Raw genomic sequence first — 55,707 nt, forward strand, 5'->3', positions numbered from 1 at the left:
AGCCCGGCCGGGCTTTCGTATATCTACTTGGTGTACGTCGACCAGTCCGGCGATTCCGCCGGGTCGAGCATCCGCAGCTTGTCCAGGACCTTCGGATCCTGGGCGTCCAGCCAGTCGGCGAGCTGCTTGAACGATACGCACCGCACGCCGTCGCGCTTGCACACGCTCCGCATCACGTCTTCGATGGCCTGCATATAGATGCCGCCGTTCCAAGTCTCGAAGTGGTTGCCGATGAACAGCGGTGCCCGGCTGCCGTTGTACGCGCGCTCGAAGCCGTTCAGATAGCCCTCGCGGGTCAGCCGCTCCCATTCGGCGTACTTCGCCGGATCGCCCTCGGTGCTGTCACCGGACTGGTTGTAGAGGAAGTTGAAATCCATGGAGAGGACCTGCTTCTCGCTCTCCGGGTACGGCACCAGCTGCAGCGGGAAGTTCCAGATTCCCTTGATTTTGGACGGCCAGATCTGGAAGTCGCCCGGAGAGCTCGCGTCGTAGCGCCAGCCGAGCGACTTGATGGCCGGGATCAGGTTCTTCTGGCCTTCGAGGCAGGGGGCGCGACCGCCGACCAGTTCCTCGTCGTAGTCGAAGGGCAGCGGCTCGATGTCGGTGAATCCCGTATTGGTCTTCCACTGCTCCACGAACGAGTACGCCTGCTCGGCCTCGCTCTTCCACTGTGCGGTGGACCATTCGCCGCCGCCCTTGGCGCCGCAGAAATGCCCGTTGAAGTGCGAGCCGATCTCGTTGCCTTCCTGCCACGCCCCGCGCAACTGCTCCAGCGTCTCGCGTATGTGCCCGTCGGTGGGGAACGATATGGCGGCCGATCCCGGCTTGTGCATGGGCGGCCGATAGAGATCGCTCTTGTACTTGGGCAGCAGATACATGCCGCTCAGGAAGAACGTCATATTGGCGTTGGTTTCCTTGGCGACCTGGCGGAAGCGGGAGAAGAGATGATCGCCGTTCTCCAGCGCGCCGTCCCAGGAGAAGACCACGAACTGCGGGGGCTTCTCGCCCGGCTTCAGTTTCTTGATCTTCGGCTGGTCGGGCTGGGGGCCGGTGTACGACGTGGAGCCGTCCCCGATCACCTTGACCTTGCCGTCCCAGTCGGCGTACTTGTTCTTCTTCTTGGCGCCCTTGGGGGCCTTGTCCGCCCGGGGGACGGGTGCGGCGGCCTGGACGCTGCCGTCCACCGCGCCGCCCGTGTCACCCGGCGAGGTCAGGGCGATGAGCAGCGCCACGACCACGGCCACGGCCACGAGCGCGCCCAGGGGCGCGGCCACGCCGTAGGTGTTCCGCGCGGATAATGCCTTCAACGCCTTCAAGGACTTGGATGCCTTCAAGGTCTTCAACGCCTTCAACGGGTCCCGCCCCCTGGCAACGGTTCAGTTGTGTGCCCCCGCTCAGTATCACAGAAGTATCACCTGCTCTTCACATCGGCCACTCATCGACGGGCACTCACCAACCGGTGAGCAGCAGATGGTTCACCAGCAGCGCGAGCCCCGCCTGCACCGCCAGCCAGCGGCGCAGGTCACGGGCGGGCAGCAGGGCGGCGGCGGGCAGCAGCCAGAGCACGAACGGCAGCCAGATGCGTTCCGTCTCCGCCTTGCTCATCCCGGACAGATCGGCGGTGACCAGCGCGAGCAGTGCGGCGAGCACGAGCACCACGAGCCCGTCCGACCTGCCCTGACCGCCCGGGCCTTCGTCGCGCCGCAGCCGCCGTACGGCACCGGGTGCGGCCCCCACCGCCCTGCGCACCCCGGCGACGGAGGCGAGCCCGGCCGTGACCACCGTGCAGGCGAGGTTGGCCCACACCCAGTAGCCGTACGGGCGGTCTGCCGCGACCCCTTGGTAGTAGCGCTCGACCAGCAGGTCGTACCCCTCCCACCAGGCGAAACCGGCCAGGGTGAAGGCGCCCGCCACCGCCGCCGCCCCGGCCAGCGCGTACGGCAGCGGCCGCACCGTACGGGCGAGGAACAGCACGGCCGCGGCGGGCAGCGCCATGAGCGTGAGCCCGTACGACAGGTACGCGGTGAGGCCGAGCAGCAGCCCGGCGGCCAGCGCGACGGCGCCCGGCGCCCGGACCGTACGGGTCGCCGCCAGCGCGAGCAGCGCCAGCCCCCAGGCCACGACCGCCGCGAAGTAGCCGTCCGCTGACGCCCCCACCCACACCGCGGCCGGGGCCAGCACGAGGAAGGGCGCGGCGGTGCGCGCCGCCCGCTCCTGCCCCAGCGCGCGCAGCGTGACCAGGACGGCGGCCACCGCCGAGCTGCCGACGGTGATGCAGAAGGCCCCCGCCCACGCGCCGCCGCCGAGCCCGAGGCGGTCGAGCCCGACGAAGGTGAGCACGGCGCCCGGCGGATGCCCGGCGATGTGCGCGGGCCAGTGATCGGGTGCGTCGATCAGGATGTGACCGGTGAATCCGCGCAGCGCGGCGCCGATGTCCTGGAAGCGGTCGACGCCACGCAGATACTCGTTGCGCTGCGTCAGCCGCCCGGCCACGCCCCGCCCCCAGCCGTCGACGAGGGCCAGCGCCCACGTCCAGGCCATCGCGGCGGCCCAGCCCGCCCACAGCAGACGGCGCCACGGCAGCGTCGCCGCGATCCGCGGGCCGTACGCGACGACGGCCACGGCGAGGGCCACGGCGGCGGGCGTGCCGGGGCCCGCGTGGGGCAGCCAGTCGGCGTACAGGGGCGCCCAGTCGACGTACAGGATGTGGTGGGTCCGCTCGATCAGGGTGCCGACGACGGCCGCGACGGCGAAGAGGAGCGCGGCGGCGACGGCGGCGAGCACATCCCGGCGGCGGCCGGTCCGCCCGTCGCCGTCCGGGGTGCGGGGGGTCGGGTCATCGGTGCGGAGGGGGATGCGGAGGGGGAGCTTCACGGCCTCACGCTATGCCGGTGACCTGCCGGATCGGCCGCTGTGGCGCGCTCCGTCACCGAACCGTCAGATCCTGCGGGCGACGTACGGCCGGGCGGGCCGATGTCAGCGTTTCGTCATGCGTCGGAGCCCCTGAGGACCGGTCCGGCGGCCCTACCGTCGTGCCATGAGCCACCGTTCCCCAGCTTGGCGAAGCCCCTTGCGCGGCCCCTGGCTGACGTCCGTCTTCGGCCTGGTCCTGCTGTTCGGGATCCCCGTGCTGTTCGTCACCGGGCTGCTGTCGTACGCCGCGTACAACCCGGAGCTGTCCCCGGTCAACGACAAGACGCCGGACAAGGGGCTGCTCGGCTTCTACCTCTTCTCCTGGCCGACCCACCCCGTCTGGCTCTACCGCGTCACCCAAGGGGTGCACGTCACGCTCGGCGTCGTGCTGGTCCCGGTGCTGCTGGCCAAGCTGTGGTCCGTCGTCCCCAAGCTGTTCGAGCGGCCGCCGGTGCGCTCCCTCGGGCACGGTCTTGAGCGGCTGTCGCTGCTCGCGCTGGTCGGCGGCGGGCTGTTCGAGTTCGTGACCGGGGTGCTCAACGTCCAGCTGGAGTACGTCTTCCCCGGCTCCTTCTACCCGCTGCACTTCTACGGGGCGTGGGTCTTCATGGCCGCGTTCGCCGTCCACGTGGCGCTCCGCTTCCCCCGTATGGTGCGCGCGCTGCGCGGCCGCGACCTGCGGGCGGAGCTGCGCACCCCGGTCTCCCGCACCCGTCCGGAGCCGCCCGACGAGACCGGTCTGGTGAGCCCGGATCCGGCCCCGCCGACCATGTCGCGGCGGGGCGCGCTCGCGATGGTGGGCACCGGCTCGGCCGCGCTGCTGGTGGTGACGGCCGGGCAGAGCCTCGACGGGCCGCTGCGGAGGACCGCGCTGCTCGCCCCGCACGGCCGGGAGCCGGGCCGGGGCCCGAACGGCTTCCAGATCAACAAGACCGCCGCCGCCGTCGGCATCAGCGCCCGCGACATCGGCCCCGGCTGGCGGCTGGTGGTGCGCGGCCCGGGCCGCGAGGCCGTCCTGACCCGGGAGCGGCTGCTGCGGCTGCCGCGGCACGGGGCGGCGTTGCCGATCGCCTGCGTCGAGGGGTGGTCCACCCCCGACCAGGAGTGGGAGGGGGTGCGGCTGTCCGACCTCGCCGGGCTGGTCGGCCTGGGCGAACGGCCGCCGGGCGTCCTCGTCGAATCGCTCCAGCGGCACGGCTCGTTCCGCTCGGTCGTGCTGCGCGACAACCAGGTCCGCGATCCGCGCTCGCTCCTCGCGCTGCGGGTCAACGGCGCGGAGCTGTCGCCGGACCACGGCTACCCGGCGCGCGTCATCGTCCCGAACGCCCCGGGCGTGCACAACACCAAGTGGGTGGCCCGGCTGAGCTTCGGGGAGACGGTGTGAAGGGTTCCGGCTTCCGGCGGCGTTACGGCGACTCGCCCCCGCACCTCCTCCTGCTGCTGTGCTCCTTCGCGCTGACCGCCTACGCGGGGGTGCGGCTGCTGCGCGGCGACTGGCTCGGGATCGCGCTCTGGGTGGCCGGTGCGGCCGTCGTGCACGACCTGGTGCTGCTGCCGCTGTACGGGCTCGCCGACCGGGCGCTCCAGCGGGCGGTCCCGGCGCCCGCCTCGTACGTCAACTTCGTACGGGTGCCCGCGTTCGTCTCGGCGCTGTTGCTGCTGGTGTGGTTCCCGCTGATCGCGGGGACGCAGCGGCGCCGCTACGAGCGGTCGGCCGGGCTGTCCGCCGACGTCTTCCTACCGCGCTGGCTGCTGATCACCGCCGTGCTGTTCGCCGTCTCCGCGCTGTGGCTGTGGGTCAGGACGGCGATGTGGCGGGCCCGGGAACGGCGGCGCGGCGCAGGGTCATGAAGTCGCGGCCCCGGGCCGTCCAGCGTTCGGCGGCGCTCCAGCCCGCCGCCCGGGCGTGGTCCAGCAGCGCGGGGGCGCCCACCCGGGCCCAGGGGAACGCCTCGCCGACCGGACCGAGCCCGTCGTCCACCCGTACCCGGACCCGTTCGTCGACATCGGCCGTGGCCGTCTCGACGATCAGCAGCCCCTCGGGGGTGAGGAGTTGACGCACGCGCCCCAGCAGGGCCCGGGGGGCGCCGCCGATACCGATGTTGCCGTCGAGCAGCAGTGCCGTGCCCCAGCGCCCCTCGTCCGGCAGCGGCTCGAACACCGAGCGGCACAGGGCCGGGCCGCCGGTTCGCACCGTACGGGCGACCGCCGCCCGGCTCACGTCGATGCCGAGGCAGGGGTGTCCGTACGGGGCGAGCGCGGCGACCAGCCGCCCGGGGCCGCAGCCGATGTCGAGTACGGGCCCCTGGCAGCGGCGCAGCACGGTGCGGTCCGCCGCGTCGGCGTCCGCGCACCAGCGCTCGACCTCCAGGGGCAGCAGCCAGCCGTCCGCGCGGCGCAGGAACAGCGGTCCCCGGCCCGCGCTCAGCGCCCGCGTATAGGGGTCGGCGCGCCAGGACCCTGCCGTGGCGCCGCCCGCGTCGTCGCGTGTCGCCGTGCTCATCGGGCGGCGGCCCGGGACAGCCCGGCGAGGGTGCGGGCGAACCGGCCGCCCGGGGCGAGCGCCGCCACGCACGCGGCGTCGTCCGCCGTGTCGACGTCGCGCAGTACGGGCAGCTCGCGCACTCGCAGCCCCGCGTTCACCAGACGGCGTCGCTGTGCGGCGCCCGTGACGGGAGTGGACATCGGCACTCCGCGCAGCAGCTCCGGATCCGGTTCGGCCAGGCCCAGGGCCCAGAAGCCGCCGTCGGCGGCGGGCCCGAACCAGGCGTCGCAGTCCCGCCAGCCGTCCCCGCCCAGCGCGGGCGCCAGCAGGGCGGGGGTGATCTGCGGGGTGTCCATGCCGACCAGCAGCGTGGGCCCCTGGCATCCGGCGAACGCTGTGGCCAGCCGCTCGTCCAGGCCGCCGCCGCCCTGCGGCACGACCTCGATGCCCGGCGGCAGCCAGGGCCCGGGGGCCCCGTCGAGCGCCAGCACCCGGCGCCGGGCGGGCATTCCGAGCACGGCGTGCAGGGTGTCGCCGAGCGCGGCCTCGGCCAGCGCCGCCGCCTCCGCGGGGGTGTACGGAGGAGTGAGCCGGGTCTTCACCCGCCCGGCCACGGGTTCCTTGGCGATGACGACCACCGTGCACCGCGCGCGCCGACCGGCGCCCTGCCCGGTCACCGGGCGACCCCCGCACGGCTGCCGGGGGCGGGGGTCCCGGGCGACTGGCGCAGGACGGCCCGCATGTCGCGCACCGCGTGCCAGGTGCCCCGCCAGGTGCCGGTGACCTTCGACTTTCCGGTGCGCGGCCGGTACGGCACGTCGCGCTCCTCGATCCGCCAGCCCGCGTCGGCGGCCCGCACGACCATCTGCAGCGGGTAGCCGCTGCGCCGGTCGGTGAGGCCCAGGCCCAGCAGCGGTTCGCGCCGGGCGGCCCGCAGGGGTCCGAGGTCGTGGAGGGCGGTTCCGGTGCGCCGCCGCACCATCCGGGACAGGGCGGTGTTGCCGAGCCGGGCGTGCACCGGCCACGCGCCGCGCTCCTGGGGGCGGCGGCGCCCCAGCACGAGGTCGGCGTCGCCGTCGGCGACGCTCCGTACGAAGCCGGGCAGCAGCCCGGGGTCGAGTGAGGCGTCGCAGTCGCAGAAGCAGACGAAGTCGGCGTCGGCGGCGAGCAGTCCGGCGTGGCAGGCGGCCCCGAAGCCCCGGCGGGGCTCATGGACGACGGTGGCGCCGAGGGCGCGGGCGATCGCGGCCGAGTCGTCCGTCGAACCGTTGTCGACGACGATGGCGCGCCAGCCGGCGGGGATGCGTTCCAGCACCCAGGGGAGGGCGGCGGCCTCGTCCAGACACGGCAGGACGACGTCCGCGCGAGGAGCGGTCGAGTGTGTCACCCGGCCCACCCTACGAACGAAAAAGCCGCATTCCGGACATCGGGTCCTTACGAAACGCGGACGTCGACGCCGTCCCGCACGCCTGGGCGGGACGGTCCGCACGGCCGGGTGCCAGGCTGGAGCGTATGCAGCAGACATCGCCTCCCGGCCGCGTGCTCGTCGTGGACGACGATCCGACCGTCGCCGAGGTCGTCGCCGGATACCTCACCCGCGCCGGTTTCACCGTCGACCGGGCCGCCGACGGCCACGGCGCGCTCGCCCGCGCCGACGCCCGATGGCCCGACCTGGTCGTCCTCGACCTCATGCTGCCCGGCATGGACGGCCTGGACGTGTGCCGCGCGCTCCGCCGCAAGGGGCCGGTGCCCGTGATCATGCTGACCGCGCGCGGCGACGAGGACGACCGGATCCTCGGTCTTGAGATCGGCGCGGACGACTACGTCACCAAGCCGTTCAGCCCGCGCGAGCTGGTGCTGCGGGTGGAGTCGGTGCTGCGCCGCGGCCGTACCGGACCGCACGCCTCCGCCGGGGCGCGGGGCCCCGGTCCCGGGCGGCCGGACACCGTGCTCCGCCGCGCCGGGATCACCCTCGACCCGATGGCCCGCCGTGCCACCCGGAACGGCCATGAACTCGGCCTCACCCTCCGCGAGTTCGACCTGCTGGCCTTCCTGCTGCGCCACCCCGGGGTCGCCTGCACCCGCGAGGAGCTGATGCGGGACGTCTGGGGCTGGGACTTCGGCGATCTGTCCACCGTCACCGTCCATGTGCGGCGGCTGCGCGGGAAGATCGAGGACGACCCCGCCGCGCCGCGCCTCATCCAGACCGTCTGGGGCGTGGGCTACCGCTTCGACGCGCCGGACGCGCCGGACGCGCATGACGCACCGGACGCACCGGCCGGGGCGGAGGGGCCGGACCGCCATGCGTGACGTCCTGCTGATGGCCCTGTTCGCGTTCCTCGGCGCTGCCGCGGCCGGGCTGCTCGGCGCGCTCGCCCTGCGGCTGCTGCGCGGCCGGTCCGTCGTCGTGTCCCTCGCCGTCGTGGCCGCCGTCGCGGTGACGGCCATGCTCACCGGGACGCTCGCGGTCGCCTGGGCGATGTTCCTGTCCCCGCACGACCTGACGGTCGTCACCACCGTCTGCGCCATGGCCGCGGTCGTGTCCCTGGCCACCGCGCTGCTGCTGGGCCGCTGGGTGGTGGCCCGCAGCCATGAGCTGACCCTCGCCGCCCGCTCCTTCGGGGACGGCGGCAGCTTCGCCGCCCCCGGTGGCGCCGCGACCGCCGAACTCGCCGAACTCGGCCGCGAACTGGCCGCGACCAGCGCCAAGCTGGCCCAGTCCCGCGAGCGGGAACGGGCCCTGGAGTCCTCCCGCCGCGAGCTGGTCGCCTGGATCTCCCACGATCTGCGCACCCCGCTGGCCGGGCTGCGGGCGATGTCCGAGGCGCTGGAGGACGGCGTGGTGGAGGACCCGGACCGCTACCACCGCCAGATCCGCACGGAGGTGGAGCGGCTCAACACGATGGTCGGCGACCTCTTCGAACTGTCCCGCATCCACGCCGGGGCGCTGTCCCTCGCCCCCACCCGGATCTCCGTCTACGACCTGATCGGCGACGCCCTCGCGGGCGCCGACCCGCTCGCCCGCGAGCTGGGCGTCCAGCTGATCGGCGACTCCGTGGACCCCGTCCCCGTCGAAGTCGACGGGAAGGAGATGACCCGCGTCCTCGGCAACCTCCTCATCAACGCCATCCGCCGCACCCCGGCGGACGGCACGGTCGCCGTGGCCGCCCGGCGCGAGGCGGACACCGTGGTGCTGTCCGTCACCGACGGCTGCGGCGGCATCCCGGACGAGGATCTGCCGCGGGTGTTCGACACCGGATGGCGCGGCACCCATGCCCGCACGCCCCCGGCGGGCGCCGGGCTGGGCCTCGCCATCGTCCGTGGCATCGTCGAGGCCCACGACGGCCAGGCGGCCGTGCGGAACGTGGACGGCGGCTGCCGCTTCGAGGTGCGGCTGCCCGCCGCCCGGGCGTAGCCCCGCCCGGGCGGTCCGCCGGTTCCGTGGGGCCGCGCGCCCGTGGCCGGGGAAGGGCCCGCCCCGTGGCTGCGGGTTCGGGGCGCTCCCCGGCAGCGTCGCGGAACGCGGTTACCGGACCGGGTGGAGCGGGCGTGGCGCCGGGGTGGCCGCCGGGGCGGATGCCGCGCGCTGGGGCGCGTGGGCGAACTCCGTCATGCCCTCGTCGAACGGGACCACGGGCCGCCAGCCCAGCTCTTCGCGGAGCCGCCGCGAGGAGGCCGTGATGTGCCGTACGTCGCCCAGCCGGTACGCGCCCGTGACCTGCGGCACTGGGCCGCCGCAGGCCGCCGCCAGCGCCCCGGCCATCTCGCCGATCGTATGGGGGTCGTCGCTGCCGGTGTTGTACCCGGTGAGGCCGCCCGGGGGTGTTGTGGAGTCGGCCGCCGGGGCGGCGAGTGCCTCCAGGGCGGCGGCGTTGGCCGAGGCCACGTCCCGTACGTGGATGAAGTCGCGGCGCTGCCCGCCGTCCTCGTAGACCGTGGGTGCCTCGCCGCGCGCGAGGGCCGAGCGGAAGAAGGAGGCGACGCCCGCGTACGGGGTGTCGCGCGGCATGCCCGGCCCGTAGACATTGTGGTAGCGCAGCGAGACCGCGCGGCCGTTCACGGACCGCGCCCAGGCCGCCGCCAGATGCTCCTGCGCCAGCTTCGTGGTGGCGTAGACGTTGCGCGGGTCGACCGGTGCGTCCTCGTCGACCAGGCCCGGTCGCAGCGGGGTGCCGCAGTCCGGGCAGCCGGGTTCGAACCGCCCGGCGGCCAAGTCGGCCTCGGCGCGCGGCCCGGGGCGTACCCGGCCGTGCCGGGGGCAGTCGTAGCGCCCCTCCCCGTACACCACCATCGACCCGGCCAGCACCAGGGAACGCACCCCGCGCCCGGCCATGGCCGCCAGCAGGACCGCCGTGCCCAGGTCGTTGCAGCCGACGTAGTCCGGCGCGTCGGCGAAGTCCTTGCCGAGGCCGACCATCGCCGCCTGGTGGCAGACGGCGTCCACCCCGTGCAGTGCCTTCTCCACCGCCGCCCGGTCCCGCACATCGGCGTGGATCCACTCGGCGCCGGACGGCCGTGGCGGCGACGGATGGGCGGCGGGCAGCAGTGCGTCGAGGACGACCGGCTCATGGCCTCGGTCGGTGAGAGCGGTGACGATGTGCGAGCCGATGAAGCCCGCGCCTCCGGTGACGAGTACGCGCATGGCCCCGACGCTAGGCGTTCACCGGCCGCCGGGCCCGTGTCCGCGCCGTCCCGTCATCGGTCCGTAAGACCCGTTCCGTGCACCGCTCCGTTCGTGCCCCTCCGCGCCCGTACGGTCGCTCAACGCTCTGGTCACACAATATGCACAACCGTGACGTCCCGGCGTTGCCTGCCACTGCCAGCGTGGCCCGCGATCCACGTCTCTCCCGACCGCCTCCGAGGAACAGAGAGCACCAATGACGGCCACCACCGCCGCAGCAGCGCAGCGCCCCCGCAGCCTCAATGACGTCAAGGGGTGGTTCCCCAGCCTTGACCAAGTGCTGTTCGACTTCTTCCTGCGGCGTCAGGAGCGCCTCGGGGAGCACGGGGACCTCATGGAGATGGGCGCCTACATGGGCAAGAGCGCCATCTTCACCGCCGCGTACCTGCGGGCTGATGAGCGCTTCACGGTCTGCGACCTCTTCGACGCGGAGGACGCGCCGGACGAGAACAACGCGGCGGAGGCCCGGAAGTCGTACGCGACCCTCACCCGCACCGCCTTCGAGCAGAACTATCTGGCGTTCCACGACGAGCTGCCCCACATCCTCCAGGGCACGACCTCGATCGTGCCCAGCCTCGTGGACGACGACACCTGCCGCTTCGTCCACGTCGACGCCTCGCACCTGTACGAGCACGTGGAGGGCGACATCATCGCCGCGCGTGACGTCCTGCTGCCCGGCGGCATCGTCGTGCTCGACGACTTCCGCTCCGAGCACACCCCCGGCGTGGCCGCCGCCGCGTGGGAGGCCGTCTTCAACCGCGGGCTGCGGCCCATCTGCCTGACCACGCAGAAGCTCTACGGCATGTGGGGCGACCCCGGCCCCATCCAGGAAGAGATGCTCGCGGACGACGCGTGGCGCCGTGGGATGCACACCAGCCGCCAGGAGATCGCGGGCAGCCGGGTGCTGCGGTTCTCCGGGAAGCCGAAGAACCCGGCGGCGCCGAGGTCCCGCTACGCCGACGAGGCGCCCGCCGCCCCCGCCCCGAACGCGGGCCGCGCGCCCGCCGCCCCGGCCTCGGCCTCCGCCCCGCGCCGCCCCAGCCAGGTCCGTCGGCTGGCCGCCGACGTACTGCCGCCGGTGGTGACCCGCGCGATCCGCAAGCGCCGCCGCGCCTGACTCGGCCCGGGGCCTGACCCGGCCCCGGCCCCGGACCTGACCCGCCCCGGTCCGGGGCTCGTGCCCGGCCCAGCGCGGCGTCTGGCCCTGCGGCCTCCGTGGCCCGCGCTGGGCCGTCTGGCGGCTGGTCGTGGATGTGGTGCCGCTGTTGGTGGCGTGCGCGACCCGCACGCGCTGCCGCGCTGGACCGGCCTCGCGTTTGGCCCGGCCGTGGGGCGGCAGCGGCGGAGCCCCCGCAGCGGGGGCCGGGGGCCTCGCCCCCGGTTTCGGGAAGGGGCGGGGTGGGGGCTAGTCCGTCTCGACCAAGACCCGCGCCCCAGCCGGGGCCGGGGGCTGGCCCCGTCGCGCGGCGGAGGGGCGGGGCCTGATCCGGCCTGCGCGCGGCTGGCCGCCGCCCCGGTGGCGGTCGCGCTGGGTCGGTCGTACGGCCGCGCAGGCGCGGGCGCCGGTTCGCCCGGGGACCGGCGTCAGGTGGTTACGCAGGCGCGTACGGCCTCCGTCAGGCGGGTGGCGCGGGCGTCGCCGTGGCCGATCATGCGGTTGGCGACGTACGCGAAGCCCACGCCGTACTCGTCGTCGCCGAAGGCGAACTGGCCGCCCGCCCCGTCGTTGCCGAAGCTGCGCCCGCCCAGCATCGGGCGGAAGGCCGCCGAGTCGAGCAGGAAGCCCGCGCCCCAGCGCGCCCCGGCGTCGAAGCCCAGCCAGCCCCGGCCGGACGACACCTCGCGGACCGCGTCCGTCACCGTCTCCGGGGCGAGCAGCCGCTCCTGGCCGTCGACGCCGGTCACGGCCGCCGCGTACATCCCGGCGAGGCCGCTCGCCGACGCGGTGGCGCCCGCGCCGGGCAGCTCCGCGCCGAGCAGCGCCGGGTCGTTCCAGCCGTGCGGCGCGTCGGTGCCGGGGAAGACCAGCGCGCCGTTCATCGTCACGATGCGGGTCAGCAGATGCTCGGGGCCCGGCATCCCGGGCCGCCCCTCGGCCTCGACGAGGCGGGCGCGGCCGTCCATCTCCGGCGCGGGCAGGCCGATCCAGGCCCGCAGCCCCAGCGGGTCGGCCACGGCGGTGCGGAAGTACGCGCCCGGGGTGAGCCCGGTGATCCGGCGGATGACCTCGCCGATGAGGAAGCCGAAGACATGGCCGTGGTACTCGTACGCCGTGCCCGGCTCCCACAGCGGACGCTGCTCCTCGATGGCGCGGATCACCGGCGCCCAGGCGGCGATCTCCTCGAAGCCGAGCACCGCGTCGAGGGCGGGGACGCCCGCCCGGTGGCCGAGGACCATGCGGCAGGTGATGGCGTCCTTGCCGTGCCGCGCGAAGGCGGGCCAGTAGCGGCTCACCGGGGCGTCGAGATCGAGGCGGGCCTCCTGCGCGAGGAGGTGGGCGCACAGGCTCACGAGGCCCTTGGCGCAGGAGAAGACCGGTACGACCGTGTCCCGCTCCCAGGCCCGGCCGGTACGTTCGTCCGCGATCCCGCCCCACAGCTCCACGACCTTGCGCCCGCCGACGAACACCGTGACGGCCGAGCCGAGTTCGGGAAAGTCGGCGAAGTTCCGCGAGAAGGTGTCGGCGACGGCGCCGAACCCCTCGTCGGCCCACCCGTTGTGCTGCTCCACCGTTTCCCGGTCCCCTCTGTGATCGTGCCCCGTGATCGTCAGCTGGGTCACGGTACGGCGGGGTGGGTGCCCCGCACGAGCGATTTTGTGCCGAGGGTCCGGCGGACGGCGTCGCGGAGCCAGTGGTGGGCTCCGTCGGCGGCGTGCCGGGGATGCCAGGCCATGCCGATGATCACCGGCGGCAGCGGCAGCGGGATGTCGAGGAAGTGCAGGCCGAGGGCGGTCGCGGCGTCGGCGAGGGAAGAGACGGCGGCGCCGGGGAGTGCGGTGGGGACGAGGCAGACGACGTCGCTGCGGGCGGCGAGGGCCATCGCGGCCAGGTGGCTGGGGAGGACGACCGCGACCCGCCGGTGCAGGCCGTGCTCGGCCAGGGCGGTGTCCAGGGGGCCGGTGAACCGGCCGCGACGGCTGACCGCCACGTGTTCGGCGGCGGCGAGCCGGTCCGGGGTCAGGGGCCCTTCGGTGAGCGGGTGACCGGGCCGGACGGCCGCCGCCATCCGCAGGGTGACCAGCTCCTCGACCTGGGTTTCGGGGTCGACGTGGTCGATGGCCCCGACCTCCAGGTCGATCCGGCCGTCGCGCAGTGCCGGTCCGCCCTCCAGCTCTTCGGCCAGGAACCGCAGCGACACCCCCGGCGCCTCCCGCCGGGCCAGTTCCAGTAGCCCCGGGGCCAGCGCCGCACCGGCCAGATCGGCGGCCTGGAAGGTGAAGGTGCGGCGCAGCGTGGCGGGGTCGACACCGGGCCCGGGCGTCAGCAGCGCCCCCAGGCGGCGCACCACCGTGGCCGCCTCATCGCGCAGGGCCTGGGCGCGGGGAGTGGGGACCATGGTCTGCCCGGCCCGGACCAGCAGCGGGTCCTTGAGGACGCGGCGGAGGCGGGCCAGGTTGCGGCTCATGGCGGCGGGCGAGGTGCGCAGGCGCGCGGCGGCGCGGGTGACGCTCTGCTCGGTCAGCAGCGCGTCCAGCGCGACGGCGAGCTGGGCGTCGATGGTCGGCCCCGGAGTGACCGGCTCTGGACTGTTCTGACTGCTCACCAGCGTAATTCCATTTCAGGCAATGATCCCTTGCTGAAGTTCCCATTGTGGCAACGCCGTTGTCCTCCGCAGGATGAGTGCGTGCCGATCCGGTACGCACTCATCACCTGCCGAACCTGGAGGATCCACCATGTCCGCCGCGCCCAACACCGCCCCGCCGGTCACCGCCTTCATGCTCATCAAGACCCAGCCCGAGTGGCTCGCCATGACCCCCGAGGAACGGGTCGACGCGTTCACCACCCAGGTCATGTCCGCAGTCAAGGCCAGGACCAAGGGCGTCCGGTCACGCTTCTACGACACGGAGTTCTACTCCACCCGCGTCACCGACGTCTGGGTCTGGGAAGCCGACGACCACGAGGCCTACCAGCTCCTCATCGACGTGCTGCGCGAAACCCCGTTCTGGGACCGCTACTTCGAGGTCGTCGACCTCATCGTCGGCACCGAGAACGGCTACGCCCGCACCTACGGCCTCGACCCCGTTACCACGGTCGCCACCTGACCCACCCCTAGGACCGCCGCAGGGCCGGGTGGTCCGCCACCACCGTGCAGGACCCCGGGGCGATCTCGGTGAAGCCCGCGTCCCGTACGACCGGCAGACCGCCCCGGGTGAGCGCGCCCCACCGCTCGGCCGGGGCCGTCCGCACCGCCAGCGGGAAACCGGCCTCGCGCCACGCCGCCCGCCCCGCGTCGTCCAGCTCCCACCAGGCCAGCTGCGCACCGTGTCCGGCCTGCGCCATGGCCTTGCCCGCCGACATCGTGACGTCCGGGTTCAGCCACAGCACCGGCCCGGCCGGGTCCGGCGCGGGCGGCGGTGCGGGGTCGTCCAGCTCGGTGCCGGAGACCTGGAGCTTGGCCAGCTCCTTGGGTCAGCCGTCCAGCGGCACCGGCGGGAACACCCGCACCTCGGCCGCCGGGCCGTCCCCGTGGGCCGCCGCCCCGCCGGTGAGCGTGATGCCCGGAAGCGTCTGGGCGCGCCGCCACTCCGCGCCCCGCGCCCGCCGTACGACCTTGCGGATCCGGGCGTCCTGCCAGTCCCGTACGGCCTCGGCCCACTCGCCGTCCTCCGCCGTCGCCCGCTCGTCCGACAGCAGCGCCAGCACCGCGCGCGCCGCCGTCTCCAGGGCGTCCGTACGGGCCGGGGGCGCGGCCTTCTCGATCCGCACCACCAGGGGCAGCACGAACTGCGGCGCCGCGTCCCGGTCCGTCTCCGCGTGCCGGAACGGGCTGCTGCGGGGGGTGGGGGGACTGGCGGGGATGGCGTCTGAGCTGGTCACGCGGTCCAGTCTGCCAGCACCCGCCGACAGCGGCGGCGGGCCGCCGCCCGAGTGCCTATGCTCAACCAGCATGAGACTGCGAGGAGTCGGCCGCCGCTACGGGCTGGCCGGGCCCTGGGTGCTGCGCGGCGTCGATCTCGACGTACGGCCGGGGTCGCTGACCCGCGTCGAGGGGACGAACGGCAGCGGCAAATCCACCCTCCTGCGGCTGCTCGCCGGGATCGACGCCCCCACCTCGGGCCGCATCACCGACCGCCCGCGCACCGCGTACGTCCCCGAGCGGTTCCCCGCCGAGCTGCCCTTCTCCGTCCTCGGCTACCTCACGCATCTGGGCCGGATCCACGGCCTGGGCCGGGCCGAGGCGGCGCGCGGGGCGGGGGAGTGGCTGGAGCGCTTCGGCGCGGACGCGTACGCGGCCACCCCGCTCGCCGAGCTGTCCAAGGGCACCAGCCAGAAGGTCGCCGTGGCCCAGGCGCTGCTGGCCGCGCCCGCCCTGCTCGTCCTGGACGAGGCCTGGACCGGCCTCGACCGCGCCGCCCGCGCCGTCCTGGACGAGGCGGTGGCGGAGCGGGTCGCCGAGGGCGCCGCGGTCGTCTTCGTGGACCACGACCCCCGCCGCCTGCCCGGCGCCCCGGACGCCGTGTTCCGCGTAACGGACACCCGCCTGGAGCCGCTGCCGCTACCGGCGGCTGGAGGTGAGACACCGGTGGCCGCCCCCGGCCCCCGGGTCCGCATCGAGGCCGAGGCCCCGCCGGGAACCGCCCTCCCGCCGAACCTCCCCGGCGCCCCGCGCTACGAGCCCGTCCCCGAGCCGACGACGCCCACGTCAAACCCCGGCGGCGAGGCCGCGCGGGTCGGGCAGGCAACGCAGGGCGCGCTGGGCCCCGGCGGGGAGGGGCTTGACGCAGGGCATGGGCAGGCCGCGCAGACCGCGCCGGGCCCTGGCGACGAGGCGAGGGCGGGGGCGCGCCCCGGGCAGGCCGGGCGGAACGCCGGGGAGGGGGTGCCGGGTGGGCCCCCGCAGTCCGTGCCGGAGGGTGGGCGGCGGGTTGTGCGGATGGTCGTCTCGGCCGGGGAGTCCGATGAGGTGTTGCGGGTTCTGCTCGGGGCTGATCCGGCCTGGCGCATCCGCTCGGTGAGCGAAGTCGCGGAGGACGTATGACCGCCCTGTTGCGCTATCAGGTGGCGCTGCTCGCCCGTTCGCATCGGTGGCTGCCGCCGCTCATCCTCTATGCCGCCTTCATGGGCATCGGGGTGCAGCCCGGGCAGCCGGTGCTCGACTCCTTCGGGTACGCCGCCGCCGGGGTGCTGCCGGTGGCCGCCTGGTTGGTGCGGGTGTGCGTCACCAACGAGCCCGCCGCGGCGCGGGCCTGCGCGGCTGCCGCGCGGGGGCCCGGGCGGGTGCATCTGGCCGGGGTGCTGACCGGGCTGGGGGTGGCGGTCGTCCTCGGGGTCGCCGGGACGTCGTACGTCGCGCTGGTCGGCGATCCGCGCAGTGCGGACGGGCGGGTCGACGTGCCCCTGGCGGCGGCGACCGTCGCCGGGCTGCTGGCCGCGCTCGCCTGCGCGCTGCTCGGTACGGCCGTGGGCGCGCTGTGCAACCGGCCGCTGCTGCGCCGTCCCGGCTGGGCCATCCTCTCGACCGCGCTCGCCGCGCTGCTGGTGTCCGTGATCGGCGCCTCGCCCGCGAACGCGGCCGTATCGGGCCTGGTCAACGGATCACGCAGCGGCACCGTGAGCATGCCGCTGCTGCCGCTCGCCGTGACCGCCGTGCTCGCCGCCGGGGCGACGGCGATCGCCTGTGCGGTGAGTTCGCGGCGGTAGTGACACTGCGGCCTCCTGCCCCGCGCACAAGGGGCAGGAGGCACAACGGGCGTCAGTGGTGCCAGGGGCCGGTGATCGCGAACGTGGTGCCCGGGGTGTAGCAGTTCACGTACATCGTGCGGCGGTCCGGGGCGAAGGTGACGCCCGCGAACTCACCCCACTCGGGCTCGTCCTCGGTCCCGCCCGCCGCGGTAGCGGCTGATGTCAGAGCCTGGCGGTTGCGCGCCATCGGGTAGACCTCGCCGCGCCGGGTCAGCCCGTACACGTGCTGCGCGCCCTCGCCGTCCTCGCAGACCATCAGCCCGCCGCTGGGCGCGAGCGTGATGTTGTCCGGTGACTCGCCGGGCAGCTGCACGTCCGTGTCCGGCCCGAAGACGATCACCAGGGTGAGCCGGTGCCGCTGCGGGTCGTAGCGCCAGATTTGCCCGAAGTGGTCGGCGGCCGAGCCGTCCGCGCTCTTGGCGAAGCTGGAGACGAAGTAGACCGAGCTGCCGCCCCAGTAGCAGCCCTCCAGCTTCTGGGCGTGGGTGATGCCGCCCGGGCCGAAGTCCTGGAAGCGGATGGGGGTTTCCGCCGCGAGCGGGTCGGGGACGGTGACCCACTCGATGTCGCCGAAGGACGTCCCCGGCTCCTGGATGGTGGACAGGTCGGCCACCCCCGGCACCCGCAGGGCCTGGAGCTTTCCGCCCGCGCGCAGCGACCCGGTCCCGCCGAGGGGTTTACGCGGCAGGAAGCGGTAGAAGAGGCCGAACGGTCGCTCGAAGGCGTCCTCGGTCTCGTAGACGACCCCGCTGCGCGGGTCGACGGCGATCGCCTCGTGCTGGAAGCGGCCCATGGCGGTGAGCGGGACGGCGCCGGTGCGGCGCGGATCGTACGGGTCGACCTCGAAGATGAACCCGTGGTCCTTGGTGTAGCCGTTCGTACCGGCCTTGTCCTCGGTCTCCTCGCAGGTCAGCCAGGTGTGCCAGGGGGTCGGGCCCCCCGCGCAGTTGACGGCCGTACCGGCGATGGCGACCCGTTCCGACTGCACCCGGTTGGCGGAGTCGAGCGCGAGGGCGGTGCAGCCGCCCATGCCCATCGGGTCGTAGGTGAGGCCCTTGACGGCGGGGACGCGGATCGCGGCGTCCTTGCGGTTCTCATGGTTGCGGACCAGATGCGTACGGCTTCCTCTGCCGCCGCCCGACCGGCCCGGGAAGGCGGCCATGCCGTCGCAGTTGCTGGGGACCTCGCCCTCGCCGGAGCGCAGCGGGTCGCCCGAGCGGGACAGCACGCGGTAGCGGAAGCCCTTGGGGAGGTCGAGCACCCCGTCCGGATCGGGTACGAGCGGGCCGTAGCCGCCGCGCCCGGCGGCGTCCGGAGCCCCCGGGCCGGGTGCGTCGGCCATGGCCGTACCGGCGAAGATCTCCTGGATGCTGCCGGTGAACGCGATGGAGGCACCCAGCGCGCCGGTACGGCCCAGGATCTGACGTCGTGTCGCTGACATGCGGTAACTCCCTGCTGGCGGACAGGAAAGATGACCGCACGTGTGTATCACGCGGCCCGCCCGCACGGGAACCATCTGATCAACACGGCGTGCGCGGCCGGTGCCCTACGCCGCGGCCAGCTCCCTCGCGTCGCGGGCGAGCGCGGTGAGCCGGGATATCGCCCGGAAGTACTTCTTCCGGTAGCCGCCGTTCAGCATCTCCTCGCTGAACAGCTGGTCGAACGGCACGCCGGAGGCCAGCACCGGCACCTCACGGTCGTAGAGCCGGTCCGCCAGCACCACCAGCCGCAGCGCGGTCGACTGGTCGGGCACCGGCCCGACCCCGGTCAGGCACACGGCCTGGAGGCCGTCGGACATCGCGCCGTACCGGCTCGGGTGCACCTGGGACAGGTGCTCCAGCAGCTCGGGGAAGGCGTCCAGGGAGGCGCCCGGCGTGCGCTTGGCCGCGCGGGTGACTATCTCGTCGGAGTGCGGCGCGGGGGCCTCGGGCAGCCCGCGGTGGCGGTAGTCCTCGCCGTCGATGCGCACCGGCTGGAAGTGGGCGGACAGCCCCTGGATCTCGCGCAGGAAGTCGGCGGCCGCGAACCGGCCCTCGCCGAGCTTGCCGGGGAGGGTGTTGGACGTCGCGGCGAGCGCCACACCCGCCTCGACCAGCTTGCCCAGCAGGGACGAGACGAGGACGGTGTCGCCCGGGTCGTCCAGCTCGAATTCGTCGATGCACAGCAGCCGGTGATCGCTCAGGGTCTTCACGGTCTGCTGGAAGCCGAGCGCGCCGACCAGGTTCGTCAGCTCGACGAAGGTGCCGAACGCCTTCTTCTCGGACGGGGCCGGGGTCGCGTGCCACAGGGAGGCCAGCAGATGGGTCTTGCCGACGCCGTAGCCGCCGTCGAGGTACACCCCGCGCGGGCCGCTGGGGGCGGCGGGCTTGGCCCGGCGGAACCAGCTTCTGAGGCCGCCCTTGTCCTTGCCCGCCCCCGCTCCGCCGCCCAGCCGCTCGGCGAAGCCGCGCAGCACGGTGACGGCCTCGGCCTGGCTGGGCTGGTTGCGGTCCGGGATGTAGTTGTCGAAGCTCACCGTGGCGAACCGGGGCGGCGGCACCATCTCGGCCACCAGGCGCTCGGCGGGCACCTGCGGCGCGCGGGCCGTGAGGGCGACGGGGGCTTCGGCGGCTATTGAGCCTGCCGAGCCGGACGTGGTGATTGGTGCGGACACGGGTGTCCAGGGTAGTCGCTTTTCCCGAGCGGACCGTCCCGGAGGGAGCCATGTCACACTGCGGCCATGCGACGCCTGTTCCCACTGCCCACCGAACCGTCCGTTCCGCCCGCCGCCCCCGACCGCGAGTGGGACCTCGACGAGCTGGCCGACGCGTACGCGTACCCGGACCGGCCGCAGAGCGCCTCGGGGGCGTATCTGCGGGCCAACATGGTGTCCTCGCTGGACGGCGCGGCCCACCACGACGGCCGGTCGCAGCCGCTGTCGTCCGAGACCGACATGCGGATCTTCGGGGTGCTGCGCGGGCTCGCCGACGCGGTGGTGGTCGGCGCCGAGACCGTACGTCAGGAGGGCTACCGGCCCGCCCGCGCCCGGGAGGCGTTCGCCGAGCGCCGGGCGGCGCTCGGCCAGTCCCCGGCGCCCGCGATAGCCGTGGTCAGCGCCAGCCTGGAGCTGGACTTCGCGGCTCCGCTGTTCACCGAGCCGCTGGTGCCGACCGTGGTGATCACCGGCGCGCGGGCGGCGGAGGAGCGGGTCGAGGCGGCGAAGGCCGCCGGGGCCCGGGTGGTGCGCGCGGGGTCCGGGCCCTCGGGGCGGGTCGACGTGGCGGCGGTCCCGGCGGCCCTCGCCGAGCTGGGCCACACCCGGCTGCTGACCGAGGGCGGCCCCCGGCTGCTGGCGCAGTTCGCGGCCGCCGGGGTGCTGGACGAGCTGTGCCTGGCGGTGGCCCCGCTGATGGTCGCGGGCGACGCGGCACGGATCGCGAACGGTCCCCTGGCCGTGGAACCGGAACGGTTCGCTCTCGCTTCCGTACTGGAGGACGCCGGTTTCCTTTTCACCCGCTACCGTCGGATTTACCCATAGTTTTGTGCTAAACGGACCTGATTCCTACCGCTTCATTCCTACTGCTTCGTTGAAGGCTTGAAGAACGAGAAGGGCGCACGTCGTGTTCACGAGCATTTTGATGATCGAAAAGCCGCTGACCGCTGCCGACGTCGAGTTCGTCACCACCCTGCACGGCGATGACCCGGTCTCCTTCGTCGTGCTGATGCAGCCCCGGGGCAGCAAGGACCGGCTGCTCCGCGCCATCGACGACATCGCGCTCGGCGAGCTGGAACAGGCCGCCCAGGAAGGCGAGGAGCCGGAGGGCCGCGAGGCGCTGGAGCCCGCCGAGCGCGCCCTGAGCCACTCGGTGGCCGCCCTGCGCGCGGCGGGCAGCGAGGCCCGAGGCCATGTCGTCCAGCGGCGCCCGCTGGACGTCCTGCGCGGGGTGGTGGAGGAGACCGGCGCCGACGAGGTGATCGTCCTCACCGCGCCGCACTTCGTGGAGGAGTTCTTCCACCGCGACTGGGCCTCCCGGGCCCGCCACACGGTCGGCGTCCCGGTGCTGAAGCTGTTCTCGCACACGGACGACGAGGTCGGCGAGGGGCGGACACCCACGGGCGGCTGAGCACCGTACGGCGGCGGGCGGCGGGGTGCGAGAATCGGGCCGTCAGAACCGAGAAGACCGCTCAACCAGGGGAGACCCGTACATGGCACCGGCCGGCATTGCCCCCGACGCGCTGGACCGTCCGCATTTCATCGGCATCGGCGGCGCCGGGATGTCCGGCGTCGCGAAGGTTCTCGTCCAGCGCGGCGCGCGGGTCGCGGGCAGTGACTCCAAGGACTCCCCGATCGTGGCCGCGCTGCGCGACCTGGGCGCCACCGTGCACATCGGGCACGCCGCCGGGAACCTCGCCCCCGACGCCACCAGCGTCGTCATCTCCAGCGCCATCCGCGCCGACAACGCCGAACTGGTCGCGGCGAACGAGCGCGGCATCCCCGTCGTGCACCGCTCGGACGCGCTCGCCGCGCTGATGGACGGCCACCGGCCGATCGCGGTCGCCGGTACGCACGGCAAGACGACCACGACCTCGATGCTCGCCGTCTCGCTGGGCACCCTCGGCCTCGACCCGTCGTACGTGATCGGCGGCGACCTGGACGTGCCCGGGTCCAGCGCCGAGCACGGCGGCGGCGAGATCTTCGTCGCGGAGGCGGACGAGAGCGACCGCAGCTTCCACAAGTACGCGCCCGAGGTCGCGATCATCCTCAACGTGGAGCTGGACCACCACGCCAACTACGCCTCCATGGACGAGATCTACGACTCGTTCCGGACCTTCGTGGAGCGGGTGCGGCCCGGCGGCACGCTCGTGATCTCCGCCGACCACGAGGGCGCCCGCGAGCTGACCACCAAGGTCGCGGGCCAGGACGGCCTGCGGGTGCTCACCTACGGTGAGGCCGCCGACGCGGACGTACGGGTCCTGGAGGTCGTCCCGCACGGGCTGACCAGCGAGGTCACCGTGCGGCTCGCGGAGGCCCTGGGCGGTGAGGAGCTGACGTTCACCGTCTCCGTGCCCGGCCGCCACTACGCGCACAACGCCGTCGCCGCGCTCGCCGCGGGCGCCGCCCTGGACGTGCCCGCCCGCGACCTCGCCCCCGCGATCGCCTCGTACACCGGCGTCAAGCGGCGCCTCCAGCTCAAGGGCACCGCGGCCGGGGTGCAGGTCATCGACTCGTACGCGCACCACCCCACCGAGATCGCCGCCGACCTGGAGGCCATCCGCGGCGGCGCCGGGGAGGGCCGGGTCCTGGTGGTCTTCCAGCCGCATCTGTTCAGCCGTACGCAGGAGCTGGGCGCCGAGATGGGCGAGGCCCTGGCGCTGGCCGACGCCTCCGTCGTCCTCGACATCTACCCGGCCCGCGAGGACCCCGTCCCCGGCATCACCAGCGCCCTGGTGATCGACGCCGCGAGCCGCCACGGCGCGGACGTGACCGCCGAGCACGACCGGTCCGCGATCCCCGGCCTGATCGCCGGAATGGCGGGGCCCGGTGACCTTGTTCTCACCATGGGCGCGGGCGATGTCACCGACCTCGGTCCGGAGATCCTCGCCCGTCTGCAGACGCGGCGAGCCCGGAGCGCCCTGAGGAGCCCGGCGAACCGGGAGAGCTGAGGAGGGTCCGTCCATGGCGTACGAGATCGACAAGCCGGAGGAACAGTGGCGCGCGGAGCTGACTCCGCAGGAGTACCAGGTCCTGCGCGAGGCGGGCACCGAGCGCCCCTTCACCGGTGAATACACCGACACCAAGACGACCGGCGTCTACTCCTGCCGGGCGTGCGGCGCGGAGCTGTTCCGCTCCGAGACGAAGTTCGAGAGCCACTGCGGCTGGCCGTCCTTCTACGACCCGTCGGACTCGTCCGCGGTCGAGCTGATCGAGGACCGCACGCTCGGCATGGTCCGCACCGAGGTGCGGTGCTCCCGCTGCGGCTCGCACCTCGGCCATGTCTTCGCGGGCGAGGGCTATCCGACCCCGACCGATCAGCGTTACTGCATCAACTCCATCTCGCTGCGGCTCGCCCCTCAGGAGGGCTGACCGCCTTCGTACGACCTGAGCACCGCGGCCGACTCCGGCGGCAGCCGCAGCGTGCCGTCCGGGCCCGGCGGCTCGACCGGCCGCCAGGCGGCGACCACCTCGGCGGGGACCTGCTCCAGCCGGGCGTCCGCCGGGCGGTCGTGCGGGTTGACGACGATACGGAGCGGCCCGCGCCGGAAGCCGAAGCAGCCGTCCGGCTCATGGAATGGCACCGTGCGGGACCAGTCGGGAGCCGTCAGCGCGGGCTCCGCGCGGCGCAGCGCGATCAGCCGCCGGTGCCAGTCCAGCAGCGCGCGGTGCGGCTCGCGGCCCGGCTCGGTCCAGTCCAGGCAGGACCGCAGCCGGGTCGCCGGGTCCTGCGGGTCCGGGACGTCCGCCTCCGCCCAGCCGTGGGCGGCGAACTCGCGGCGGCGGCCGCGCCGTACCGCCTCGGCCAGCTCCGGGTCCTGGTGGTCGGTGAAGTACTGCCAGGGCGTCCCCGCGCCCCACTCCTCGCCCATGAAGAGCATCGGCGTGAACGGCGCGCACAGCACGAGCGCCGCCGCGCAGGCCAGCAGCCCGGGGGAGAGCCGGGACGAGAGCCGGTCGCCGGTCGCCCGGTTGCCGATCTGGTCGTGGGTCTGGGCGTAGCCGAGGAGCCGGTGGGCCGGGGTGGTGAGCGGGTTCAGCGGGCCGCCGTGGCGGCGGCCCCGGAAGGCCGAGTACGTATCGTCGTGGAAGAAGCCCCGCTGGAGCGTCTTGGCCAGGGCCGCTGGCCCCTCGGCGGCGAAGTCGGCGTAGTAGCCCTGCCGTTCGCCGGTGAGGTACGTGTGCAGGGCGTGGTGGAAGTCGTCGTTCCACTGGGCGTGCAGACCGTGGCCGCCCGCCTCGCGCGGGGTGGTGGTGCGCGGGTCGTTCAGATCCGACTCGCCGATCAGGAACAGCGGTCGGCCGACCTGGGCCGCCAGCGCGTCCACCTCGGCGGACAGCTCTGCCAGGAAGTGCCGGGCCCGGGTGTCGTGCAGCGCGTGCACGGCGTCCAGCCGCAGCCCGTCCAGCCGGTAGTCGCGCAGCCAGGCGAGGGCACTGCCGATGAAGTACGCGCGGACCTCGTCGGAGCCGGGCGCGTCCAGGTTGACCGCCGCACCCCAGGGGGTGTGGTGGGTGTCGGTGAAGTACGGCCCGAACTCGGGCAGGCGGTTGCCGGACGGCCCCAGGTGGTTGTGCACCACGTCCAGGACGACGCCGAGGCCGTGCCGGTGCGCCGCGTCCACGAACCGGGCCAGCCCCTCGGGACCGCCGTACGGCTCGTGCACGGCCCACGGCGCGACCCCGTCGTACCCCCAGCCGTGGGTCCCGGGGAACGGGCACACCGGCATCAGCTCCACGTGGGTGATGCCCAGCGCGGCCAGCTGCGGAAGTCGTGCGGCGGCCGCGTCGAAGGTGCCCTCCGGGGTGAACGTCCCGATGTGCAGCTCGTACAGCACCGCGCCCGGCAGCGGCCGCCCGAACCACTCCCGCTCCCCGTCCCCGGGGAAGCGGGAGTGGTCCACGACCGCGCTCAGCCCCTCCGGCCCGTCCGGCTGGCGCCGGGAGCGCGGATCGGGCAGCGGGGGCCCGCCGTCGAGCGCGAAGCCGTAGCGCGTCCCGTGTTCCGCGTCGGCCTCGGCCCGCCACCAGCCGTCGCGGCCGGGATCGCGCTCCATGGGACGCGTACGGCCGTCTACCTGGAGCCCGACCCGTTCGGCATGCGGCGCCCACACCTCGAACAGCACTGACGTCTCCTCACATCGTCCTGCGGACGGGTTCGGAACCATGCTGTGGGACGGAGCACCGGGCGCGCAGCAGGGCGCGACCGGCCAGTCTCAGATGAGATCGATGCGCTCCTGGGTGAGGGGGTAGCCCGCCCTGGCGAAGTGCGCGGCCATCGGCCGGTTGCCCTGGTCGGTCGCGGCGGCGATCTTCGTCGCGCCCCGTTCCACCAGGTCGTGGGTGCACTCCACGAGCAGGTCGTACGCGTAGCCGTGGCCGCGCTGCCCGGGGACGACCCCGATGAAGCCGACGCACGGCCCGGCCGGATTGTGCGCGGGTACCTGGATGCCGACGACCTCCCCGCCCGGCGTCCACGCCAGCCGCCACCACTCGCGGGGTGAGGGAAACCAGTGGAACAGCTCCAGGTTCTCAGCGACCGCCGCCTCGATGCCGCGCTCGGCGATGGTCTTGCGGTCGTGTGCGTCCAGCGTGTCCTGGTGGACGTGGCGCAGTACGTCGGCGATCACCGCTTCGTCGGGTTCCGGCCGGAACTCCAGCCGCCCCGGCCGCTCGGGAAGTCCGGCGGCGGGCGTCCACTCGTAGCGGTAGCGCTCGACCAGGGGGCTGAGCCCGCTCGCCACGGCCGCGTCGACCCGGGCCCGTACCGCCGCGCGCTCGTCCGGCCGGTCGCGCCAGCCGGGCGGCGCCAGCAGGGCGTACTCGGTGCGGAGGGGAGCGGTGCGCAGCAGCTCCGCGGCGGCCTCGGCCTCGCCCTCGGCGAAGTCGAACCAGTCCAGGGCGATGGGCGCGGTGTCGTCCGGCCCGCCCCACCACGCGGCGCGGGCCACGACCCGCTCCCCGCGCAGCGCCACCCAGGTCCACTCCGGGCGGTACTCGCCGCCCCGGCCGACAGTGGCGTACGTGTGGCCGAAACGGCCCCGGCCGACGAGCGCGGGGCCGGTGCCGGGCAGTGCGTGAAACAGATGCGCGTCGCTCTCGGTGAGCGCGCGGATGACCAGTCCGGTCATGGGATTCCTTCCGGGGACGCGATGCGCTCCCGGTCGGATCGCGTGATCAGACGGGGGTACGCCCGGGGGAGAGGGGGCGGGAGCGCGGAATGGCGAACGTCTTCATGGCTCGGCGCCTCCTTCCTCGTCTGCACGGGCGTTGACGCGCACTCTAGGGTCACCAACTCGCCCCCGTCCACGCCATTTCGGCTACTGCTGATGCAGCCCCCGCCCGGCGAGCGTCAGATACGCCTCGCCGACCGCCTCCGAGAGGGTGGGATGCGGGTGGATGTGCTGGGCCACGTCGGCCGGTTCGGCGTCCCAGCCGACGACGAGCTGGCTCTCGGCGATCATCTCCGACACGTGCGGGCCCACCAGGTGGACACCGAGCACGCGACCGGTCCCTTTCCCGCCGTCCGCCTTCCCGCCGCCAGTCTTCTCGGCGACCACCTTCACCATCCCGCCCTGCCCGTGCACCATGCCCTTGGCGACGGCGGTCAGCCGCATGGTGTGGGCGACGACCCACCCGCCCGTACGGTCCCGCGCCTCGGCCTCCGAGAGCCCCACCGAGGCCGTCTGCGGGCTCGAATACGTGACGCGCGGCACCGCGTCGTAGTCCACCGGCCGGGGCGAGCCGCCCGCCAGCGCCTCGGCGACCAACAGACCCTCCGCGAACGACGCGTGGGCCAGCCCCAGGGACGGCGGGGGCAGTACGTCCCCCACGGCGTGGATGCCTCGTATGGCCGTCTCCAGCCGCGACCAGTCGGCGGGCGCGAGGAACCCGCGCGCGTCGGTGGCGAGTCCGGCGGCGCCCAGCTCCAGCCCGTCCGTCACCGGTTCGCGGCCGACGGCGACCAACAGCCGCTCCACGTCCAGCTCGCGCGTCTCGCCGCGCTTTGGGCGGACGGCGGCCCGCACCCCGTCCTCGTACGGCTCGGCCCCATCCAGCCGCGCCCCGGTCAGCACCTCCACGCCGCGCTTCTTCAGCCCGCGCGTCAGATGGCGGCTGACATCGGCGTCCTCCAGCGGCAGCAGCCGGTCCGCCGCCTCGACGAGGATCACTCGCGCGCCCATGGAGCGGTGCAGCGAGGCGTACTCGACGCCGATCGCGCCCCCGCCCAGCACCAGGACGGAGGCCGGGAGTCCGGGCGCGAACAGCGCGTCGTCGCTGGTGACGACCCGCCGCCCGTCCGGCGCGAGGCCCGGCAGCGTACGGGGCCGCGAGCCGGTGGCCACGACGACGCCCCGGCGTGCGATCCACTCCCCGTGGCGCTCGATCCGCACCGTACGCGGACCGGTGAGGGCGGCGCTGCCCCGGACCACCTCGACGCCCGCGTGCGAGAGCTGCCCCTCCACCCCACGGTGGTTACGAGCCACGATGTCGTCGCGGGTCGCGGTCAGCGCGGGCCAGTCCACCGCGTCCAGGGTCGCCTTTACCCCCCAGCGCTCCCGCGCCTCCGCGATCCCGTCCACCAGCTCGGCCGCGTGCAGCATCGCCTTGCTGGGGATGCAGCCGCGATGCAGACAAGTCCCGCCGATCAGCTCCCGCTCGGCGAGGACGACCCGCAGACCCAGCGCGGCGGCGCGCAGCGCGGTGCTGTAACCGCCGGTGCCGCCGCCGATGACGATGATGTCCGTCTCATGCTCATACATGCCGTCAGGCTCCGCCTTGAGGAACCCATGAGTCCAAGGCATTGTCTCTCTGGAATCCATGAGCAACCTTCATATCCAGAAGGACACATGAGCCTGCGCCAGATGGAATACCTGATGACCGTCGTCGAGGAGGCGTCCTTCACCCGCGCCGCCGATCTGCTGGGCGTCACCCAGTCCGCGCTCTCCCACCAGATCAAGGCCCTGGAACGGGAGGTGGGCGGCCCGCTGCTGGAGCGGCTGCCACGCGGCGTACGGCTCACCCCCATGGGCCGCGCCTTCCTGCCGCACTCCGAACTGGCCGTGCGCAGCGCCGGACGGGCCTGGCGCGCCGCGCACGCCGCCGCCGACGCGGAGGGCGGGGAACTCCACCTCGCGACCCTGCATGCCCTCGCGGTCGGCGTCCTGCCCGCCCACTTCGCCCGCTGGCGGCGCGAACGCCCGGGCATGCGCCTGGTGTTGCACGAGTACGCCACCGGCGAGGAACTGCGCGACGCCATGGACCACGGCGTGGCGGACCTCGCGGTCGGCCACCGGCCGAAAGGGTGGGACGGGCCCGTGGTGTCCCTGGGCGAGGAGGAGGTGATGGTCGTCGTGGCCCCGGACGACCCCCTGGCCTCCCGCGAGGCCGTACGCCTCACCGACCTTGCGGACCGCGACTGGGTGCGCTGCGCCCTGGAACCGGTGGTCGACGGCCGCCGCTTCCTGGACCTGGCCTGCGAACGCGCCGGTTTCACGCCCCGCACCGCCGTGGACACCGAACACAGCTCGACCGCCGTGGCCATGGCCGCCGCCGGCCTGGGCATCCTCATAGCCCCCGCCCACGCGGCAGCCCGCCACACCTGCGCGACGATCCCCCTGGACCCACCCTGGCGCCGCGAACTGACCGCCTTCTCCCGAGTCCCCCTCACCGGCGCGACCGCCGCCTTCACGACCCTGCTGAGCGAGGCCGATCTGCCGTCGCCTGGCCTTCGATGATGGGGGTCAGGCCGTCGAGGAGCGCCTTGGAGCCGGAGGCGAAGAGCGCGTCGAGACGCAGGTCATAGCCGTCGTCGAAGGCTCCGACCACCTTGGTGAAGGTGGGGAAGCGGCCGGACTCCACCAGCGCCCGGAGGGCGGGAGTCCGGCTGTCCATCCACTGGTCTTCCGATTGGCCCGTGGAGGCTTCGGCGTGCGCCTCCCACTCCAGGTGCACCGCCAGGCCCTGGACATGGCTGTAGATCAGTACATGGATGTCGAACAGGGTGGTGGGGTCGAGGCCATGTCCGTCGAGGGCGCTCAGCATCCATTCGCCGTGGGCGATCAGGTTGGGCACGAGCAACGGGCGGGTGAGGGAGCCGAGTTGCGCCAGCCACGGGTGCCTGCGGTACAGGGTCCACAGGGTCCGAGCGCCCAGCTCGATGCGGGAGCGCCAGCCTTCGGGCGCGTCGGCGGGGTAGGTCGCCTCGCCGAACGCGGCGTCGGCCATGAGCAGGACGAGATCGTCCTTGCTGGGGAGATACCGGTAGGGGGACATGGCGGCGACACCGAGCCGGGCCGCGACGCCGCGCATGGAGAGCGCCGACAGCCCTTCGGTATCGGCGATGTCGATGGCCGCGCGGACGATCCGGTCGAGGGTCAGCTCCGGATCGGAGGGCGGGGCGGGTGGCGAGGGCCTGCGGGGCGGTGTGACCGGAACGGTTCCGGCGACGACGCTGCCCGCCCGGGGGCGGGTCTCGACCAGGCCCTCAAGGCGCAGGGTAGTCAGGGCCTTGGTGGCGGTGGCGAGTGCGACACCCCATTCCCTGGCGATCTGACGGGTTGAGGGAACCGGGTCGCCGGGGCCCAGTTCACCGTCGGCGATGCGCCGCCGGATCCTGGCGACGATGCGCAGGTAGGGCGGCACGGATGCGCCTGTGGGCTTCGTCACGTCCTGCCACCTTTCCGGCCTGTACTAGTGCAGAGGGTAGCAGCGGCGACGCCGAACGGATCCCCGCTGTCCTAGTTCAGAGCGTTCATTTGGCCAGTTGAAGGAGGTGTGCGTACGCCGTACGTTCAGTGCGCGTACAGCGTATTGGAGGAGATCACATGCAGACTGTTCTCATCTCCGGCGGCGGAATCGCCGGGCCCGCGCTCGCCTACTGGCTTCACCGCCACGGCTTCGAGGTCACCGTCGTCGAACGCGCCCCGGAGCCGCGCCCCGGCGGCCAGGCCGTGGACGTCCGGGGTGTCGCGCTCGACGTCGTCGAGCGGATGGGCCTGCTGGAGCAGGCGCGACGCGTGCGGACCCGGATGCGTGGCATGTCGATCCTCGACCCCGAAGGCTTTGAGATCGATCGCTCCACCGAGATGGCCTTCAGCAGCGGCCGCCTCGACAGCGACGACATCGAGCTGCTGCGTGAGGACCTGGTGCGGATGGTGTACGAACACACGCGCGCGGATGTCGAGTACCTCTTCGGCGACAGCGTCACCGCGCTTGACGAGAACGAGACCGGCGTGCGCGTCGACTTCGCCCACGGGGCCTCCCGCGGCTTCGACCTCGTGATCGGCGCGGACGGCCTGCATTCGACCGTACGGCGCCTGGCCTTCGGCCCCGAGCACCGATTCGCCCATCACCTGGGCAGCTACCTCTCCGTGTTCAGCGCGGACAACTTCCTCGCGCTGGACGACTGGCAGGTGTGGCTCCGGGATGGCGACGTGGGCTTCGGCATCATGCCCGTGCGTGACAACACCCAGCTCAGGGTTGCCTTCGGCTTCCAGTCCGCGCCCCTTGCCCGCGATCTCCGGGGCGGCGGCGCCCTTCGGCAACTCGTCGTCGACAAGCTCGCTTCCCTGAGGTGGGAGGGGGCCCGCCTGGCCAAGGCCGCCCGGGAGGCGCCCGATTTCTACTGCGATGCCATGGCCCAGATCCGGATGGACGGCTGGTCACGTGGCAGGGTGGCCCTGCTCGGAGACGCCGGTTATTGCCCTTCCCCGCTCTCGGGGCAAGGCACCAGCCTGGCCCTGGTGGGCGCTCACGCGCTGGCCGACTGTCTCGCCCGGGCGCACGGCGATCACCGCGCCGCGTACGCTCGCTACGAGCGGCGGATGCGTCCCTTCGTCGCCCTCAACCAGGCTCTGGCCACCGAGAATCCCGGCGGGCCCGCCTCCGAGGCATCCGTCTCGCATGCCAAGAACGCTTTCTCACTGGACGCTTGAACCGAACGGCCTCGCGGGGCCGGTCTGCCGTCCGGAGGGGACGGGGGCGGCAGACCGGCGGGGGAGGTGCGCTGACAGTTCGGTGAGCGGATCAGTGCACCATGCAGATCGGGGCGGCCGCCGTGTCCGGGGAGCCGCCGCTGGCGACGTAGCCGAAGGTGGTCGAAGCTCCGGCGGCCAGGGAGCCGTTCCAGTCGGCGTTGGTGACCGAGGCCGCCGTACTGCCGCTGGCCAGTTTGCCGTTCCAGACGCTGTCGACCCGCTGGCCGGACGGCAGGGTCCAGTCGACCATCCACGAGGAGATGGGCGTGGCACCGGTGTTGGTCACCTTCACCTCGGCTTGGTAGCCGCCGTTCCACGTGCCGGTGGTCTTCTGGGTCGCGGTGCACTTGGCGGTCGGCGGGTCGGTCGGGTCGGTCGGGTCCGTGGGATCGCCGCCGCCGGAGTCGGCGCCCGGGACCGTCACCTCGCCGTTGCCGCCGTCGAAGACCACGTCGGAGCAGCTGTAGAAGGTCTCCTGGCTGTCCGAGCGGGTCCACACGGTGTAGATGACGTGGCGCCCGCTCTTGCCCGAGGGCAGGGTGGCGTTCCACGTGTACTTGCCGTCGACCGTGCCGACCGGGCCGGTCTGCGGCGGGTTGGTCACCGTGTCGAACGGCTGGTCCTCCAGGTCGTTCCAGGTGAGCGGCTTCGTCGGATCGATGGGGCTCTTGGTGACGTAGCTGCGGAACGAACCCGGGTGCGCGGCCCAGGCGTTGTACGAGAACTGCATCGACTTGCCGGAGGTCAGATGCGTCACCGGCCAGTCCTTGCTGCCCAGGTCGAAGCCGGAGAAGTCGTAGACGGTGGCCGCGCCGCTGCACAGCTTGCCGTCGGGGATGAAGCCCTTGGTCCGGCCCGCGCCGTCCGAGCGGAGCACCGCGAACCAGTTGTAGAACGGGGTCGCGCCACTCTTGTTGAACGCGGCCTTGCAGGCCGGGTTGGTCGGCTTGACCTCACCGGTGCTGGACAGGCTGTACTTCCAGCACAGATAGGTGCGGCTGCCCGGCGCCATGGGCGCGCCGTGAGCGGAAGCGCTGCCTCCGGAGAAGAAGACGAGGCCCAGGGCGGGCAGCACGGAGAGCAGTACCAGCAGGACGTATCCACGGGCGCGGGAGTTGCCCGGCGGGTGTGGGGGGCGTGCGGGGGCCAGTAATCGTCGAGCCATTGCGCTGGTCTTCCCTTCGACGTGATCGGGTCAGGAACCGTCGGTATGGGAGCGCTCCCAAGTTGCTTTGTGAACGTAGCGCGCGGGGGTGTGACTGTAAATGCATCAGCAGCTCCTTGCGGCGGCTTGTCGGTGAACGTCGTCTGCGGTGTCCTTACACCCCAAGTGAAGACGGAATGAGGGGAAGAGCATGATCGGTGCGCTTGAGATCAAGCCCATCGGGATCGTCGTCGGCGGGCGCACCGAGCCGACGGACGACCACTGGGGCGGTACGGCTGTTATCCGGCTCGATCCGGGCTTCCCGGCAGAGGTGGTCCAAGGGCTGGACGCGTTCTCGCACCTCTTGGTCGTCTGGCACTTCCACAAGGCTTCGCCTGATGACGTCGCCCTGCATGTGCGCAGTCCACGGAACGACCCCAGGTGGCCCGCCACGGGGACGTTCGTGCATCGCAATCATCGGCGGCCGAATCAACTCGCCCAGTCGTTCCCCCGTCTCTTGAAGGTCGACGGTCTGGATCTTCATGTGACGGACCTGGACGCCATCGACGGCAGCCCTGTTCTCGACCTCGCGCCCTACTTCAAGGAGATGGGCCCACGGGGTGAGGTCTCCGGGCCCAGCTGGCCGGGCGAGATGCTTGCGGACTACTGGGGCGGCTGAGTCAACGGACCAGCAGGGCCACCGGGAGGTGGGCCAGTAGGTCGGCGAGGGGGGTTGGGGCCTCGGTGGTGCGGTCGGTCAGGAGGTTGCGCCAGGGGCCGGGAGGGAGGGGGAGGTGGGTGCGGTCCCAGCCGCCGGACTCTGCCAGACGGTGGGAGAGGCGGGTGACGATGGTGATGGCGCCGGTGTTCGGGCTGTTGGTGCGTTGGAACGCTACGCAGTGGGCGGACGCCGGGCCCGCGGCGATCAGGGGGGTGTAGGTGCTGCCGGGGCCGAACCAGTTCGGGTGGTCGCGGCGCAGCCGTAGTGCCGTCCGGGTGAGCATGAGTTTCTCGGTGGATAGCGGGTCGTCGGCCGCCGGGGCGTCCAGCGTGGGCGGGCGGCGGTTGTCCGGGTCGACGAGGGCGCGGTAGGCGCGCTCGGTGTCCAGGTACAGGTCGGGCACGCCCGGCATGGTCAGGTGCAGCAGGGCCGCGCCGAGCGTGTTGGCCCGGGCGGGGGCGGCGATTTCGGTCTCGAAGGCGTCCAGGGCTGCCCATGGGGCGGACTCCAGGTAGGCGGTCACGGCGTCTTCGTACGTGGCGTTCTGCTCGGTCCAGGTGGTGTGGAGACCCGCTTCGCGGACCGCCTTGAGTACGGCCGGGACGAGCCGTTCCGGGGCTGCGGTGCCTAGGCCCAGCGCTGTCTGGCAGGCCGTCCAGGCGAGGTGCGGATCGGGGGCCTCCGGTTGGGGGGACAGTTCCGCCAGCAGCCGTCCCCACCAGGCCGGGGACTCGGTGAGCGCCGCGATCCGGGCCCGTACGTCCGCGCTGCGCTTGGTGTCGTGGGTGGACAGCACCGTGCCGGTCGTCGGCCAGTCGCGGAGCAGCCGGGCGGCGAAGGTGTGGAAGTCATTGGGGGAGACGGCCGGGCGGCCGGGGTCGCCGCCCACCTCGGCGGCCGAGAGCAGCGGGGTGTAGCGGTAGAAGGCGGTGTCTTCGACGGACTTGGCGCGCAGCGCGGCGGCGGTCTGGGCGAAGCGGGCGCAGAAGTCGCGGTGGTCCGGGCCGTCGCCGAGCCTGCCGAGCGCCGCGTCTCGTACGGTGTCCACGGCTCGGGCCTCGTCCGCGACGGCGAAGGCGGCCGTACGGGCGTCCTGCGCGGCCCGGTGCAGCATCTCCGCGTCGGTCTCGGTTGTTGCGCCTGCCGCCGTGTCGGCCCCGGCCGCCGCCTGTGCCCCGGTCGGGGCGTGCGCCGCGTCTGCCGTGTGCGCCCCGACCGCTGGGCGCGGCGCGTTCGCCCTGGCCGTCGTGTCGGCCCCGGCTGTCGTGTGCGGTCCAACCGCCGCGTCCTCCGGGTGCGCTGTGTTCGTCCCGGCGGCTGGGTGTGCCGCGTCCGCTGAGCGTGCCCTGGTCGCCGTGTCGGTCGCGTGTGCTCCGGCCGAGGGGTCCGTTCCGGCCGCCGTGTCCGGCCCAACCGCCGGGTATGCCGGGTGCGTTGCGTCTGCCCCGGCTGAGGTGTCCGTCCCGGCCGCCCCAACCGCCGCATCCGCCCCTGCCGCCGCATCCGCCCCCGCCGCCCCGGCAAGGCGCACCGTGGCGTACGGGCGGTAGACCGGTAGGCGTACGAGCAGGGCGCGGATCGCCGTGTGGAGGGCCCAGGGGGCGTGGTCGCGCAGGGGGAGGGAGGCGGCGCAGATGCGGGTGGCGGTGCGGGTCAGGCGGTTGACCTCGGCGGCCAGTTCGTGGGTCACCACGTGGTGGGCGGCTCGGCGGACCGTGGCAGTCCAGTCGCCGCCCTCGTCCAGCGGGGCGGCGGTGTAGCTCTGGTAGACGGCGGTCAGCTTCGCCAGGCCGTCCGGGTCGACGAAGAGGCCGTCGATGTGGTGCAGCGCGTCGTAGCCGGTGGTACCGGCGACGGGCCAGTGGGCGGGGAGGGGTTCGTCGCGGGCGAGGATCTTCTCCGCGACGGTCCAGCGGCGGCCGCCCGTCGCCGCCCGTACCGCCTGATCCAGCCGCCGCAGATAGCCCTCGGGGTCGGCGAGGCCGTCCGGGTGGTCCACCCGCAGGCCGTCGATCACCCCGTCGCGCAGCAGCTCCAGCAGCTTGCCGTGGGTCGCGTCGAAGACCTCCGGGTCCTCGACGCGCACCGCGATCAGCTCGGAGATGGTGAAGAAGCGGCGGTAGTTCAGCTCGGTGCGGGCCAGCCGCCACCAGCCGAGCCGGTACCACTGGGCGTCCAGCAGTTCGGCGAGCGGCAGCCGCTCGGTGCCGGGGCGCAGCGGGAACTCGTGGTCGTAGTAGCGCAGCACCCCGTCGTCCCCCGCCCGCAGCCGCTCCCACTCGTCGCCGAGCGGCCCGCCGAGTACGGGCAGCAGCACCTTGCGGCCGTGCTCGGCCCAGTCGATGTCGAACCACCGGGCGTAACGCGACTCGGGACCGTCCCGCAGCACCTCCCACAGCGGCCGGTTGAGCCGTTCCGGAACCGGCACCGCCATATGGTTCGGCACGATGTCGGCGATCAGCCCGAGGCCGTGCGCCCGGGCCGTGCGGGCCAGGGCGCGCAGCCCCTCCTCGCCGCCCAGCTCCGCCCGTACGGCGGTGGGGTCGACGATGTCGTAGCCGTGCGCCGACCCGGGGCAGGCCTCCAGGACGGGCGACAGATGCAGATGGGAGACGCCGAGCGAGGCCAGGTACGGGACGGCCCGCTCGGCGGCCGCGAAGGGGAAGGCGGGCTGGAGCTGAAGCCGGTAGGTGGCGGAGGGTACGAGGGGTTCAGCCGTCATATGAACGTACGTACCCACATGTCGCGCCCGATGAGAGGCCGCACCTCCATCCGGGCGCATGCGTGTGCCGATGTGAGTGCCGATGTGAGTGTTCTGTCGCCGGGGTACTCGGCGGGTCAGGACCATGTGAGGTCAGGCCCGCCCGGATCGTCGGGCCGTCCGTGAAGGAGTCGCGGCTGTGTTCTTCATCGACACCGTGGACATCGAAGGCCTGGGAAACCGCAGCTATCTCGCGGGCGGGCCGCACACGGCGGTCGCCGTCGACCCGCCCCGGGATGTCGACGCGGTGATCGCCAAGGCCGCCCGGCGGGGCGTGCGCATCGCGTATGTCGCCGAAACCCATGTGCACAACGACTATGTGACCGGCGGTCCGGAGCTGGCCCGGCTCACCGGGGCGAGCTACCTCGTCCCCGCCGAGGCCCGGGTCGCTGTCGCCCGTACGCCGGTGGCCGACGGCGATACGTACCCCGTGGACGACGACCTGGTGCTGCGCGCGGTCGCCACCCCGGGGCACACCCCGCATCACACCGCCTATGTGCTGGAGGAGGCGGGGCGCGCGGCGGCCGTCTTCACGGGCGGGTCGCTGCTGATCGGCGCGGTGGGGCGGCCCGATCTGGTCGAGCCGTGGCTCACCGAGCCGCTGGCCAGGGCCCAGCACAGCTCCGTACGACACCTTGCCGACCAGCTCGGCGACGAGGTGCCGGTGCTGCCCACGCACGGCTTCGGCAGCTTCTGCTCCTCCACCCAGGCGCGGGGCGACGCGACCACGATCGGCCGGGAACGCGACGTCAACGACGCCTTCACCCTGGACGTGGAGCCGTTCGTCGCCCGGCTCCTCGCGGGGCTGGACGACGTGCCCGCGTACTACACCCACGTAGGCCCGATCAACGCGGCCGGACCGCCGCCCGTGGACCTGACGCCGCCCCGGCTCGCCGACCCACGGCAGCTCGCCGCACGGCTCGCGGCGGGGGAGTGGGTGGTGGACCTGCGGAGCCGGGTGGCGTTCGCCGAGGGGCATGTCGCCGGGACGCTCAACTTCGCGAGCGACGGCAAGCTGGCCACGTATCTGGCCTGGCTGATCCCGTGGGGCAAGCCCCTGACGCTGCTCGCCGAGACGCCGGGTCAGCTGGCCGGGGCCCAGCGGGAGCTGGCCCGCGTCGGCATCGACCGCCCGGCCGCCGCCGCGCTCGGCGCGCCCCGGAACTGGGTCGCCGACGGCGATCGGCTCGCCTCGTTCCCGTGCGCCGACTTCGCCGCGCTGGCGGCCGCCCGCCGCCGTGGGGACCGGGTGGTGGTGCTCGACGTACGCCGCGACTCCGAGCGCGCGCACCGCCGCGTCGGCGAGTCCGTGCACATCCCCCTCCACCAGCTGCGCGGGCGGCTCGGCGAGATCCCGGAAGGGACCGTGTGGGCGCACTGCGCCACCGGGATGCGCGCGGCCATCGCCGCCTCGCTGCTGGACGCTGCGGGGCGCGATGTCGTCACCGTCGACGATGACTTCGACGCGGCGGACCGGGTGGGGCTGACGGTGACGGACAGCGCCTAGCATGCGGACGACAGCCACGTCACCGTCGAGCTGGGGGAACGCGCCCGTGCCGAGTCGGCAGCCGATCTGTTCGCCACCGTGCCTCTCCCGGGCGCAGCGCGCCGTCGCCGCCGTGCTCTGGCACTACACGGCGGCGCCGGTGGCCAGACCGTATTACGTACGCGGCTGCGTCCCGGAGGAGGACGAGCCCGCGGTGACTGTCGCCCTGTGGACCGGCCCCCGGGCGCGGGACAAGTTGAACCTCTTCCTCTACGTCCCGCTCGTCTCCGACGGCCTGTCCGTACCGGCGGCGCGGGTCGTGGCGGGCCTGATGGGGCTGGGCCGGGGAACGCACATCTTCGGCTTCAGCGGCCGCCGATTCGACGGCAAGCGCGTCCTCAGCGGCCGCCACCTGGTGCAAGGGCAGGACGGCGTGCCGTGCCTGTGCGGGGGCGGGGACAGGGACAGGGGCGTAGGCGAGCAGCAGGGGGCACGCGGGTTCTACTTCGCGCGCCCGGGAGAGCTGAAGCGCTACCACTGAGGCTCGGCCTCACGCCGGGCGCTGCAGGACCATCAGGCTGCGGTCCACCAGGGTCAGCCGGTCGCCCGCGGCGACCTTCTGGCCGCTGCCCGGCTCCACGCCCTCCGGGACCGCCGTGTCCACGATGACCTGCCACTGCTTGCCGTGGTCGACGGGCACGACGAAGTCCAGGGGCTCGTGGTGGGCGTTGAACAGCAGCAGGAACGAGTCGTCGGTGATGCGCTCACCCCGCACCCCCGGCTCCGAGATCGCGCTGCCGTTGAGGAAGACGGCGAGGGACTTGGCGTGGACGGCCTGCCAGTCGCGCTGGCGCATCTCCTCGCCCTCGTGGGTGAACCACGCGATGTCGGACAGCTCGTCGTGGGTGCCCTCCACCGGGCGGCCGTGGAAGAAGCGGCGGCGGCGGAAGACCGGGTGGTCGCGGCGGAGCCAGATCAGCGAGCGGGTGAAGCGGAGCAGTTCCAGGGCCTCCCGGTCCTCCTCGGCGGCGTCCTTGCCGGGGAGGGGCCAGCGGACCCAGGAGGTCTCGTTGTCCTGGCAGTACGCGTTGTTGTTGCCGCCCTGGGTGCGGGCGAACTCGTCGCCGTGGCTGAGCATGGGCACGCCCTGGGAGAGCATCAGGGTCGCGATGAAGTTGCGCATCTGGCGGCGGCGCAGCACCCGCACCTGAGGATCGTCGGTCTCGCCCTCGGTGCCGCAGTTCCAGGAGCGGTTGTAGCTCTCGCCGTCCTGGTTGGACTCCCCGTTGGCCTCGTTGTGCTTCTCGTCGTAGCTCACCAGGTCGCGCAGGGTGAAGCCGTCGTGGCAGGTGACGAAGTTGACGGAGGCCAGCGGGCGGCGGCCGTCGTTCTGGTAGAGGTCGGAGGAGCCGGTGAGCCGGGAGGCGAATTCGGCCAGGGTGCGCGGCTCACCGCGCCACAGATCGCGCACGGTGTCCCGGAACTTTCCGTTCCACTCGGTCCACAGCGGCGGGAAGTTCCCCACCTGGTAGCCGCCCTCGCCGACGTCCCACGGCTCGGCGATCAGCTTCACCTGGCTGACCACCGGGTCCTGCTGCACCAGGTCGAAGAACGACGAGAGCCGGTCGACCTCGTGGAACTGGCGGGCCAGCGTCGCCGCCAGATCGAAGCGGAAGCCGTCCACCCGCATCTCGGTCACCCAGTACCGCAGCGAGTCCATGATCAGCTGGAGTACGTGGGGGCTCCGCATCAGCAGGGAGTTCCCGGTGCCGGTGGTGTCCATGTAGTACCGCCGGTCGTCGGTCAGCCGGTAGTACGAGGCGTTGTCCAGCCCCCGGAAGGAGAGCGTCGGGCCCAGGTGGTTGCCCTCGGCGGTGTGGTTGTAGACGACGTCGAGGATGACCTCGATGCCCGCCTGGTGCAGCGCCCGCACCGCCGACTTGAACTCCAGCACCTGCTGCCCCCGGTCGCCCCAGGACGCGTAGGCGTTGTGCGGGGCGAAGAAACCGATGGTGTTGTAGCCCCAGTAGTTGGCCAGCTCCGCGTCGACCAGCCGGTGGTCGTGGACGAACTGGTGTACGGGCATCAGCTCCAGCGTGGTGACGCCCAGCTCCGTCAGATGCTCGATGATCGCCGGGTGGGCCAGCGCCGCGTACGTCCCGCGCAGCTCGTCCGGCAGCCGCGGATGGCGCATGGTCAGGCCCTTCACATGGGCCTCGTAGATGACCGTGCGGTGGTAGTCGGTGCGCGGCGGACGGTCGTCGCCCCAGTCGAAATACGGATTGACCACGACCGAGGCCATCGTATGGGGGGCCGAGTCCAGGTCATTGCGCTTGTCGGGGCGGTAGAAGTGGTAGCCGTAGACCTCCTCACCCCAGTCGATCTTCCCGCTGATGGCCTTGGCGTACGGGTCCAGCAGCAGCTTGGCGGAGTTGCAGCGGTCGCCGTGCTCCGGTTCGTACGGGCCGTGGGCCCGGAAGCCGTAGCGCTGGCCCGGCATGATGCCCGGCAGATAGGCATGGCGGACGAACCCGTCGGTCTCGCGCAGCTCGACCGCGGTCTCCGAGCCGTCGTCGTGCAGCAGACACAGTTCGATCCGCGTGGCGGCCTCGGAGAACACCGCGAAGTTGGTTCCGGCGCCGTCGTACGTGGCGCCCAGGGGATAAGCGTGTCCCGGCCAGACCTGCATACGCCGACTCTTCCACTTCTTCTCCCGGGGCCGCGAGCACCGCGGGCCCCGGCCCGGAACCGACCGACGACGCATCCTTTCCCAACTTCGGCGGGAGAACGGCGGTTTCGGTGGAACTTCCGCGCAGGGGAGGCAACCTACGGCCATATCGGTTCGCCCTACCGGGTGACATCACGTCTTCTGCACTCCGCCATCACAACCGCCCCGCCGAAGAGGAAGGTTGAATCTCAGGTCGAACCGGAGTGTCGCACCGCCCCCTCCTGAGCAGTAGTCTGCGGTGATCGTTGGAGCGGGGGCGGAAGGCGGTGCACAGGTGAGCTCGGGCGGGCTGGAGCTGCCCCCTGGTGACGGAGGTCCCGGGGGTGACGGCTCCACCGAGGCACCCCCCGGTGCGGTGTCCCTGGTGCGTCCGATGGAGATCGGAGCGGAACTGGACTGGGGCGCGGACGCCTGGGACGAGGTGCGGACGCGCGCACGCCGGGCCGGGCGGGCCTACATCTGGCTGAATCTGGTCGAACAGCGGCTGCGCGCGGTGGTCGGCGCGGTGCTCCGGCCGATCTACGAACCCGTCCACGGCGACGACTGGGTCATCGCCGCCGCCGGGCCCGCCGGTCAGGAGTGGGTGCAGCGGGCCGTGGCGGTACGGGAGGTGAGCCGCCGCAAGGGCTATCTGCTCGACCCGGCCGACGACAACGTGCTCAGCTTCCTCACCCTGCCCCAGCTGCGCGAACTCCTCGTCCAGCACTGGCCGTGCTTCGAGCCCTATCTGGACGACCGGCGCGAGGTGGAGCTGGCCCTGGACGAGCTGGAGGTCGCCCGTAACGTCGTCTCCCGCAACCGCGCCCTGTCCGGGACCGTGCTGGCCCAGGCCGAGCGCGCCTCGGCCCGGCTGCTGGAGATCCTGGGCAGCGGCACCGGCTCCCCGTCCACCGACCGGCTGCCCATCGACGCGGTCGAGGACCTGGTCGGCGACCGGTACGCGGATGTGGTGGGCGTCCATTCCGACCGGGTGCGGCTCCAGCGGCAGCTGCCCGTCGAGGACCTGTTCGCGGGCGCCCGGCGGCTGGACGCGGTCGGCATCGGGCTCAACCTGCTGGTCCAGAACTACTCCGGCCGCCGCCTGGTCCGGCTGGCCGAGGCCGGGTGCCGGGCCCGGCTGCTCTTCCTCAACCCCGCGAGCAGCGCGGTGCGGCGGCGGGAGCGCGAGCTGGGGCTGAAGAAGGGCGAGCTGAGCCGCTCGGTGGAGATGAACATCCTCCATATGCGCCGAGTGCGCGCCGCCCTGCGCGACCCGGGCGCCTTCGAGATCCACGTCTTCGACGAGACGCCCCGCTTCACCGCCTACCTGGTCAACGGCGACGGCTCGGACGGCCTCGCGGTCGTCCAGTCGTACCTGCGCAAGGCCCGGGGCATGGAGGCCCCGGTCCTGGTCCTGCGCGGCGGCGGCCGGGGGCGCGAGGTGGTGCGCGAGGGGCGCGACCCGGAGGAGGGCGACGCCGGGCTCTTCGGCACCTACCGGGACGAGTTCGAAAGCGTCTGGGCGGACTCCCGGCCGGTGTCCTGACCCCTGCCCCCTGCCCCCTGCCCCCTGCCGCCGGGCCGCGATGTCCTCGCCGACGAGTCCTGCCACGAGGTCGGGACGGCGCTTGCCTTTGTGTGCGCTCCAACTCCTATCGTTCACCGGCATGGAGACCATGGGGCACAACAGGACGCTGGGCCGCAGTGGCATCGAGGTGAGCGCCCTCGGCTTCGGCTGCTGGGCCATCGGCGGTGAGTGGTGGTCCGCCGAGGGGCAGCCGCTGGGCTGGGGCAGGGTCGACGACGAGGAGTCCGTGCGGGCCATCCGGCGCGCGCTCGACCTCGGCGTCACCTTCTTCGACACCGCCGATGTGTACGGCACCGGCCACAGCGAGCGCGTGCTCGGCCGTGCTCTCGGGAAGCGCCGCGGCGATGTCGTGCTCGCCACGAAGTGGGGCAATGTCTTTGACGAGCGCGCCCGGACCCGCGACGGCCAGGACGACTCGCCGGAGCACGTACGCCGCGCCCTGACCGCCTCCCTGCGGCGCCTGGACACGGACCACATCGACCTGTACCAGCTCCACATCTCCGACGCCGACCCCGAACGCGCCGCCCGGCTCCGCGACGTCTGTGAGGAGCTGGTGCGCGAGGGGCTCATCCGCGCGTACGCGTGGAGCACCGACGACCCCGATCGGGCCGCCGTCTTCGCCGAGGGCCCGCACTGCACCGCCGTCCAGCACCGTCTGAACATCCTCCAGGACGCGCCTGAGCTGCTGGCGCTCTGTGCGGGGTCGGACCTCGCGAGCATCAGCCGCAGTCCCCTCGCGATGGGGCTGCTCACCGGCAAGCACGCAGCCGGGCGCGCCCTGGAGAGCGGGGACATCCGCAACGCTCCGCCCGCCTGGCTGCCGGGGTTCACCGCGAACGAAGGCGCCGACCCGGTCTGGCTCCAGCGGGTCGACGCCCTGCGGTCCGTACTCACCAGCGACGGCCGCACCCTCGCGCAGGGCGCCCTCGCCTGGATCTGGGCCCGCGACCCGCGGACGGTCCCCATTCCCGGGTTCCGTACGGTCGCCCAGGCCGAGGAGAACGCGGGCGCGATCGCCAAGGGGCCGCTCAGTCCCGGGCAGCTGGCCGAGGTGGACCGGATCCTGGGTCGGTGAGCGCTTCGTCGGCGGCCGGGTGAGGGGACCGTACGGTACGGGCCGTCCAGCGGCCGTCGGTGCGGGTGATGTGGACCGGGTGGTCGAAGCACTTGGTGATGTGGTCGGTGGTCACCACCTCGTCCACGGCTCCCGACGCCAGGCACTGGCCGTCGCGCAGGAGCATCGCGTGGGTGGTGGACGCGGGCAGCTCCTCCAGGTGGTGGGTCACCAGGACCGTGGCCAGGTCCGGGTGGGCGAGGCGGAGGGCGTCGAGGCTGTCCAGGAGTTGTTCGCGGGCGGCCAGGTCGAGGCCGGTGGCCGGTTCGTCGAGCAGGAGCAGCCGGGGGCGGGGCATCAGGGCGCGGGCGATCAGGACGCGGCCGCGCTGGCCCTGGGAGAGCGTCGGCCAGCGGGCGTCGAGCTTGTCGCCGATGCCCAGGGTGGTCAGCAGGTGCTCGGCCCGTTCGCGCTGGGCGGGGTCGGGGTGGCGGCGGGGGACCGGCTCGACGGTGTTGGTCAGCCCGGTCAGGACGACGTCCCGCGCCCGCAGCGGGGAGCGCAGCGGATGCCGGGGGTCGACATGGCCCACGTACGCCCGCAGCTCGCGCAGGTCGACCCGGCCCAGGGTGCGCCCGAGCACTTCCACCGCGCCCCGGGTGGGGTGGGCGTGCGCGCCGAGCAGGCTGAGGAGGGTGGATTTGCCCGCGCCGTTGGGGCCGAGCAGGGCCCAGTGCTCGCCCTGGCGGACGGTCAGCGAGACGGAGCGCAGCAGCGGGGTGCCGTCGCGGACCACGTCGACGTCGTCGGCCTTCAGGACGGGGGCGTGTCCGGCGCTGGTCATCGTTCCTCCTCGGCGATCAGTGTCATCACGGATTCCAGGTTCTTCACGGTGGCGGCGATCGCGGCGTCCGGGTCGCCGTCCGCCAGGGCGTCCAGCAGCGCCGCGTGGGCGCAGGTCAGATCGGGCAGCCCGGTCTCGTGGACGACCATCTCGACCAGCTCCTCGCGCAGCACCGGCAGGACGGAGGTGAACAGGCCGAGCAGCACGGCGTTGCCGGACAGCTCCACGACCGTGCGGTGGAAGGCCAGGTCGGCGTCGACGAAGGCGGCGGGCCCGGCTCCGGCCGCCTTCTGGCGGCGCTTCAGGTCGTCGGTGAGCCGGGCGATGTCCTCGGGGTGTACGCGGCGGGCTGCGAGCCGGGCAGCCTCGACCTCGAGCGCCCGGCGCACCTCGTAGACCTCCAGCAGCCGGGCGCGGCGCAGCAGCTGCCGTACGTCGCGGGCCTCGCGGGCCTCGCGCGGCTCCTCGGCGGCGTAGGTGCCCGAGCCGTGGCGTACGTCCAGCAGGCCGTCGTGGGCCAGCAGCCGGACGGCCTCGCGCACCGAGGAGCGGCCGACGCCCAGTTCGGCGGCGAGGGTGACCTCGCTGGGGAGCCGTTCGCCGGGTCGCCAGCGGCCCTCGCCGAGCATCGCGCGCAGCGCGGTCTCGACCTGCGGCACGACGCGGCCGTGCCGCAGTGGTGAGGCTTGCGCCATCTCGTCCCTCCCGGCGCGGTTGTTGATCATGTCCGATGACTTCGCGGACTCTAGCAGAAGTCCTCAGACGTCTGAGGAGTTGGCCCGTGGCGTCCCGTCCCCCGGCCTGTTGTCAGTGGTGCGTGCGAAGGTGACGGCACCTGGGGGAAGCACAACAAAGGGAGGGCAATCGCCATGGGCTGGCACAGGGAGCTGCTGATCGGGTTCGATCTGGAGACCACGGGCACGGACCCGAGTACGGCACGGATCGTGACCGCCGCGGTGGTCGAGGTGCGCGGTGGGGAGCCGATCGGGCGGCATGAGTGGCTGGCCGTACCGGAAGTGCCCATTCCGGACGATGCGGTGGCCGTGCACGGGATCACCAACGAGCGGGCGGCCGCGGGCCGCCCGGTGCGCGAGGTCGCCGACGAGATCGCGGACGTACTGGTGGCGCACTGGCGCACGGGTGCGCCGGTGGTGGCGTACAACGCGGCGTTCGATCTGAGCCTGCTCGCCGCCGAGTTGGACCGCCACGGGCTGCGCTCGCTGAGCGAGCGGCTGGGCGGCGCGCAGACCGGCCCGGTCGTGGATCCGTACACGATAGACCGCGCCGTGGACCGCTACCGCAAGGGCAAGCGCACGCTGGAGGCGGTCTGCGGGGAGTACGGGGTGGCGCACGAGCGCGCCCACGAGGCCGGGGCGGACGCCCTCGCCGCGGTGCGCGTCGCCTGCGCGCTCGCCGAGCGCCACGGGCAGGTCGCCGGGCTCGACCTGTGGGAGCTGCACCGCAAGCAGGTCGGGTGGTACGCCCACTGGGCCGCCGACTTCCAGTCCTGGCTGCGCCGCAAGGGCACCCCGGACGCGGTCGTGGACGGCGGCTGGCCGCTGCGGGAGGCGCGGGCGGCGGTGGGCCGATGATTTCCGGCCGCCCGGCCGGTCCGTACAGATGAGGGGGAACGGACCGGTGAAGGAGAGCGAACGATGACCGACCAGACCTCGCGCATGGACCTCGGCCCCGCTGCGGCCAGGGTCACGGCGCTGCTCAGCGGCGTCTCGGACGACCAGCTCGGGTCGCCCACGCCCTGCCCGGCGTACTCCGTGGGCGACCTGCTCGACCACTTCATGGGGCTGGCCATCGGCATGCGCCAGGCCGCGGAGAAGGCCCCCGGCGAGGACCCTGGCCAGGGACGGGCCGGGCGGTTGGCTTCCGACTGGCGCGAGGAGCTGCCCCGGCGGCTGGACGCGATGGCCGCCGCCTGGCGCGACCCGGCCGCCTGGCAGGGCACCACCCAGGCCGGTGGCGTCACCCTGCCCGCCGAGGTCATGGGCATCGTCGCGCTGGACGAGCTGGTGATCCACGGCTGGGACCTGGCCCGTGCCACGGGGCAGCCCTACGACTGCGCTCCGGGCTGCGCGGAGGCGATCGCCGGATGGCTGTCGGCGTTCCCGGACGAGGAGCAACGGGGCGAGGCCTTCGGAGCCGTCGTCCCCGTGCCGAAGGACGCACCCGCCCTGGACCGCGCCATCGGCCTCAGCGGCCGCGACCCCGCCTGGTCGCCGTGACGCGTGCACCTCGCGCCCCACGCCGGGCCCGCGCCCTGTGCTGGGCTCGCGGCCCACGCCGGGCTCGCGTCCGGCACGGCGTCGCGCGGTGCGAGCAGGCACCTCCCGGCGCCCGCGTGGCACCGAGCGGTGCTGGACAGGGCACCTCCCGGCGCCCGCACGGCGCCCGCACGGCGTCTCCCGGCGCCCGGCGGCTCGCGGCGTCCGCACGGCGTCTCGCGGTGCCTGCGCGGCGTCTCGCGGTGCCTGCGCGGCGTCTCGCGGCGTCCGTACGGCGCCTCCGCGCGCCTGGCGCGGCGCTTCGTGGGGCGTGGCGCGGCCTCTCCCGGCGCCCGCGCGGTGCCTCGCGGCCGCGCGTTCCGCGCCCCCCGGCTGCGCCCGAGTTGGCGCAGGCGCGCCTGGAGGTTGCTGGCCCGTTCGCTGGGTCTGTGGTGGCGGAGGCGGGGGCGGGCTTTCGGTCTGGTGCCGCGGGCCCGGGTGCCCCCGGGCGCTCAGAAGGCGTGCCAGCGCACCGCTTCGTCGCCGTCCCGCAGTGAGGCGACGCGGCGGCGGAACTCGGTCAGGGCCGCTGGGTTGCCCGGGGCGTGCTGGGCCACCCACGCGCAGCTCGCCGTCTCCCGCGCGCCCCGCAGCACCGCGCACCCCGGCCACTCCCGCACGTCCCAGCCGTACGCTGCCGTGAACTCGTCGTACGCCGCCGCGCCCAGCCCGTAGCGGTCCCGGGACAGGGCCATCACGACGAGGTCGTGCTCGCGCAGGTCGGTGGCGAACGTCTCCAGGTCGACCAGGACCGGGCCGTCCGGTCCGATGTGCACATTGCGCGGCAGCGCGTCGCCGTGGATCGGGCCGGGGGTCTGGTGCGGGGTCAGCTCGGCCGTGGCGGCGGCGATGTCGTCCCGGCGGGCGCGCAGGTACGCGGCGTCCGCCGGGTCGATCGCCTCCCCGGCCAGCCGCAGCCAGCGCTCGACCCCGCCCAGCAGGTCGCGGCGCGGCAGCGCGAGGTCCGGCGGGGCGTCCGGCAGGGCGTGTACCTGCCGCAGCAGCGCGGCGAGGTCGCGCGGTTCGGCGGGGCGCTCGGGCGGGCGGAGCTGCTGCCAGTAGGTGACCAGGTGGCCGTCGTACGCGAGCGGCTGCTCCGGGCCGAAACGGCGGTCCGGGCGCACGGCGGGCACTCCCTCCCGGGCCAGCCAGTCGGCGACCCGCAACTCCCGCGCCGCGCGCTCCCGTACGGCCAGGTCGCGGCTGACGCGGACCACCAGGGCGAGGTGGTCGAGGGCGAAAACGGCGTTCTCGCCGAGTGCCAGCAGCCGGGCCCCGGCGGCGCCGCCCGTGCCGTGCGGCAGCGCGGCGTCGAGCACCGCCCGCGCCCGCTCCTCCGTAAAACCCGCGTCCGCCACGCCGTACCTTCCCGAACCTTGCCCAACGGGCCGAACCGCCCGTCCCGGACCGCCCAGTCTCGCACCCGGCCGCGCACCGGTCTCACCCGTCGCTGGGCGATCCGCGGCGCGGCGAGCCGGTGCGCCGACACCGCCGAAGCGCATCGCATCCCGCCCCGGCAGCCACCGGCACTGACGCGCCGCCCGCCCGCGACGCGTACACCTCCGATCGCGTCGGCGGCGCGGGCTGCGGTTCGGGGTATTCGGCCGCGAGGTCGACCGCCTCCAGGATGACGGCGCCTCGTTGCGCTGGATCACCACGTCGTCCGCGTAGCAGGTCTCGATGCCCGATGCTGGCGGCCAGTCCGCGCAAGGGTCCGGCCGCCCACGGTGTCCGGGCCGTGGTCGCGGGCCCGGACACGCGGATCACCCCGGCGGCCACCCCCGCAGTGCCCTTGGCCGGAGGCCGAACGGCCCCGCGTCGCCGGGGTCCTTGACGGCGCCGTGTGCCGTCCGCACGATGACGGGCGTGACATCCACGACCGCGACGACGCGGTCCGACAAGCCTCCGGCTCGCGGGCCGGACGGCGGCGGCGTCCCCGCCGCGCGGCGGGGGCCCGGCAGCGGCCACGGCGCGTGGTTCCTGGTGCTGCCCGCGCTGCTGCCGATCCTGCTGCTCAGCGTCGGCCCGCTGCTGTACGGGATCGCGCTGGCCTTCACCGACGCCCAATCGGGCCGCACCGAGCCGACCCAGTGGACCGGGCTGCTCAACTTCCAGGACCTGGCCCGCGACACGCTCTTCTGGGAGTCGTTCCGGATCGGCCTGGTGTGGGCGGTCGCGGTGACCGTTCCGCAGTTCGTGCTGGCCCTCGGGCTGGCGCTGCTGCTCAACCAGAACCTCCGCTTCCGCTGGCTGGCGCGGGCCCTGGCGATCGTGCCGTGGGCGATGCCCGAGGTCGTGGTCGGCATCATGTGGCGGCTCGTCTACCACCCCGACGCGGGCCTGTTGGGCGGCGCGCTGGGCACCGACCGGGACTGGCTCGGCAGCCTCTCCACCGCCCTGCCCGCCGTGATCGTGGTCGGCATCTGGGCCCGGCTGCCGCAGGTCACGGTCACGCTGCTGGCCGCGCTCGGAGGCGTACCGCGTGAACTGCACGAGGCGGCGGCGATGGACGGCGCGGGCGCCTGGCGCCGCTTCCGTACCGTCACCTGGCCCGCCATCAGGCCGGTGGCGCTCGCGATCAGCGCGCTCAGCCTCATCTGGAACATCAACTCCTTCGCGCTGGTCTACGTCCTGACGGGCGGCGGACCCGGCGGGCGCACCCGGCTGCCGATGCTGTTCGCGTACGAGGAGGCCTTCCGCTACGGGCAGTTCGGGTACGCGGCGGCGATGGGTTGCGTGCTGGTCGCGGTCGTCTCCGTGCTGCTCGCGGTCTTCCTTGTCGGCAGGCTGAGAGGGGACGACGCATGAAGCGGGCCGCCGCGCTCCGCAGGCGGCGGGCCGCCCGCGCCGGGCAGTATCTCGCCCTGCTGGGCTATCTCGTCTTCCTCGCGTTCCCGCTGCTGTGGCTGCTGTCCACCGCGTTCAAGCCGCCGCGCGAGCTGGTGAGCCCGGACCCGAGCTGGTTCCCCCTCGACCCGACGCTCGACAACTTCCGCCAGGCGTTCGACGAACAGCCGCTGCTGCGGGCGGCCGCGAACAGCCTGACCGCATCCGTCGCCGCCGCGGCCATCACCGTCGTCATCGCGACCCCGATGGCGTACGTGATGGCCCGCCACCACCGCTCCGCGCTGTCCCGGGCGGCCACCGGCTGGGTCGTGGTCAGCCAGGCGTTCCCCTTCGTCCTGGTGATCATCCCGCTGTTCCTCGTGCTCAAGAACCTGTACCTGATCAACTCCCTGACCGGCCTGATCATGGTGTACGTGGTGTGGTCGCTGCCGTTCGCGCTGTGGATGCTCGCGGGGTACGTCCGGGCCGTGCCGGGCGAGTTGGAGGAGGCCGCGGCCGTGGACGGGGCGGGACGGCCGCGCATCCTCGTCTCGGTCGTCATGCCGCTGCTGGCGCCCGGCCTCGTGGCCACCGCCCTCTTCGCCTTCATCACCGCGTGGAACGAGTTCTTCTTCGCGCTGGTTCTGCTCAAGACCCCGCAGAAGCAGACCATGCCGGTCATCCTCACCCACTTCATCGGCGCGGAGGGCGTCGCCGACCTCGGCCCGCTGGCCGCCGCCTCGCTGCTCGCCACGCTGCCCTCGCTCGTCCTGTTCGCCGTCATTCAGCGGCGGATCACCAGCGGGACCCTGGCCGGGGCGGTGAAGTCCTGATGCGCCGCCGCACACTGCTGACCAGCACCGCCGCTGTTCTCGCAGCTGGATGCGCGCCCTCGCGCCGCCGGGCCCGCGGCGGAAAGGTGACCCTCCGCTTCCAGTCACTCGCCTGGCAGAAGGAGTCCGTCGACGTCAACAAGCGGCTCGTGGCGGAGTGGAACGCGGCCCACCCCAGGATCCGGGTGGACTACGTCCAGGGCAGCTGGGACAGCGTCCACGACCAGCTCCTCACCTCCTTCGAGGGCGGCGAGGCGCCCGACATCATCCACGACGCCGCCGACGACCTCGCCGACTTCGCGTACGGCGGCTACCTCGCCGATCTGCGCGGGCTGCTGCCGGACCGGCTGCGGGACGACATCCCGGCCCGCTCCTGGGCGACCACCACCTTCGGCGACGGCGTCTACGGGGTGCCGTTCCTCCAGGAGCCGCGCGTGATCATCGCCAACCGCGCGCCGCTGGAGCGCGCCCGGGTACGGATCCCGACCGTGCGCGAGCCCTGGAGCTGGGCGGAGTTCGAGGACGCGGTAAGCGCGCTCACCCGGGGCGGGACGTACGGGGTCGCCTGGCCGCTCAAGGAACCCGTCGCCGCGACCCTCGGCCTCGCCCTCTCCACCGGCGGCCGGGTCTTCCACCGGGGCGCCGATGGCAAGGTCACCGTCCGCTTCGGCGCCGCCGACCAGCGCGTCCCGCGCGCCATCGCCCGTACGGCGGCCAAGTCCACGCTCGGCATGGGCGGTTCGGACACCCTCCCCGGCTTCTTCGGCGGCAAGTACGCCATGGTGCCGCTCGGGTTCTCCTACCGTCAGCAGATCGTCCAGCAGGCACCCAAGGGCTTCGCCTGGACGGTGCTGCCCGCCCCCGCCGGGCCCGGCGGGCGCGGGCAGCGTCAGGGCGTCAGCCCGCAGACCCTGTCCATCGCCGAGGACAGCCCGTACAAGGAGGAGGCCGCCCGCTTCCTCGACTTCCTGCTGCGCCCGCGCAACATGGCGCGGCTCGCGCTCGGCGACTGGATGCTGCCGACCGGCACCGGCGCGCTGCGCGACCGGGCGCTGCACACCACCGAGCACGGCTGGGCGACCGGCACGGCCCTGGCCGCCCAACTGCGCCCGGCCCCCGCCCTGTCGGTGCGCGGCTATCCGGAGTGGAAGGACAAGGTGGCCACGCCCGCGCTCCAGGAGTACTACAGCGGTGCCATAGGAATGGAAGGACTCAGGAAGCGGCTGGTCAAGGACGGGGGCCTGGTGCTCGCCCGGTACCAGCGCTAGGGCCCGGCTGGAACCCTGGCGGGGTCAACTCCCGTACGAGCGCCACCCATTGCCACGGGGCCACCTGGGCCACCACCACATCCCGCGCCAGCCCCGCCCGCCGGAACGCGGCGGCCAGTCGCCGGGCGGGGCAGTCCCGCCGCAGTGACGCGTAGAGCGACCCGCCGACCCCGGAGAAGCCCAGCTCCACCAGGCGCGCGTACGCCGCCCGCTGGCCCGGGTCGGCCAGCAGCGGCCCCGGGCGCCGGGTCAGCCGCAGAATCCCGCCGTCCACCCCCGGCACCGGCCGGAACGCGGTCCGCGCCACCCGCCCGCACAGCCGCCACTCCACCTCCGGCCAGGTCCGTACGGTCAGCAGACTCCACCGGCCGAAGTCCCCGGTGCGCTTACGGGCGTACTCCAGCTGGGTGAGCAAGGTGGCGGAGGTGAGCCCGGGCGCCCGCAGGGCCCAGCCGACGATCTCGGCGGTGCGCGCGTAGGGCACATTGCCCACCAGGGCGAACGGCTCGCGTGGCGGCGCGGAGGTCAGAAAGTCCTGGTGGACGACGCGCACCTGGGGATACGGGGTGAGCCGCCTCCGCAGCCCCGGGACGAGATGGCGGTCGATCTCGTAACTGATCAGCGCACGGCAGCGCGGGGCCAGCGCCTCGGTGAGCGCCCCCTTGCCCGCACCGACCTCCACCAGCAGATCGGCGGGGCCGGGGCGGGCGGCGCGGACGACCCGGGCGACGGCGCCGGGGTCGGTCAGGAAGTTCTGCCCGTACGCGCGCCGCGCCTCATCGCGCGCGGTACGGGGGTGTTGGTGTCGGTTGCGGGCCACGGCCACGGTCCTTTCGGAGCCGGGCGGGCGGCGAGGGCACACGGACGAGCGGGCCCGGCCGCCCGTCCGGAATGGGTGATTCCTGGACTGGCGGGGGCCCTGGCCACGGGCACGCGGAAGCGGGTGTAGCGAAGACAAGCGGAGACTGAGGACGAGCGGTTCGGACCCTCAGGTCTCAGCGGCTCGGCGTCAGAAGGGGCGCGTCCGGTCCGGCCAGGGCACCGGGGCCGCGCCGCGGGCGGCGGATGAGCGGGACATACGCGAGCACACGCGCCGCCGCGGCACAGCCGCGGGTGGTGAGGCGGGTGAACACGCCGATGCCGGGACTGCCGCCCATCGGTGTACTCCTCCCGTGCGCGCGTACGCGAACGACGCGTATGCGGATCTCCGCTGTTTCCCCGGCACCGTACGGACGGGCCGGCGCGGGCCGCAACGGGTTTTCCCGGCAGACCCGCCACCGCCCCACGGACCCGGCCGCGCGGCTCATGAGGAAGCCGCGCGGCCGGTTCAGGTTCAGGTCACGGAAGACGGAAGGAGCGAGGGCGTCAGACCCCGGCGTGCCGGTGGCGGTCGTCCAGGTCCGCGCCGGGCACCGCACCCACCGGGACGGGGGCGGGCGGTGTGGCGAGCGCCGCCTCGTCGTGGGTCAGGTCGGGCAGCCACCGCAGCCACTTCGGCAGGTACCAGTTCCGCTCGCCCAGCAAGGCCATCACGGCGGGCAGCAGCACCCCGCGGATCACGGTGGCGTCGATGAGGACGGCGGCCGCCAGCCCCACGCCCATCTGCTTCATGGACTGCATCGACAGCGTTCCGAAGATGGCGAACACCGCGACCATGATGACGGCGGCGCTGGTGACCACGCCCGCCGTGGTGACCACGCCGTGCACCACCGCGTCCCGCGTGGTGCGCCCGGCCAGCCGCGCCTCGCGGATCCGGGAGACCACGAACACGTGGTAGTCCATGCTCAGCCCGAACAGGATCACGAAGAGGAACAGCGGCAGCCACGACACGATCGCGCCGACGCCCTCCGCCCCGACCAGCCCCGCGCCCCAGCCGTGCTGGAAGACGGCGGTGAGGATGCCGTACGCGGCGCCCACCGACAGCAGGTTGAGCACGATGGAGGTGACGGCGATGGTCAGCGACCGGAACGACATCAGCATCAGCAGGAAGGCGAACACGACGACGAAGGCGAAGACCGGCGCGATCGCCGAGCCGAGCTTGTCGTTGAAGTCCTTGTTGGCGGCGACGGAGCCGCCGATCGGCGCGTCCACCCCGTCCACCGTGCCGAGCGTCGCCGGACGCACCTCGTCCCGCAGGATGTTCAGGCTCTTCTCGGCCCTGCCCTCGTCCGAGCCGCCGGTCAGCGGGACCGACACGATCGCCAGGTTCCGCTTCTCGTGGAAGGCCACCGTGACCGGGCCCGTGGAGGCGCCCTTGGCGACGGCCTCGGTACGGAAGCGGGCGATGGCGCCACGTACCGGCGCGGCGTCGATGTCCTCGGCCTTGACCACGACCTGGGCCGGGTCAGGGCCGCCGGGGAACGCCTTGTCCATGTGCCGGTACGCCTGGACGATCGGCATGGAGTCGCCGAACTCCTGGTCCAGCGTCAGGTTCGCGGTGTTCATGCTGACCGCCGGAGCGGCGATGGCGATCAGCGCGCCACCGGCCAGCGCCAGCGACAGCTTCGGCCTGTGCAGCACCCGGCCGAGGACCGCGCGCCACACCCGGCTCTCGCCGTTGCCCTTCCGCTTGGCGCGGGACACGAACGGCAGCTTGCCCTTCTCGACCCGCTCGCCCAGCAGCGAGAGCAGCGCGGGCAGCACCGTCACCGAGCCGACCATGGCCACGGCCACCACCATCAGGGTGGCGAGACCCATCGCCTGGAATTCGGTGAGGCCGGTGAAGAGCATGCCCGCCATCGCCACGATGACCGTGACACCGGAGACCAGGATGGCCCGGCCGGAGGTCGCCGCCGCGATCCGCAGCGCGGTCTCGGCGTCCCGCCCGGCGGCCCGCTCCTCGCGCTCCCGGCGCAGGTAGAACAGGCAGTAGTCGACGCCGACGGCCAGACCCACCAGCAGCATCACCGAGTTGGCGGTGTCGTTCATGGGCATCCAGTGGCTGACCACCGCCACCAGACCGGTGGTGGCCAGGAACGCGGTCATCGCGAGCGCCACCGGCAGCAGCGCGGCCACCAGCGCGCCGAAAGCGATCAGCAGGATGCCGAGCGCCACCGGCACCGCCGAGTACTCCGCCTGCGCGAAGTCGGAGCCGAACGCGTCGTCGAACGCCTTGTCCCCGCTCGCGTCGCCGAACTCCTCGATCCGCAGGGCCTGATGGTCCCGCTGCGTCTTCTCCACCGCGTCCAGCACGGGCTGGATACGGTCCGGCGCGGACTCCGCGTCGCCGCGCAGGTCGAACCGGACCAGCGCGGACCGCCGGTCGGCCGAGATCGCCTTCGTCGCGTACGGGGACTCCACCTCGGTGGCCTCACCGGTGCCGCGCACCGCGGACAGCACCGCGTCGACCGCGCCCCGGAACTCCGGGTCGTCCGCGCTCACTTCGCCGTCCTTCGACTGGATCAGGACGGTTTCCCCGGCCGGTTCGACGATGCCCGCATCGTCCAGAATCTTCACGACCTGCCCGGACTCGCCCGGACGCTCCTCACTGCTGGTCGAATCGACCCGGCCCGTCATCGACCCCACGGCCAGCGCGAGGACGACCAGCAACAGCCAGCCTCCGACCGCCGTCCAGCGGTGCCGGGCGCTCCAGCCGCCCGCACGGGCGGCCAGCCCCCGTGGCCTGTCCAGTCGTCCTGTGTCCCCCACGACGTCCCCTTTTTCCATGGTGGCGACCCCATGCCGCGACCTTGGGACGACGCTAGGGCGCGGGTGTGTCCGGGCCCATCCTGCTGGCCGGTGATACGGGGGGCGGCGGTCTCCACCCCGGGGAGGGGGCTAGCCCTACCCTCCCGGTTCCAAGCCCCTTACAGGTAAAGGGACTTGTCGTGATCGGGCCACGATGACGTTGCATATGTCACACATGGACCAGGATCTTGAATTGCCCGGTTCGATCCGCCAGGGTTTCGTCTCAGCTCGGAGTGATCCGAACACACTCCGGTGCCATCGCGACCGTGTGCGAAAGCACGCGTGCGTGAAATCCCCCCACAACCGCACGAGGAGGATCCCTCGTCATGGCAGTACACAAGCAGCGCAACGCGCGTCGACTCACTCTGGCGATAGCTGCGGCGGGTGCCGTCACCGCCGGTGCCTTCGTGGCCGTCCCGGCCGGGGCCGCCACCGCGAAGCCCGCCGAGGGCACCGTCTACGGAACCCAGGCCACGAACGCCGTCGACGGCAGCTACATCGTCATGCTCAAGGGCGGACAGACCGTCAAGGCCGCCGCCGAGGGCAAGGACCTGGCCGAGCAGTACGGCGGCAAGGTGAGCCGCAGCTACGACTCGGCCGTCAACGGCTTCTCCGCCACCAGCCTCAGCGAGACCGAGGCCAAGCGGCTGGCCGCCGACCCGTCGGTGGCCAAGGTCGTCCAGAACCACCGGTACTCCATCAAGACCACCCAGGCGGACCCGCCGTCCTGGGGCCTGGACCGGATCGACCAGGACGACACCAAGGGCGACAAGAAGTACACCTACCCGGACAGCGCGGGTGAGGGTGTCACGGCGTACGTCATCGACACCGGTGTCCGCGCCACGCACAAGGACTTCGACGGCCGCGTCACCTCCGGCTTCGACGCCATCGACAACGACGATGACGCCGACGACGGCAACGGCCACGGCACCCATGTCGCGGGCACCATCGCCGGTACCGACCACGGCGTGGCCAAGAAGGCCAAGGTCGTGGGCGTCAGAGTCCTGGACGACCAGGGTTCGGGCACGACCGAGCAGGTCGTGGCCGGTATCGACTGGGTCACCAAGAACCACAAGGGCCCGTCCGTCGCCAACATGAGCCTCGGCGGCACCCCGGACGAGGCCCTGGACGCGGCCGTGCAGAAGGCCATCGACTCCGGTGTCACCTTCGGTGTCGCGGCGGGCAACGAGTCCGCCGACGCGAGCGGGAGTTCGCCCGCCCGGGTCGAGGACGCGATCACCGTCGCCTCCAGCACCGACGCCGACGAGCAGTCCGACTTCTCCAACTTCGGCAAGGTCGTCGACATCTACGCCCCCGGCTCGGACATCACCTCCGACTGGAACACCGGCGACGACGCAACCAACACCATCTCCGGTACGTCGATGGCCACCCCGCACGTCGTGGGCGCCGCCGCCGTCTACCTGAGCGGCCACCAGGACGCCAAGCCCGCCGACGTGGCGAAGGCGCTCACCGACGGTGCCACCGCCGACAAGATCTCCAACCCGAGCGAGGGCACCCCGAACAAGCTGCTGAAGGTCGTCGAGTAAGTCTCATAAGACGCACCTGACAGCACCTGACACACCCGGCCGCCGCGTCCACCCCACTGGGCGCGGCGGTCGGTCGCGTCAACCGGGTACCGGAAGCAACTGGCTGACGTCTTGGGCCCGTTGATCCGCCGTGGCAGCCTGAGCGGCATGAACATCACGGACGGATACGTATGGGCGGCGGTCGAGGACGCGCCGGTGAAGGAGCTGTTCCCGGGCATCCGGCTGCGCCCCCTGTGGGCCGGCGACAACGGTGCGAAGGCCTACGTCGTGGAACTGGACCCGGGCAGCACCTGGGAGGGCCTGGACGTCCA

Annotated in this window: 49 protein-coding genes and 1 pseudogene (1 of these 50 only partly in view); 26 read left to right on the forward strand and 24 right to left on the reverse strand. The window is 73.3% G+C overall.

Going from position 1 to position 55,707, the window contains the following annotated elements; translation table 11 throughout:
* Positions 1-23: 23 nt before the first annotated feature.
* Positions 24-1,334, reverse strand: coding sequence for a hypothetical protein (locus ACFV9T_RS27675; protein ID WP_385444940.1), 1,311 nt, complete (start codon positions 1,332-1,334; stop codon positions 24-26).
* A gap of 115 nt (positions 1,335-1,449) precedes the next feature.
* Positions 1,450-2,874 (reverse strand): hypothetical protein, encoded by a 1,425-nt coding sequence (locus tag ACFV9T_RS27680; RefSeq protein WP_385444941.1) that lies wholly within the window; start codon positions 2,872-2,874, stop codon positions 1,450-1,452.
* A gap of 163 nt (positions 2,875-3,037) precedes the next feature.
* Here ACFV9T_RS27680 and ACFV9T_RS27685 point away from each other — a divergent pair, with 163 nt between their 5' ends.
* Together ACFV9T_RS27685 and ACFV9T_RS27690 are read left to right on the forward strand one after the other, a co-directional pair.
* Positions 3,038-4,297 (forward strand): molybdopterin-dependent oxidoreductase, encoded by a 1,260-nt coding sequence (locus ACFV9T_RS27685; RefSeq protein ID WP_385444943.1) that lies wholly within the window; start codon positions 3,038-3,040, stop codon positions 4,295-4,297.
* Entirely contained in the window at positions 4,294-4,764 is a 471-nt protein-coding gene (locus ACFV9T_RS27690; RefSeq protein WP_385444944.1) for a hypothetical protein, read from the forward strand. The genes ACFV9T_RS27685 and ACFV9T_RS27690 overlap by 4 nt, the downstream gene beginning before the upstream one ends.
* Here ACFV9T_RS27690 and ACFV9T_RS27695 read toward each other — a convergent pair.
* From ACFV9T_RS27695 to ACFV9T_RS27705, 3 genes are read right to left on the reverse strand one after another with little or no spacing between them, the layout of a single operon-like run.
* Complete coding sequence (locus ACFV9T_RS27695) at positions 4,712-5,416, reverse strand: methyltransferase domain-containing protein (RefSeq protein WP_385444946.1); 705 nt, start codon at positions 5,414-5,416, stop codon at positions 4,712-4,714. The two genes, ACFV9T_RS27690 and ACFV9T_RS27695, sit on opposite strands and share 53 nt — an antisense overlap.
* Positions 5,413-6,075 carry a DUF2064 domain-containing protein gene (locus tag ACFV9T_RS27700; protein ID WP_385444948.1) on the reverse strand — a complete coding sequence of 221 codons (663 nt, stop codon included), beginning with the start codon at positions 6,073-6,075 and terminating at the stop codon, positions 5,413-5,415. The genes ACFV9T_RS27695 and ACFV9T_RS27700 overlap by 4 nt, the downstream gene beginning before the upstream one ends.
* The gene (locus ACFV9T_RS27705; RefSeq protein ID WP_385444949.1) at positions 6,072-6,785 is read right to left on the reverse strand and encodes a glycosyltransferase family 2 protein; all 714 of its coding nucleotides are present in this window, start codon (positions 6,783-6,785) and stop codon (positions 6,072-6,074) included. The genes ACFV9T_RS27700 and ACFV9T_RS27705 overlap by 4 nt, the downstream gene beginning before the upstream one ends.
* A 125-nt stretch (positions 6,786-6,910) precedes the next feature.
* On the opposite strand from ACFV9T_RS27705, the gene ACFV9T_RS27710 reads away from it, so the two are divergent.
* Positions 6,911-7,708 carry a response regulator transcription factor gene (locus ACFV9T_RS27710; protein ID WP_385444950.1) on the forward strand — a complete coding sequence of 266 codons (798 nt, stop codon included), beginning with the start codon at positions 6,911-6,913 and terminating at the stop codon, positions 7,706-7,708.
* Complete coding sequence (locus tag ACFV9T_RS27715; RefSeq protein ID WP_385444952.1) at positions 7,701-8,813, forward strand: sensor histidine kinase; 1,113 nt, start codon at positions 7,701-7,703, stop codon at positions 8,811-8,813. Before ACFV9T_RS27710 ends, ACFV9T_RS27715 begins: the two co-directional genes overlap by 8 nt.
* Before the next feature lie 111 nt (positions 8,814-8,924).
* On the opposite strand, the gene ACFV9T_RS27720 is transcribed toward ACFV9T_RS27715, so the two are convergent.
* Positions 8,925-10,040: an NAD-dependent epimerase/dehydratase family protein gene (locus ACFV9T_RS27720; protein ID WP_385444954.1), complete on the reverse strand. Its 1,116-nt coding sequence runs from the start codon at positions 10,038-10,040 to the stop codon at positions 8,925-8,927.
* A 235-nt stretch (positions 10,041-10,275) separates the two neighbouring features.
* On the opposite strand from ACFV9T_RS27720, the gene ACFV9T_RS27725 reads away from it, so the two are divergent.
* Complete coding sequence (locus ACFV9T_RS27725; protein WP_385444956.1) at positions 10,276-11,196, forward strand: class I SAM-dependent methyltransferase; 921 nt, start codon at positions 10,276-10,278, stop codon at positions 11,194-11,196.
* A gap of 467 nt (positions 11,197-11,663) precedes the next feature.
* Here the strand turns inward: ACFV9T_RS27725 and ACFV9T_RS27730 are convergent, their stop codons facing one another.
* Complete coding sequence (locus ACFV9T_RS27730) at positions 11,664-12,809, reverse strand: serine hydrolase domain-containing protein (protein WP_385444958.1); 1,146 nt, start codon at positions 12,807-12,809, stop codon at positions 11,664-11,666.
* A gap of 47 nt (positions 12,810-12,856) precedes the next feature.
* On the reverse strand, positions 12,857-13,852 hold the full coding sequence (locus ACFV9T_RS27735) for a LysR family transcriptional regulator (protein WP_385445076.1): 996 nt from the start codon (positions 13,850-13,852) through the stop codon (positions 12,857-12,859).
* 121 nt (positions 13,853-13,973) lie between these two features.
* On the opposite strand from ACFV9T_RS27735, the gene ACFV9T_RS27740 reads away from it, so the two are divergent.
* Positions 13,974-14,342: a darcynin family protein gene (locus ACFV9T_RS27740; protein WP_385444959.1), complete on the forward strand. Its 369-nt coding sequence runs from the start codon at positions 13,974-13,976 to the stop codon at positions 14,340-14,342.
* Positions 14,343-14,349: 7 nt separating this feature from the next.
* On the opposite strand, the pseudogene ACFV9T_RS27745 reads toward ACFV9T_RS27740, so the two are convergent.
* Positions 14,350-15,117 (reverse strand): annotated as a pseudogene (locus ACFV9T_RS27745) (peptidyl-tRNA hydrolase).
* Between the two features lie 70 nt (positions 15,118-15,187).
* Between ACFV9T_RS27745 and ACFV9T_RS27750 the strand changes: the two are divergent.
* Positions 15,188-16,279 carry an ATP-binding cassette domain-containing protein gene (locus tag ACFV9T_RS27750; RefSeq protein ID WP_385444961.1) on the forward strand — a complete coding sequence of 364 codons (1,092 nt, stop codon included), beginning with the start codon at positions 15,188-15,190 and terminating at the stop codon, positions 16,277-16,279.
* Positions 16,276-16,941 carry an ABC transporter gene (locus ACFV9T_RS27755; protein ID WP_385444963.1) on the forward strand — a complete coding sequence of 222 codons (666 nt, stop codon included), beginning with the start codon at positions 16,276-16,278 and terminating at the stop codon, positions 16,939-16,941. The genes ACFV9T_RS27750 and ACFV9T_RS27755 overlap by 4 nt, the downstream gene beginning before the upstream one ends.
* Before the next feature lie 52 nt (positions 16,942-16,993).
* Here ACFV9T_RS27755 and ACFV9T_RS27760 read toward each other — a convergent pair whose 3' ends face one another.
* Both ACFV9T_RS27760 and zapE read right to left on the reverse strand, forming a co-directional pair.
* Positions 16,994-18,424, reverse strand: coding sequence for an alkaline phosphatase PhoX (locus tag ACFV9T_RS27760; protein WP_385444964.1), 1,431 nt, complete (start codon positions 18,422-18,424; stop codon positions 16,994-16,996).
* 105 nt (positions 18,425-18,529) lie between these two features.
* Positions 18,530-19,636, reverse strand: a complete 1,107-nt coding sequence (gene zapE / locus ACFV9T_RS27765) for a cell division protein ZapE (protein WP_385444966.1) — start codon at positions 19,634-19,636, stop codon at positions 18,530-18,532.
* Between the two features lie 66 nt (positions 19,637-19,702).
* Between zapE and ACFV9T_RS27770 the strand changes: the two genes are divergently transcribed.
* The 4 genes from ACFV9T_RS27770 (at position 19,703) to msrB (ending at position 23,047) form a co-directional block, all read left to right on the forward strand.
* Positions 19,703-20,500, forward strand: coding sequence for a pyrimidine reductase family protein (locus tag ACFV9T_RS27770; RefSeq protein ID WP_385444968.1), 798 nt, complete (start codon positions 19,703-19,705; stop codon positions 20,498-20,500).
* Positions 20,501-20,600: 100 nt separating this feature from the next.
* Entirely contained in the window at positions 20,601-21,086 is a 486-nt protein-coding gene (locus tag ACFV9T_RS27775) for an indole-3-glycerol phosphate synthase (protein ID WP_385445077.1), read from the forward strand.
* An 82-nt stretch (positions 21,087-21,168) separates the two neighbouring features.
* Positions 21,169-22,626, forward strand: a complete 1,458-nt coding sequence (gene murC, locus ACFV9T_RS27780) for a UDP-N-acetylmuramate--L-alanine ligase (protein ID WP_385444969.1) — start codon at positions 21,169-21,171, stop codon at positions 22,624-22,626.
* A gap of 13 nt (positions 22,627-22,639) precedes the next feature.
* Positions 22,640-23,047: a peptide-methionine (R)-S-oxide reductase MsrB gene (msrB, locus tag ACFV9T_RS27785; RefSeq protein ID WP_385444971.1), complete on the forward strand. Its 408-nt coding sequence runs from the start codon at positions 22,640-22,642 to the stop codon at positions 23,045-23,047.
* On the opposite strand, the gene treZ is transcribed toward msrB, so the two are convergent.
* From treZ to lpdA, 3 genes are all read right to left on the reverse strand, one after another.
* Positions 23,035-24,801 carry a malto-oligosyltrehalose trehalohydrolase gene (treZ, locus tag ACFV9T_RS27790; protein ID WP_385444972.1) on the reverse strand — a complete coding sequence of 589 codons (1,767 nt, stop codon included), beginning with the start codon at positions 24,799-24,801 and terminating at the stop codon, positions 23,035-23,037. The genes msrB and treZ overlap by 13 nt on opposite strands.
* A 90-nt stretch (positions 24,802-24,891) precedes the next feature.
* Positions 24,892-25,806: a GNAT family N-acetyltransferase gene (locus tag ACFV9T_RS27795; RefSeq protein WP_385444974.1), complete on the reverse strand. Its 915-nt coding sequence runs from the start codon at positions 25,804-25,806 to the stop codon at positions 24,892-24,894.
* A gap of 189 nt (positions 25,807-25,995) precedes the next feature.
* Positions 25,996-27,438: a dihydrolipoyl dehydrogenase gene (lpdA, locus tag ACFV9T_RS27800; protein ID WP_385444975.1), complete on the reverse strand. Its 1,443-nt coding sequence runs from the start codon at positions 27,436-27,438 to the stop codon at positions 25,996-25,998.
* Between the two features lie 87 nt (positions 27,439-27,525).
* On the opposite strand from lpdA, the gene ACFV9T_RS27805 reads away from it, so the two are divergent.
* On the forward strand, positions 27,526-28,413 hold the full coding sequence (locus ACFV9T_RS27805) for a LysR family transcriptional regulator (protein ID WP_385444977.1): 888 nt from the start codon (positions 27,526-27,528) through the stop codon (positions 28,411-28,413).
* Here the strand turns inward: ACFV9T_RS27805 and ACFV9T_RS27810 are convergent.
* Positions 28,364-29,344, reverse strand: a complete 981-nt coding sequence (locus ACFV9T_RS27810; RefSeq protein ID WP_385444979.1) for a GntR family transcriptional regulator — start codon at positions 29,342-29,344, stop codon at positions 28,364-28,366. The genes ACFV9T_RS27805 and ACFV9T_RS27810 overlap by 50 nt on opposite strands.
* 158 nt (positions 29,345-29,502) lie before the next feature.
* On the opposite strand from ACFV9T_RS27810, the gene ACFV9T_RS27815 reads away from it, so the two are divergent.
* Positions 29,503-30,612: an FAD-dependent monooxygenase gene (locus tag ACFV9T_RS27815; protein ID WP_385444981.1), complete on the forward strand. Its 1,110-nt coding sequence runs from the start codon at positions 29,503-29,505 to the stop codon at positions 30,610-30,612.
* A 91-nt stretch (positions 30,613-30,703) separates the two neighbouring features.
* On the opposite strand, the gene ACFV9T_RS27820 is transcribed toward ACFV9T_RS27815, so the two are convergent.
* A complete protein-coding gene (locus tag ACFV9T_RS27820) occupies positions 30,704-31,819 on the reverse strand; it encodes a lytic polysaccharide monooxygenase (RefSeq protein WP_385444982.1) in 1,116 nt (371 codons plus the stop codon).
* A gap of 193 nt (positions 31,820-32,012) precedes the next feature.
* Here ACFV9T_RS27820 and ACFV9T_RS27825 point away from each other — a divergent pair, with 193 nt between their 5' ends.
* Entirely contained in the window at positions 32,013-32,477 is a 465-nt protein-coding gene (locus ACFV9T_RS27825) for an SAM-dependent methyltransferase (RefSeq protein ID WP_385445079.1), read from the forward strand.
* Position 32,478: 1 nt separating this feature from the next.
* Here ACFV9T_RS27825 and treY read toward each other — a convergent pair whose 3' ends face one another.
* Entirely contained in the window at positions 32,479-35,241 is a 2,763-nt protein-coding gene (gene treY / locus ACFV9T_RS27830) for a malto-oligosyltrehalose synthase (protein ID WP_385444984.1), read from the reverse strand.
* Positions 35,242-35,419: 178 nt separating this feature from the next.
* Between treY and ACFV9T_RS27835 the strand changes: the two genes are divergently transcribed.
* Positions 35,420-36,787 (forward strand): rhodanese-like domain-containing protein, encoded by a 1,368-nt coding sequence (locus tag ACFV9T_RS27835; protein ID WP_385444986.1) that lies wholly within the window; start codon positions 35,420-35,422, stop codon positions 36,785-36,787.
* A gap of 46 nt (positions 36,788-36,833) precedes the next feature.
* Complete coding sequence (locus ACFV9T_RS27840) at positions 36,834-37,307, forward strand: hypothetical protein (protein WP_385444987.1); 474 nt, start codon at positions 36,834-36,836, stop codon at positions 37,305-37,307.
* 9 nt (positions 37,308-37,316) lie between these two features.
* Here ACFV9T_RS27840 and glgX read toward each other — a convergent pair whose 3' ends face one another.
* A complete protein-coding gene (gene glgX, locus ACFV9T_RS27845; protein WP_385444989.1) occupies positions 37,317-39,455 on the reverse strand; it encodes a glycogen debranching protein GlgX in 2,139 nt (712 codons plus the stop codon).
* Positions 39,456-39,768: 313 nt separating this feature from the next.
* Here glgX and ACFV9T_RS27850 point away from each other — a divergent pair, with 313 nt between their 5' ends.
* A complete protein-coding gene (locus ACFV9T_RS27850) occupies positions 39,769-41,019 on the forward strand; it encodes an SAV2148 family HEPN domain-containing protein (protein WP_385444991.1) in 1,251 nt (416 codons plus the stop codon).
* Positions 41,020-41,140: 121 nt separating this feature from the next.
* Positions 41,141-42,136 (forward strand): aldo/keto reductase, encoded by a 996-nt coding sequence (locus ACFV9T_RS27855; protein ID WP_385444993.1) that lies wholly within the window; start codon positions 41,141-41,143, stop codon positions 42,134-42,136.
* On the opposite strand, the gene ACFV9T_RS27860 is transcribed toward ACFV9T_RS27855, so the two are convergent.
* Positions 42,090-42,959, reverse strand: a complete 870-nt coding sequence (locus ACFV9T_RS27860; protein WP_385444994.1) for an ABC transporter ATP-binding protein — start codon at positions 42,957-42,959, stop codon at positions 42,090-42,092. The genes ACFV9T_RS27855 and ACFV9T_RS27860 overlap by 47 nt on opposite strands.
* Positions 42,956-43,684, reverse strand: coding sequence for a FadR/GntR family transcriptional regulator (locus ACFV9T_RS27865; protein WP_385444996.1), 729 nt, complete (start codon positions 43,682-43,684; stop codon positions 42,956-42,958). The genes ACFV9T_RS27860 and ACFV9T_RS27865 overlap by 4 nt, the downstream gene beginning before the upstream one ends.
* A gap of 144 nt (positions 43,685-43,828) precedes the next feature.
* On the opposite strand from ACFV9T_RS27865, the gene ACFV9T_RS27870 reads away from it, so the two are divergent.
* Together ACFV9T_RS27870 and ACFV9T_RS27875 are read left to right on the forward strand one after the other, a co-directional pair.
* On the forward strand, positions 43,829-44,551 hold the full coding sequence (locus tag ACFV9T_RS27870; protein WP_385444998.1) for a 3'-5' exonuclease: 723 nt from the start codon (positions 43,829-43,831) through the stop codon (positions 44,549-44,551).
* Between the two features lie 63 nt (positions 44,552-44,614).
* On the forward strand, positions 44,615-45,196 hold the full coding sequence (locus tag ACFV9T_RS27875) for a TIGR03086 family metal-binding protein (protein WP_385444999.1): 582 nt from the start codon (positions 44,615-44,617) through the stop codon (positions 45,194-45,196).
* 491 nt (positions 45,197-45,687) lie between these two features.
* On the opposite strand, the gene ACFV9T_RS27880 is transcribed toward ACFV9T_RS27875, so the two are convergent.
* Positions 45,688-46,593 carry a phosphotransferase enzyme family protein gene (locus ACFV9T_RS27880; RefSeq protein WP_385445001.1) on the reverse strand — a complete coding sequence of 302 codons (906 nt, stop codon included), beginning with the start codon at positions 46,591-46,593 and terminating at the stop codon, positions 45,688-45,690.
* 499 nt (positions 46,594-47,092) lie between these two features.
* Here ACFV9T_RS27880 and ACFV9T_RS27885 point away from each other — a divergent pair, with 499 nt between their 5' ends.
* The 3 genes from ACFV9T_RS27885 to ACFV9T_RS27895 are packed head-to-tail and all read left to right on the forward strand — an operon-like array spanning position 47,093 to position 50,162.
* On the forward strand, positions 47,093-48,043 hold the full coding sequence (locus ACFV9T_RS27885; protein WP_385445003.1) for a carbohydrate ABC transporter permease: 951 nt from the start codon (positions 47,093-47,095) through the stop codon (positions 48,041-48,043).
* Entirely contained in the window at positions 48,040-48,894 is an 855-nt protein-coding gene (locus ACFV9T_RS27890) for a carbohydrate ABC transporter permease (RefSeq protein WP_385445005.1), read from the forward strand. The genes ACFV9T_RS27885 and ACFV9T_RS27890 overlap by 4 nt, the downstream gene beginning before the upstream one ends.
* Positions 48,894-50,162 (forward strand): ABC transporter substrate-binding protein, encoded by a 1,269-nt coding sequence (locus ACFV9T_RS27895; RefSeq protein ID WP_385445007.1) that lies wholly within the window; start codon positions 48,894-48,896, stop codon positions 50,160-50,162. The genes ACFV9T_RS27890 and ACFV9T_RS27895 overlap by 1 nt, the downstream gene beginning before the upstream one ends.
* Here the strand turns inward: ACFV9T_RS27895 and erm are convergent.
* From erm to ACFV9T_RS27910, 3 genes are all read right to left on the reverse strand, one after another.
* Positions 50,122-50,982 (reverse strand): ErmE/ErmH/ErmO/ErmR family 23S rRNA (adenine(2058)-N(6))-methyltransferase, encoded by an 861-nt coding sequence (erm, locus tag ACFV9T_RS27900; RefSeq protein ID WP_385445009.1) that lies wholly within the window; start codon positions 50,980-50,982, stop codon positions 50,122-50,124. The genes ACFV9T_RS27895 and erm overlap by 41 nt on opposite strands.
* Before the next feature lie 175 nt (positions 50,983-51,157).
* Positions 51,158-51,319 carry a hypothetical protein gene (locus ACFV9T_RS27905; RefSeq protein ID WP_385445011.1) on the reverse strand — a complete coding sequence of 54 codons (162 nt, stop codon included), beginning with the start codon at positions 51,317-51,319 and terminating at the stop codon, positions 51,158-51,160.
* A gap of 208 nt (positions 51,320-51,527) precedes the next feature.
* Positions 51,528-53,828, reverse strand: coding sequence for an MMPL family transporter (locus tag ACFV9T_RS27910; RefSeq protein ID WP_385445013.1), 2,301 nt, complete (start codon positions 53,826-53,828; stop codon positions 51,528-51,530).
* Positions 53,829-54,175: 347 nt separating this feature from the next.
* Between ACFV9T_RS27910 and ACFV9T_RS27915 the strand changes: the two genes are divergently transcribed.
* Together ACFV9T_RS27915 and ACFV9T_RS27920 are read left to right on the forward strand one after the other, a co-directional pair.
* Positions 54,176-55,396: a S8 family peptidase gene (locus ACFV9T_RS27915; RefSeq protein ID WP_385445015.1), complete on the forward strand. Its 1,221-nt coding sequence runs from the start codon at positions 54,176-54,178 to the stop codon at positions 55,394-55,396.
* A gap of 147 nt (positions 55,397-55,543) precedes the next feature.
* Positions 55,544-55,707, forward strand: the 5' portion of a protein-coding gene (locus ACFV9T_RS27920) for a cupin domain-containing protein (protein WP_385445017.1). Its footprint extends 160 nt past the window's final position; the window shows 164 of its 324 coding nt (coding positions 1-164); it begins with the start codon at positions 55,544-55,546; the stop codon falls past the right edge of the window.

Source organism: Streptomyces sp. NPDC059850, assembly GCF_042731515.1.
Classification (GTDB): domain Bacteria; phylum Actinomycetota; class Actinomycetes; order Streptomycetales; family Streptomycetaceae; genus Streptomyces.

What these genes read in the sequence shown, in the direction of transcription:
- ACFV9T_RS27875 (WP_385444999.1), top strand. Translation starts at nt 44,615, where the DNA reads ATGACCGACCAGACCTCGCGCATGGACCTCGGCCCCGCTGCGGCCAGG.
- ACFV9T_RS27725 (WP_385444956.1), top strand. Translation starts at nt 10,276, where the DNA reads ATGACGGCCACCACCGCCGCAGCAGCGCAGCGCCCCCGCAGCCTCAAT.
- ACFV9T_RS27695 (WP_385444946.1), bottom strand. Translation starts at nt 5,416, where the DNA reads ATGAGCACGGCGACACGCGACGACGCGGGCGGCGCCACGGCAGGGTCC.
- ACFV9T_RS27760 (WP_385444964.1), bottom strand. Translation starts at nt 18,424, where the DNA reads ATGTCAGCGACACGACGTCAGATCCTGGGCCGTACCGGCGCGCTGGGT.
- ACFV9T_RS27715 (WP_385444952.1), top strand. Translation starts at nt 7,701, where the DNA reads ATGCGTGACGTCCTGCTGATGGCCCTGTTCGCGTTCCTCGGCGCTGCC.
- ACFV9T_RS27770 (WP_385444968.1), top strand. Translation starts at nt 19,703, where the DNA reads ATGCGACGCCTGTTCCCACTGCCCACCGAACCGTCCGTTCCGCCCGCC.
- ACFV9T_RS27885 (WP_385445003.1), top strand. Translation starts at nt 47,093, where the DNA reads ATGACGGGCGTGACATCCACGACCGCGACGACGCGGTCCGACAAGCCT.
- glgX (WP_385444989.1), bottom strand. Translation starts at nt 39,455, where the DNA reads ATGCAGGTCTGGCCGGGACACGCTTATCCCCTGGGCGCCACGTACGAC.
- ACFV9T_RS27750 (WP_385444961.1), top strand. Translation starts at nt 15,188, where the DNA reads ATGAGACTGCGAGGAGTCGGCCGCCGCTACGGGCTGGCCGGGCCCTGG.
- ACFV9T_RS27710 (WP_385444950.1), top strand. Translation starts at nt 6,911, where the DNA reads ATGCAGCAGACATCGCCTCCCGGCCGCGTGCTCGTCGTGGACGACGAT.
- ACFV9T_RS27815 (WP_385444981.1), top strand. Translation starts at nt 29,503, where the DNA reads ATGCAGACTGTTCTCATCTCCGGCGGCGGAATCGCCGGGCCCGCGCTC.
- treY (WP_385444984.1), bottom strand. Translation starts at nt 35,241, where the DNA reads ATGACGGCTGAACCCCTCGTACCCTCCGCCACCTACCGGCTTCAGCTC.
- ACFV9T_RS27755 (WP_385444963.1), top strand. Translation starts at nt 16,276, where the DNA reads ATGACCGCCCTGTTGCGCTATCAGGTGGCGCTGCTCGCCCGTTCGCAT.
- msrB (WP_385444971.1), top strand. Translation starts at nt 22,640, where the DNA reads ATGGCGTACGAGATCGACAAGCCGGAGGAACAGTGGCGCGCGGAGCTG.
- ACFV9T_RS27905 (WP_385445011.1), bottom strand. Translation starts at nt 51,319, where the DNA reads ATGGGCGGCAGTCCCGGCATCGGCGTGTTCACCCGCCTCACCACCCGC.
- ACFV9T_RS27795 (WP_385444974.1), bottom strand. Translation starts at nt 25,806, where the DNA reads ATGACCGGACTGGTCATCCGCGCGCTCACCGAGAGCGACGCGCATCTG.
- ACFV9T_RS27865 (WP_385444996.1), bottom strand. Translation starts at nt 43,684, where the DNA reads ATGATCAACAACCGCGCCGGGAGGGACGAGATGGCGCAAGCCTCACCA.
- ACFV9T_RS27685 (WP_385444943.1), top strand. Translation starts at nt 3,038, where the DNA reads ATGAGCCACCGTTCCCCAGCTTGGCGAAGCCCCTTGCGCGGCCCCTGG.
- ACFV9T_RS27890 (WP_385445005.1), top strand. Translation starts at nt 48,040, where the DNA reads ATGAAGCGGGCCGCCGCGCTCCGCAGGCGGCGGGCCGCCCGCGCCGGG.
- ACFV9T_RS27740 (WP_385444959.1), top strand. Translation starts at nt 13,974, where the DNA reads ATGTCCGCCGCGCCCAACACCGCCCCGCCGGTCACCGCCTTCATGCTC.
- ACFV9T_RS27910 (WP_385445013.1), bottom strand. Translation starts at nt 53,828, where the DNA reads ATGGAAAAAGGGGACGTCGTGGGGGACACAGGACGACTGGACAGGCCA.
- ACFV9T_RS27820 (WP_385444982.1), bottom strand. Translation starts at nt 31,819, where the DNA reads ATGGCTCGACGATTACTGGCCCCCGCACGCCCCCCACACCCGCCGGGC.
- ACFV9T_RS27775 (WP_385445077.1), top strand. Translation starts at nt 20,601, where the DNA reads ATGATCGAAAAGCCGCTGACCGCTGCCGACGTCGAGTTCGTCACCACC.
- ACFV9T_RS27805 (WP_385444977.1), top strand. Translation starts at nt 27,526, where the DNA reads ATGAGCCTGCGCCAGATGGAATACCTGATGACCGTCGTCGAGGAGGCG.
- ACFV9T_RS27915 (WP_385445015.1), top strand. Translation starts at nt 54,176, where the DNA reads ATGGCAGTACACAAGCAGCGCAACGCGCGTCGACTCACTCTGGCGATA.
- lpdA (WP_385444975.1), bottom strand. Translation starts at nt 27,438, where the DNA reads ATGTATGAGCATGAGACGGACATCATCGTCATCGGCGGCGGCACCGGC.
- ACFV9T_RS27855 (WP_385444993.1), top strand. Translation starts at nt 41,141, where the DNA reads ATGGAGACCATGGGGCACAACAGGACGCTGGGCCGCAGTGGCATCGAG.
- ACFV9T_RS27870 (WP_385444998.1), top strand. Translation starts at nt 43,829, where the DNA reads ATGGGCTGGCACAGGGAGCTGCTGATCGGGTTCGATCTGGAGACCACG.
- ACFV9T_RS27720 (WP_385444954.1), bottom strand. Translation starts at nt 10,040, where the DNA reads ATGCGCGTACTCGTCACCGGAGGCGCGGGCTTCATCGGCTCGCACATC.
- murC (WP_385444969.1), top strand. Translation starts at nt 21,169, where the DNA reads ATGGCACCGGCCGGCATTGCCCCCGACGCGCTGGACCGTCCGCATTTC.
- ACFV9T_RS27895 (WP_385445007.1), top strand. Translation starts at nt 48,894, where the DNA reads ATGCGCCGCCGCACACTGCTGACCAGCACCGCCGCTGTTCTCGCAGCT.
- ACFV9T_RS27860 (WP_385444994.1), bottom strand. Translation starts at nt 42,959, where the DNA reads ATGACCAGCGCCGGACACGCCCCCGTCCTGAAGGCCGACGACGTCGAC.